54 protein-coding genes (1 of these 54 cut by a window edge) are annotated in these 56,353 nt (G+C 58.8%); 20 read left to right on the top strand and 34 right to left on the bottom strand.

The window, feature by feature from the left end:
* From mtr to AACY02_RS20350, 8 genes are all read right to left on the bottom strand, one after another.
* On the bottom strand, positions 1–1,028 hold the 5' portion of the coding sequence (gene mtr, locus AACY02_RS20385) for a tryptophan permease (RefSeq protein WP_339433511.1). It extends 232 nt beyond the left edge of the window; only the first 1,028 of its 1,260 coding nucleotides appear in the window; it begins with the start codon at positions 1,026–1,028; its stop codon lies beyond the left edge, outside the window.
* Positions 1,029–1,188: 160 nt separating this feature from the next.
* Positions 1,189–2,523, bottom strand: coding sequence for an amidase family protein (locus AACY02_RS20380; RefSeq protein ID WP_339433510.1), 1,335 nt, complete (start codon positions 2,521–2,523; stop codon positions 1,189–1,191).
* A 31-nt stretch (positions 2,524–2,554) separates the two neighbouring features.
* Positions 2,555–4,264 carry an NAD(P)/FAD-dependent oxidoreductase gene (locus tag AACY02_RS20375; protein ID WP_339433509.1) on the bottom strand — a complete coding sequence of 570 codons (1,710 nt, stop codon included), beginning with the start codon at positions 4,262–4,264 and terminating at the stop codon, positions 2,555–2,557.
* Positions 4,265–4,283: 19 nt separating this feature from the next.
* On the bottom strand, positions 4,284–4,769 hold the full coding sequence (locus AACY02_RS20370; protein WP_339433508.1) for an aromatic-ring-hydroxylating dioxygenase subunit beta: 486 nt from the start codon (positions 4,767–4,769) through the stop codon (positions 4,284–4,286).
* Positions 4,750–6,048: a Rieske 2Fe-2S domain-containing protein gene (locus AACY02_RS20365; protein WP_339433507.1), complete on the bottom strand. Its 1,299-nt coding sequence runs from the start codon at positions 6,046–6,048 to the stop codon at positions 4,750–4,752. The genes AACY02_RS20370 and AACY02_RS20365 overlap by 20 nt, the downstream gene beginning before the upstream one ends.
* Before the next feature lie 13 nt (positions 6,049–6,061).
* The gene (locus AACY02_RS20360; RefSeq protein WP_339433506.1) at positions 6,062–6,994 is read right to left on the bottom strand and encodes a flavin reductase family protein; all 933 of its coding nucleotides are present in this window, start codon (positions 6,992–6,994) and stop codon (positions 6,062–6,064) included.
* Complete coding sequence (locus AACY02_RS20355; RefSeq protein ID WP_339433505.1) at positions 6,991–7,407, bottom strand: DUF4440 domain-containing protein; 417 nt, start codon at positions 7,405–7,407, stop codon at positions 6,991–6,993. Before AACY02_RS20355 ends, AACY02_RS20360 begins: the two co-directional genes overlap by 4 nt.
* Positions 7,388–8,755, bottom strand: a complete 1,368-nt coding sequence (locus AACY02_RS20350) for an MFS transporter (protein WP_339433504.1) — start codon at positions 8,753–8,755, stop codon at positions 7,388–7,390. Before AACY02_RS20350 ends, AACY02_RS20355 begins: the two co-directional genes overlap by 20 nt.
* A gap of 105 nt (positions 8,756–8,860) precedes the next feature.
* Between AACY02_RS20350 and AACY02_RS20345 the strand changes: the two genes are divergently transcribed.
* Positions 8,861–9,748, top strand: a complete 888-nt coding sequence (locus AACY02_RS20345; protein WP_339433503.1) for a LysR family transcriptional regulator — start codon at positions 8,861–8,863, stop codon at positions 9,746–9,748.
* An 89-nt stretch (positions 9,749–9,837) separates the two neighbouring features.
* On the opposite strand, the gene glpD is transcribed toward AACY02_RS20345, so the two are convergent.
* From glpD to AACY02_RS20325, 4 genes are all read right to left on the bottom strand, one after another.
* Complete coding sequence (gene glpD / locus AACY02_RS20340) at positions 9,838–11,373, bottom strand: glycerol-3-phosphate dehydrogenase (protein WP_339433502.1); 1,536 nt, start codon at positions 11,371–11,373, stop codon at positions 9,838–9,840.
* A 295-nt stretch (positions 11,374–11,668) separates the two neighbouring features.
* A complete protein-coding gene (locus AACY02_RS20335; protein WP_007916700.1) occupies positions 11,669–12,424 on the bottom strand; it encodes a DeoR/GlpR family transcriptional regulator in 756 nt (251 codons plus the stop codon).
* 95 nt (positions 12,425–12,519) lie between these two features.
* On the bottom strand, positions 12,520–14,022 hold the full coding sequence (glpK, locus tag AACY02_RS20330; RefSeq protein WP_221732102.1) for a glycerol kinase GlpK: 1,503 nt from the start codon (positions 14,020–14,022) through the stop codon (positions 12,520–12,522).
* A 77-nt stretch (positions 14,023–14,099) separates the two neighbouring features.
* Positions 14,100–14,951: an MIP/aquaporin family protein gene (locus tag AACY02_RS20325; RefSeq protein ID WP_221732101.1), complete on the bottom strand. Its 852-nt coding sequence runs from the start codon at positions 14,949–14,951 to the stop codon at positions 14,100–14,102.
* Positions 14,952–15,312: 361 nt separating this feature from the next.
* Here AACY02_RS20325 and ybaK point away from each other — a divergent pair, with 361 nt between their 5' ends.
* Complete coding sequence (gene ybaK / locus AACY02_RS20320; RefSeq protein WP_339433501.1) at positions 15,313–15,783, top strand: Cys-tRNA(Pro) deacylase; 471 nt, start codon at positions 15,313–15,315, stop codon at positions 15,781–15,783.
* Positions 15,784–15,878: 95 nt separating this feature from the next.
* A complete protein-coding gene (locus AACY02_RS20315) occupies positions 15,879–16,661 on the top strand; it encodes a PhzF family phenazine biosynthesis protein (protein ID WP_339433500.1) in 783 nt (260 codons plus the stop codon).
* A 119-nt stretch (positions 16,662–16,780) separates the two neighbouring features.
* On the opposite strand, the gene AACY02_RS20310 is transcribed toward AACY02_RS20315, so the two are convergent.
* Both AACY02_RS20310 and argF read right to left on the bottom strand, forming a co-directional pair.
* A complete protein-coding gene (locus AACY02_RS20310) occupies positions 16,781–17,890 on the bottom strand; it encodes an ABC transporter ATP-binding protein (RefSeq protein WP_339433499.1) in 1,110 nt (369 codons plus the stop codon).
* Entirely contained in the window at positions 17,887–18,807 is a 921-nt protein-coding gene (gene argF, locus AACY02_RS20305) for an ornithine carbamoyltransferase (protein ID WP_339433498.1), read from the bottom strand. The genes AACY02_RS20310 and argF overlap by 4 nt, the downstream gene beginning before the upstream one ends.
* A 404-nt stretch (positions 18,808–19,211) precedes the next feature.
* Between argF and AACY02_RS20300 the strand changes: the two genes are divergently transcribed.
* From AACY02_RS20300 to grxD, 3 genes are all read left to right on the top strand, one after another.
* Entirely contained in the window at positions 19,212–19,502 is a 291-nt protein-coding gene (locus AACY02_RS20300; RefSeq protein ID WP_339433497.1) for a hypothetical protein, read from the top strand.
* 133 nt (positions 19,503–19,635) lie between these two features.
* Positions 19,636–21,741: a molybdopterin oxidoreductase family protein gene (locus AACY02_RS20295; RefSeq protein ID WP_339433496.1), complete on the top strand. Its 2,106-nt coding sequence runs from the start codon at positions 19,636–19,638 to the stop codon at positions 21,739–21,741.
* Between the two features lie 97 nt (positions 21,742–21,838).
* The gene (grxD, locus tag AACY02_RS20290; protein WP_016773402.1) at positions 21,839–22,180 is read left to right on the top strand and encodes a Grx4 family monothiol glutaredoxin; all 342 of its coding nucleotides are present in this window, start codon (positions 21,839–21,841) and stop codon (positions 22,178–22,180) included.
* Between the two features lie 106 nt (positions 22,181–22,286).
* On the opposite strand, the gene bfr is transcribed toward grxD, so the two are convergent.
* Together bfr and AACY02_RS20280 are read right to left on the bottom strand one after the other, a co-directional pair.
* Positions 22,287–22,760 (bottom strand): bacterioferritin, encoded by a 474-nt coding sequence (bfr, locus tag AACY02_RS20285; protein ID WP_003227727.1) that lies wholly within the window; start codon positions 22,758–22,760, stop codon positions 22,287–22,289.
* Positions 22,761–22,961: 201 nt separating this feature from the next.
* Positions 22,962–23,180 (bottom strand): bacterioferritin-associated ferredoxin, encoded by a 219-nt coding sequence (locus tag AACY02_RS20280; protein ID WP_003227725.1) that lies wholly within the window; start codon positions 23,178–23,180, stop codon positions 22,962–22,964.
* Positions 23,181–23,494: 314 nt separating this feature from the next.
* On the opposite strand from AACY02_RS20280, the gene AACY02_RS20275 reads away from it, so the two are divergent.
* On the top strand, positions 23,495–24,097 hold the full coding sequence (locus tag AACY02_RS20275; RefSeq protein ID WP_003227723.1) for a peroxiredoxin: 603 nt from the start codon (positions 23,495–23,497) through the stop codon (positions 24,095–24,097).
* Between the two features lie 74 nt (positions 24,098–24,171).
* Here the strand turns inward: AACY02_RS20275 and rnt are convergent, their stop codons facing one another.
* Together rnt and pyrC are read right to left on the bottom strand one after the other, a co-directional pair.
* Positions 24,172–24,849, bottom strand: a complete 678-nt coding sequence (gene rnt / locus AACY02_RS20270) for a ribonuclease T (protein WP_095190452.1) — start codon at positions 24,847–24,849, stop codon at positions 24,172–24,174.
* Positions 24,846–25,892: a dihydroorotase gene (gene pyrC / locus AACY02_RS20265; RefSeq protein ID WP_221732093.1), complete on the bottom strand. Its 1,047-nt coding sequence runs from the start codon at positions 25,890–25,892 to the stop codon at positions 24,846–24,848. The genes rnt and pyrC overlap by 4 nt, the downstream gene beginning before the upstream one ends.
* A 159-nt stretch (positions 25,893–26,051) precedes the next feature.
* On the opposite strand from pyrC, the gene AACY02_RS20260 reads away from it, so the two are divergent.
* Together AACY02_RS20260 and AACY02_RS20255 are read left to right on the top strand one after the other, a co-directional pair.
* Entirely contained in the window at positions 26,052–26,960 is a 909-nt protein-coding gene (locus AACY02_RS20260) for a flagellar protein MotY (RefSeq protein ID WP_339433495.1), read from the top strand.
* Between the two features lie 129 nt (positions 26,961–27,089).
* Positions 27,090–28,307 (top strand): argininosuccinate synthase, encoded by a 1,218-nt coding sequence (locus AACY02_RS20255; protein WP_186622245.1) that lies wholly within the window; start codon positions 27,090–27,092, stop codon positions 28,305–28,307.
* Positions 28,308–28,440: 133 nt separating this feature from the next.
* Here AACY02_RS20255 and AACY02_RS20250 read toward each other — a convergent pair whose 3' ends face one another.
* Positions 28,441–29,154 (bottom strand): hypothetical protein, encoded by a 714-nt coding sequence (locus AACY02_RS20250; RefSeq protein ID WP_339433494.1) that lies wholly within the window; start codon positions 29,152–29,154, stop codon positions 28,441–28,443.
* Positions 29,155–29,670: 516 nt separating this feature from the next.
* Between AACY02_RS20250 and AACY02_RS20245 the strand changes: the two genes are divergently transcribed.
* A complete protein-coding gene (locus AACY02_RS20245; RefSeq protein ID WP_042560733.1) occupies positions 29,671–30,297 on the top strand; it encodes a response regulator transcription factor in 627 nt (208 codons plus the stop codon).
* Between the two features lie 90 nt (positions 30,298–30,387).
* On the opposite strand, the gene AACY02_RS20240 is transcribed toward AACY02_RS20245, so the two are convergent.
* The 8 genes from AACY02_RS20240 to metG all read right to left on the bottom strand — a co-directional run bounded on the left by AACY02_RS20240 (position 30,388) and on the right by metG (position 37,404).
* Positions 30,388–30,567 carry a PA3496 family putative envelope integrity protein gene (locus AACY02_RS20240; RefSeq protein WP_339433493.1) on the bottom strand — a complete coding sequence of 60 codons (180 nt, stop codon included), beginning with the start codon at positions 30,565–30,567 and terminating at the stop codon, positions 30,388–30,390.
* Between the two features lie 106 nt (positions 30,568–30,673).
* Complete coding sequence (gene nth, locus AACY02_RS20235) at positions 30,674–31,312, bottom strand: endonuclease III (RefSeq protein ID WP_339433492.1); 639 nt, start codon at positions 31,310–31,312, stop codon at positions 30,674–30,676.
* The gene (locus AACY02_RS20230; RefSeq protein ID WP_339433491.1) at positions 31,309–31,878 is read right to left on the bottom strand and encodes an Rnf-Nqr domain containing protein; all 570 of its coding nucleotides are present in this window, start codon (positions 31,876–31,878) and stop codon (positions 31,309–31,311) included. The genes nth and AACY02_RS20230 overlap by 4 nt, the downstream gene beginning before the upstream one ends.
* On the bottom strand, positions 31,875–32,480 hold the full coding sequence (locus AACY02_RS20225; RefSeq protein ID WP_339433490.1) for an RnfABCDGE type electron transport complex subunit G: 606 nt from the start codon (positions 32,478–32,480) through the stop codon (positions 31,875–31,877). The genes AACY02_RS20230 and AACY02_RS20225 overlap by 4 nt, the downstream gene beginning before the upstream one ends.
* Complete coding sequence (locus AACY02_RS20220; protein WP_339433489.1) at positions 32,477–33,460, bottom strand: RnfABCDGE type electron transport complex subunit D; 984 nt, start codon at positions 33,458–33,460, stop codon at positions 32,477–32,479. Before AACY02_RS20220 ends, AACY02_RS20225 begins: the two co-directional genes overlap by 4 nt.
* Positions 33,447–34,655, bottom strand: coding sequence for an electron transport complex subunit RsxB (rsxB, locus tag AACY02_RS20215; protein ID WP_339433488.1), 1,209 nt, complete (start codon positions 34,653–34,655; stop codon positions 33,447–33,449). The genes AACY02_RS20220 and rsxB overlap by 14 nt, the downstream gene beginning before the upstream one ends.
* The gene (locus AACY02_RS20210) at positions 34,652–35,221 is read right to left on the bottom strand and encodes an electron transport complex protein RnfA (protein ID WP_339433487.1); all 570 of its coding nucleotides are present in this window, start codon (positions 35,219–35,221) and stop codon (positions 34,652–34,654) included. Before AACY02_RS20210 ends, rsxB begins: the two co-directional genes overlap by 4 nt.
* A 131-nt stretch (positions 35,222–35,352) precedes the next feature.
* Positions 35,353–37,404: a methionine--tRNA ligase gene (gene metG, locus AACY02_RS20205; RefSeq protein WP_339433486.1), complete on the bottom strand. Its 2,052-nt coding sequence runs from the start codon at positions 37,402–37,404 to the stop codon at positions 35,353–35,355.
* Positions 37,405–37,559: 155 nt separating this feature from the next.
* On the opposite strand from metG, the gene apbC reads away from it, so the two are divergent.
* On the top strand, positions 37,560–38,654 hold the full coding sequence (gene apbC, locus AACY02_RS20200; protein WP_339433485.1) for an iron-sulfur cluster carrier protein ApbC: 1,095 nt from the start codon (positions 37,560–37,562) through the stop codon (positions 38,652–38,654).
* 65 nt (positions 38,655–38,719) lie between these two features.
* On the opposite strand, the gene AACY02_RS20195 is transcribed toward apbC, so the two are convergent.
* A complete protein-coding gene (locus AACY02_RS20195) occupies positions 38,720–39,478 on the bottom strand; it encodes an SDR family oxidoreductase (protein WP_339433484.1) in 759 nt (252 codons plus the stop codon).
* A gap of 162 nt (positions 39,479–39,640) precedes the next feature.
* On the opposite strand from AACY02_RS20195, the gene AACY02_RS20190 reads away from it, so the two are divergent.
* The 4 genes from AACY02_RS20190 (at position 39,641) to groL (ending at position 43,164) form a co-directional block, all read left to right on the top strand.
* On the top strand, positions 39,641–40,372 hold the full coding sequence (locus AACY02_RS20190) for a HugZ family pyridoxamine 5'-phosphate oxidase (protein WP_339433483.1): 732 nt from the start codon (positions 39,641–39,643) through the stop codon (positions 40,370–40,372).
* Positions 40,373–40,437: 65 nt separating this feature from the next.
* Positions 40,438–40,914, top strand: a complete 477-nt coding sequence (locus tag AACY02_RS20185) for an FxsA family protein (protein WP_339433482.1) — start codon at positions 40,438–40,440, stop codon at positions 40,912–40,914.
* Between the two features lie 259 nt (positions 40,915–41,173).
* Positions 41,174–41,467, top strand: a complete 294-nt coding sequence (locus AACY02_RS20180) for a co-chaperone GroES (RefSeq protein ID WP_007916610.1) — start codon at positions 41,174–41,176, stop codon at positions 41,465–41,467.
* 50 nt (positions 41,468–41,517) lie between these two features.
* Entirely contained in the window at positions 41,518–43,164 is a 1,647-nt protein-coding gene (gene groL, locus AACY02_RS20175; RefSeq protein ID WP_339433481.1) for a chaperonin GroEL, read from the top strand.
* 108 nt (positions 43,165–43,272) lie between these two features.
* On the opposite strand, the gene AACY02_RS20170 is transcribed toward groL, so the two are convergent.
* Entirely contained in the window at positions 43,273–44,016 is a 744-nt protein-coding gene (locus tag AACY02_RS20170; protein WP_339433480.1) for a phosphatase PAP2 family protein, read from the bottom strand.
* A 218-nt stretch (positions 44,017–44,234) separates the two neighbouring features.
* Here AACY02_RS20170 and colR point away from each other — a divergent pair, with 218 nt between their 5' ends.
* The 5 genes from colR to AACY02_RS20145 all read left to right on the top strand — a co-directional run bounded on the left by colR (position 44,235) and on the right by AACY02_RS20145 (position 47,963).
* Positions 44,235–44,918 (top strand): two-component system response regulator ColR, encoded by a 684-nt coding sequence (gene colR, locus AACY02_RS20165; protein ID WP_221732077.1) that lies wholly within the window; start codon positions 44,235–44,237, stop codon positions 44,916–44,918.
* Positions 44,908–46,182, top strand: coding sequence for a sensor histidine kinase (locus tag AACY02_RS20160; protein WP_339433479.1), 1,275 nt, complete (start codon positions 44,908–44,910; stop codon positions 46,180–46,182). The genes colR and AACY02_RS20160 overlap by 11 nt, the downstream gene beginning before the upstream one ends.
* Positions 46,183–46,343: 161 nt before the next feature.
* Positions 46,344–47,012, top strand: coding sequence for a class I SAM-dependent methyltransferase (locus tag AACY02_RS20155; protein ID WP_339433478.1), 669 nt, complete (start codon positions 46,344–46,346; stop codon positions 47,010–47,012).
* 4 nt (positions 47,013–47,016) lie between these two features.
* A complete protein-coding gene (locus AACY02_RS20150; RefSeq protein WP_339433477.1) occupies positions 47,017–47,733 on the top strand; it encodes a lipopolysaccharide kinase InaA family protein in 717 nt (238 codons plus the stop codon).
* Between the two features lie 2 nt (positions 47,734–47,735).
* On the top strand, positions 47,736–47,963 hold the full coding sequence (locus AACY02_RS20145) for a hypothetical protein (RefSeq protein WP_339433476.1): 228 nt from the start codon (positions 47,736–47,738) through the stop codon (positions 47,961–47,963).
* Between the two features lie 83 nt (positions 47,964–48,046).
* On the opposite strand, the gene AACY02_RS20140 is transcribed toward AACY02_RS20145, so the two are convergent.
* The 5 genes from AACY02_RS20140 to AACY02_RS20120 all read right to left on the bottom strand — a co-directional run bounded on the left by AACY02_RS20140 (position 48,047) and on the right by AACY02_RS20120 (position 55,979).
* Entirely contained in the window at positions 48,047–51,082 is a 3,036-nt protein-coding gene (locus AACY02_RS20140; protein WP_339433475.1) for a multidrug efflux RND transporter permease subunit, read from the bottom strand.
* Positions 51,083–51,095: 13 nt separating this feature from the next.
* Entirely contained in the window at positions 51,096–52,244 is a 1,149-nt protein-coding gene (locus AACY02_RS20135) for an efflux RND transporter periplasmic adaptor subunit (protein WP_339433474.1), read from the bottom strand.
* Positions 52,245–52,345: 101 nt separating this feature from the next.
* On the bottom strand, positions 52,346–53,446 hold the full coding sequence (locus AACY02_RS20130; RefSeq protein ID WP_339433473.1) for a DUF1513 domain-containing protein: 1,101 nt from the start codon (positions 53,444–53,446) through the stop codon (positions 52,346–52,348).
* Between the two features lie 14 nt (positions 53,447–53,460).
* Positions 53,461–54,525: an imelysin family protein gene (locus tag AACY02_RS20125; RefSeq protein ID WP_339433472.1), complete on the bottom strand. Its 1,065-nt coding sequence runs from the start codon at positions 54,523–54,525 to the stop codon at positions 53,461–53,463.
* 26 nt (positions 54,526–54,551) lie between these two features.
* A complete protein-coding gene (locus tag AACY02_RS20120; protein ID WP_339433471.1) occupies positions 54,552–55,979 on the bottom strand; it encodes a di-heme oxidoreductase family protein in 1,428 nt (475 codons plus the stop codon).
* Positions 55,980–56,353 lie beyond the last annotated feature (374 nt).

The following is a 56,353-nucleotide window of genomic DNA, read 5'->3' as shown; positions in this document are numbered from 1 at the left end:
AACCCACACAGCATCGGTGGCAGGAACGTGACCGCGGCGGTCTGCAGGCGGCCCATGGGGCTGTCATCGAAACCGAGCACATCGGCGAGGTAATCGAACAGGCCAAGGGTGACCCCGAGGAACGAGCACGCCACGGCAAAGTTAGAGAAGAAGGTCAGCAACAGATCGATGTTGGCGCTGTTGAGTCGCGCGCCCAATGCGCTGATCAGCACGTCGATATTGCCCCCTTGCCGGGCGATGTCCTTGAACCCGTCCCGGGGAATGTTGCCCATGCTGCACAGCATCCACACCAGGTACAGGCCAAGCGCGATCAGCGTGCCGCTGACCAGGCAGGCGCGAATCCGCTGTGGGTCCTTGCCGTAATGCTTCATCAGGCTCGGCACGTTGCCGTGGAAACCGAACGACGTCAGGCAGAAGGGCAGGGTGACCAGCAGATAGGGCCAGTAGTGGCTGTCGGCGCTATCGAGATTGAGCAGGGTGGTGCTTTGCACATGGCCGAGCAGCCCGCCGAAGGTCAGAAAGAACGCGAGGATTTTTGCCCCGAACACCAGCGTGGTCATGCGGCTGACTGCCGTGGTGCTGAGCCAGACGATAAACGCCACCAAGAGCGTGAAGCCCAGACCGCCGACACGCGATGACAGATCCAGGCCCATTGATTGCGCCGTATGGCGGATCACCGAACCGCTGGCCGAAATGTACGCGTAGGTCAGGATGTAGAGCACAAAGACAATGCTCAGGCCGTTCAGCCGGTTCCAGTGGCGTCCGAGCAGATCCCGGGTGATGGTGGAAAAACTCGCACCTTCGCGGTAGTTGAGATTGGCTTCGAGGATCATCAGGCCCGAATGCAGGGTGCAGAACCAGGCGAACAGCAGGACCGCCACCGAGCCGTAAAACCACAGGCCGGACATGACCACCGGCAACGAAAACATGCCCGCGCCGACGATCGTGCCGCCGATGATCATGGCACCGCCAAGGATCGAAGGTGATCGTTCGACAGCGGGAAGGGAAGCTATTGAAGTGACGCGCATGGCAAGGGCCTGCAATTTGAGTTGTTATAGGTACGGCTAACACGACCCCTGTGGGAGCGGGCTTGCCCGCGAAGAGGCCATCGAATTCAACGTCTCTGTTGACTGATCCGCCGCCATCGCGGGCAAGCCCTCTCCCACAGGGTTTTGTGCACGATGCGATTCAAACGATGTTCAGCAGGTGCGTCAGCTGCCGCACGCTCGCCAACAGGAAGTCGTCCTGCCCCGGCAGCGCATCGAACGACAACCCCACCGGCAACGAACCGGCGCGGGCGACCGGAATGCTGATGCTCGGCGCCGCCAGGTTGCTCGCCGGGTCGGTATTGCGCACGAAGGTCTCGAAATTGCTCTCGTCCGAGCAATCGCTGAGCAACGGCGCGCTGCACGCAACGGTAGGGTAGGCGAGCAGGTCCAGTTGGTGCTGGCCGAACAACGCCCGGTATTCCTTTTCCAGGCGCAGCTTGCTCATCAACGCCTGCACGTAGTCGGTGTAGGAGATCGCCGGGCTTTCCAGTTGGGCGGTGAGAATCCGCTTGATCGCCGGATCGCGGATCTGCGCGAGTATGTCGAGGAACTGCCCACCACGCCCTTGCCCCATGAGGAAACGAGGGAAGTCGATGAAGAACTCATAGATTGGCAACGGAAACTGAATGGCTTCGTTGATTTCACCGATCAGGGCATCGTCGACCGGCACGATGCTCACGCCGCGATCGGCCAGGCTGTCGATCGCGGCGCGGCAGTCGCGTTGCACGTTATCTTCAAGGTTGGCCCACAGGAAACGTTCCGGGATGCCGATGCGCAGCGGCCGATCATCGGCCAAACGGACGGGACGGCTACCAGTGAGGTGGCGGTGAACAAACTGGCAGTCCTCCACGGTGCGGGTCAGCAGGCCCGAGGTGTCCTTGGTCTGCGACACCGGGACGATGCCGTCTACGGGATATAGCCCGGTGGTCGGGCGGAAACCGACGATCCCGCAGAACGCTGCCGGGATACGCACAGACCCGCCGGTGTCGGTGCCGACCGCGCACGGCACCAGCCCGGCGGCGACAGCGGCGGCGCAACCGCCGCTGCTGCCGCCGGCGCTGTGGCGCTCGTTGGCAGGGTTGATCACGGCGCCATGGGTATGGTTGGCCGACGTCACGCCGAACGACAGTTCGTGCATGTTGTTCTTGCCCACGACCCGTGCGCCCAATTGTTTGAAGCGCTGGACGATGCCCGCATCGTGCTGCGGAAAGTAATCGGACAGGCCGGGGGTGCCAGCGGTGGTCGGCATGCCGCTGACGTTGATGTTGTCTTTGAACGACACGGGCAGGCCAAACAGTGCGCTGTCACGCCCGATCCCATCGGCCTTGAGCGCCGCCGGGTCGAAGGTGATGAAGCTGTTCAGGTGTTGCGCCATCGCATGACGATCGCGCAGCGCTTGCTGCCAGGTGTCCAGGCAGAGTTGGTCACTGCGGAATCCGTTGACGAGCGCTTCAATAGAAAGCTGGCTGTACATGAATGTATCTCGGCGATTGAAAGGGGCGGATTCAGCAGTAGCGATACTGCGAGTGCAGGTCATCGAGCGGGTTGCCGGCAATCAAGTCGCCACCCAGGCTGCTGATCACTGCGCAGGCACCGTTGAGTGCCGTCTGAATCGCACCTTCGGCCCAACCGCCGGTGAACGAGGCGCCGCAACCGGCCAGGTACAACCCGGTGTCTTGATTCGGATCGAGCGCGGTGCGGAACTGATAGAACAGGCGTTCGGAATAAATGTCGTCGCCGGGGAAGTTCAGCTTGAAGGCGCCCAGCGCATGCTTGTCGGTCAGCCAGTCGTATTCCAGAACGTAGCGCTGGTAGTCGCCACCGAGCGGCAGCAGATGGCTGGCAAATTCCGGTGCACTCATCGCCAGCTCATCGACCAGACGCAGGCAGCGCTGCACTTTGTCGGACATCGAGACCATTTTGTGCGAGTCATCTTCCCAGGTGTAACTGATCAGCACCACGCCCCAGGATTCCGGGTCCTGCGGTGCGTAGTCCAGGCAATACACGCCTTTGACCAGGGTGTCGGTCTGGATGTTTTGTGGCAGGCCGTGCTTGAGCCAGAACTTGTCCTTGGTCAGGATGAACAACTTGGACGAACCGACCATATGGGTCTCATTGATTGCCCGCGCCACGTCGCGATTGACGAAGGCCTGGTTCTGCGTGAGCTTGAGGTTGACTTGCAGTGCGCGGGTCGTGGTCGTGGTAATCACCCGGTCGCAGGCGTAGGTTTCGCCGTTGCTGCCAGCCAGCAGGATTTGCCCGTCCGGGCCTTTGTTGATCGATTCGATGCGCGTGCGACAGATCATGTCGCGTACCTGAATACCGTTGAACGAGGTGTCGGCGATCAGTTCGGCCAGCGCCGAGATGCCGTTGGGCACCAGGCGTTGATTGACCTCCAGGGCATTGACCACCAGCCGCAGGATTTCCGTGAACGAGGCGCGATACACCGACTGGAAACCGCCCGAGCCAATCCCCAGCGAACCGAACAGGTGGAAGTCTTCCGGCTTGCGCCACGCCCGGCCGCCGGGCGGATTGTTGCCGGTGAAAATGCGCACCATCGCCGAGTAAAACGAGCTGTCGCCGAAGCAATCCAGATAGCGCTGCCACTCCGGCTGCACTTCGCAGTAGTTGTGCTGCTTGAGCAATTCAGTCAGCAGCAGCGGCGGTGCGAGACTGCTGCCGTCATCGAGTGTTACGCCTTCGCGCAAAAATGCGTTCCAGCCTTGGTGTACGGTGCTGAACAAGGCCGGCGGCGGTTGCATCGCAGCCCAGTGATGGGCCTCGCCACGGTAGTGGATTTCTGTGTCGACGACGCCCGGATCGGGAAACGCTTCGGTGGTTTCGATGCCGAAGCGGTTGAGGTAATGGAACAGTCCGACTTCGCTGGGCGGGAAGCGCATGGCGCCCATTTCGGCGATGAATTGCGGTTGGTCTTCGTCAAAGCACTGGGTCAGCAGACGACCGCCGACGTGTTCCGGTTCGGCTTCGAACAAGGTGACGCGGCGTGCACCCGAGCGCAGCAATTCGTAGGCGGCGACCAGCCCGCTCAGGCCGGCACCGACGATACCGATGTGTTTCTCGGCGGTTTCCACTGGCAGGTAACCGATGGCTTCTTCGGCATTGCGCAGGAACTGGCCGTAGTCATACAGCAGATCGACATAGGGAAAAGACAGGCACGCGGACGCCTGGTTGGAGCCTTTGGAAGTAGGGTTCACAGGGGGGATTCTCGGTCGATCAGATAATGAGCTGCAGGCTTTCAAGGGCGCGTGCGGGGTTGAGCAACAGGATCTTTTTGCCGTGGATTTTCCAGGTGCCATCGATATTGATCAGTTGGTGTTCGACGGTCACCGGGTAATGCCATTCGCTGTCGCCACGGGCTTCGCAATACAGCATGTTGCTGCTGGCGACGGCGCTGTACGACGATTCATCCAGGGTGATGCGCGGGCGTTGGGCGATGTGCAGGCTGCGGCTCTTGGGCTGCTGGGAAAAGTTGCGCGCATTGGCCTGCCGATTGATGCGCAGCGTGGTCAGAAAGCGGTCTTCATACACCAGCGATGATTCATGCAACGGGCTGCGTTGCTCGCGGGTCATGGGGATCCAGTAGGTGTAGTCGTCGCTGAGCAATTGTTGCCAGGCGTCGAAATCCTGCTGGTCGAGCAGGTGCAGTTCGGTCTCGATCAGTTGCTCGATGGCGTGTTGATTAGATGGATCGTGTCGCATGGTCGCCCCGCATCAAGTGCTGCCAACTGTTATAGAAATTACGCATCGCCATTTCGCTGGTGCCGGACACCACCTGGGTCTGCTCGTAGGTTTCATTGGGTTCGAACAAGCGACTGACGTTGACCCATTCGTTGGCATCGCTGCCCAGGCCTTCCATCGCCCGCTCGTACATTTCCACGTCGTCGTGGGCGACCATCGAGCACGGCGAGTTGATCAGGTTGTTGTATTGCACGGTTCTTTCGAGCAACTGCACGGGCGCGCCTTGCAGTTCGAAGATCCACGATTCGACGATGGTTTCCCGGGCGCTGACCGGCTTGATCACGCGCAGCGTCTGGATCGGGCCCTTGACCATCAGATTGGGGAAGTACACGGTGTTATGCCGGGTGTCGTCGAGGATCGCCCGGGCCTGGTCTTCGCCGTAGCTGTCGACCATCAACTCCCAGTAACCGGGAATATCGGTGTAAGCCTTGTGGATCGAGTTGCTGACCCCGGTGTGCCCGTGGCCGTTGGGCCAGACGCGAATGCCCATACCGGCGAAAAACTCGTAAGAAGCCATGAACGGCGAGAACAGTTCGACGGCCATCGGCGGCTTGCCCTGTTCCCCGGTTTCCTTCCACAGACGAATCGCTTCGCCCGCCGAGGACTCGTGAGCGATCATCGGATGGCAGGTATCAGTCTGGTTATCGACGACCATCTTCCAGTTGCAGCGATGGCGGTGCAGCAGCGGTTGGCCGATCACTTTCAACTGACCCCGCGGCGAGCGCATGACCATGTTGTCGAGGGTCGACAGCGATTCGCCGAAGAACTCGTCGAAGCCGATACCTTCTTGCGTCAAACGCACGAACACGAAGCCGCGATAGTTATGCACCGCCGCCACGTTGCGCATGCCCTTGTGCGCGGAACAACTGCTGAGGTCGCAGTCGTCGTATTCCTTTTTTACCGGAATGCTCAACAACTCGCCGTCGGTCTTGAACGTCCAGGCGTGGTACGGGCAGCGCATGAAACGCCCGACATTGCCACGAGTCTCGGCCAGGACTTTCACGCCCTTGTGCGGGCAGCGGTTGTGCAGCACGACGATCGCGCCGTTCTTCTGGCGCACCATCGCGAGCGGCTGCTGGGCGAGGGTGGTAGTGAAGTAGTCACCGGTTTCGGGGATCAGGCTGTCGTGACCCAGGTAACACCAACTCGCGGCGAAAACCCGCTGTTGTTCCTGTTCGAAGAGTGACTGATCAAGGTACAGAGATTTATGCACTTCTCTGCCATTGAAGTAGTTGTCCAACGGGGTGTCCTCTTTAGATCGCCAGCTTCAGGCGTGGGCTTTTCGCCCGTGAAACACAGGGATAGATCCGTGCGCTACAGGCAGCTTCTTGTTCGCTCATGATGAAGTCGCGGTGGTCGACTTCGCCTTCCAGTACGTCCAGTGCGCAGACGCCGCATTCGCCGCGACGGCAGTCGTACAACGGATCGAGCCCGGCCGCTTCCAGGGCTTCGAGCAGCGTTTGCTCAGGGCCGATTTCGACGCTAACGCCAGAGTCGGCCGCGTCGATCACAAAGCCTTGTGCGGCATCGTTGCGGGCAACGTTGAACACCTCAAGATGGATGCGCTCACGGGCCAGGCCGACGGCTTCGGCATGGCTCAAGATTTCGTTGAGCATCGAAGTCGGGCCGCAGACATAGAGACGGTCGTCGGCGTCGAGGTCGGCGAGCAGTTGATTGATCGCCGGGCGGCTGCCGGACAGGTGCAACTGCATGCGCTCCTGCAACTGAGCTTGCAGATGTTCGGCGTAAGCGGCGTCATCGGCACTTTTCGCGAAGTAGTGCAGGAGCGGCGTTCGCTCAAGCGTATGCAGATGGCGCAGGATGCCGGTCAACGGTGTAATGCCGATACCGCCGGCAATGGCGATATCGCGGCCGGTGCTGGCGTCGAGCGGGTAGTTGAAGGTGTTGAACGGGCCTTCCAGTTCCACGCAGTCATCCACGGCCAGAGCGCCGATGTAGCGGCTGCTGGCGGAATCCGGCGAGAGGCGGATAGCAAAGGTGAAGTTGCCGTCGGCGGCCTCATCCAGATGTACCGTCGAATAGTGACGGCAGTCGCTCAGCCCGGGGATCAACCACTTGAAATGCGCCCCGGCATGGCTCATGGCGGCCAGGGTGGCCGGGCCGCTGACCGTTATTTCCTTGATCGACGCCGACAGCATCCGGCATTGGGTGACGGTGTATTTCATGCGGGCTTTACCGGGCTGATTGGCGTTTCGTGCAGGTACAACCATTGGACGTCGTGGTGCTGAACGCAAAGGATCGCTACCGAGATGCGCGACGTTTCAACCTGGTTCAGGCGATGGGTTTCCTTGTAGCGTAGCGCTACTGTCGCGCCTTCGTGCCAGACCGTATGCAGGTCGCTGATCAGGATTTCCAGGCCTTTACGGGCGCCGATTGCACCTTTGAACAACTGTTCGACCTGCGCCCGGCCGACCACCGCGGCTGAGGTGGTGACCATGCTGAAGTGCTCGGCGAAGACCGCCATCAGCGGTTCCACGCTGGCTTCGCCCGTGCCGTCGGTATCGGTAAACACGCGATGAATCAGTTCATGCACGTGGTGAATGCTGTGTTGCGCTTGTTCAACCAGGTTGTTGTTCATGACATTCCTTTGGAGGGTTCAATTGGCTCATTTGAAACAGCGGGAACAGCCCGACCAGCGCCGCAATCGCGAAGGTCGCGTGATAGGCCGCCGTGGTGTCGAACTGCTTGAGCAGCAGGTTGAAGATCATCAGAAACAGCGCGGCACCGAGGCTGAACGACATTTGCCGGTTGATGTTCCAGATCACGCTGGCCTTGTGCGTGTCGCCGCCGGCAAAATCCATCAGCGAAGTGGTTTGCGCGGTGTTGGCGCCGATGCCGCCACCGATGCCCATCAGGCTGTAAGCAATCACGATTACCCACAGATCCGTCGGCGCATTCACCAGCATCAGCGTGGCGATGCCCGCGCTGTGCAAGAGCATGCCGAGGATGAACAGGCGTTTGGCGCCGACCCGGTTGTAGACCCGGCCACAGATCGTCATCGCGATGAATGCGCCGATGGCATAGAGGATCATGAACATCCCGGTCAGCCGGGCGCTGAAGTGCAGGGTGTTCTGCAGGAAGAAAATGCTCATCAGGTTGACCCCGGTGAACACCCCCGGAATCGCGTAATAGATGAAGATCGAAGTGCTGAGTTTTTTGCTCTTGAGCAGGCTCAGTTCGATGATTGCGTTGCTGGATTTACGGTAGTGCGCAAGGTACAGCGCGATGAATATCAGGCCCGCGACCAAGCAGGCGATCGCGGCCGCTGCCGGGTAGTCGCCGCCATACAGCGACATGCCCATCAGCAGGCTGGCCAGTGCTGCGCTGACCAGCAACAGGCCCTTGATGTCCGGGCGGGACAGGCTGGCGGGTTTGCTTTCCTTGATCCAGAACCACGACAGCCCGGCAGCGATCAACGAGAACGGGATGTTGCTGTAGAACACCCAGCGCCAGGAACTGCTATCGACGATGATGCCGCCGACCGTGGGCGAAATGGCCGGGGCGATCAGTGCCACTGCCATGACCAGCGTGGAGATTTTTGCCCGCTGCTCGCCCTGAAACAGATTGAACGTCAGCGCCTGGCCCACTGGAATCAGCAGCCCGCCGCCGATGCCCTGGATAAAACGCCAGATCACCAGTTCATGGAAGCTGTCGGACAAACCGCACATCCATACGGAACCGGTGAATACCAGCATCGAGGCGGTGAGAATCTCGCGACTGCCGAAGCGGCCCGCGAGCCAGGTGCTCACTGGAATAATCAGGGTCAGGCCGAGAATATAAGCATTGGCGACCCAGGCCACCGACGAAGTACTGACTTGCAAAGTTGCCGATATACTGGGCAATGCCACAGCCGACATGAATATATTAATGCAGTCAATAAAAAATCCGATCAAAAAAATCAGCGCGATTTTATAGCGATAGTTCATGTTGTATCCCCTTTGCCGCGCAGCATAGGGGCGGTGGACTTGAAGTGTCGATACGACTATGCTTAAAACAATGTTTGACAGGATTTAACAGTGAGCCATAGCGCCATGCACTCTCATCTTAATCGGGTTCAGACGTTTCTCGCGGTGGTTGATTTTGGTTCTTACACCAAGGCCGCCAATTACCTGAGTATCAGCAAAGCCATGGCCAGCCTGCATGTCAAGGCGCTGGAAGAGGTTTTGTCTGCGACATTGCTTATTCGCAATACGCGCAATATATCGCTGACGGAAATTGGTCAGGACTTTTATGAAGAGTTCAAGGGAATAGTCGCGGACATCGATAATGCCTTCGATAACGTATTGAAGGGTAATAATCGTGTCTCCGGTAAGTTGCGCATAAGTTCCACGAGTGAATATGGCGAAAAGTATATTCTGCCGTTGATCCCATTGTTCTCCGAGCGCTATCCGGAAATTCGCTTGTGCTACAACTTCAATTCTTCATTGAATGATCTGGTGGCGGAAAAACTCGATCTGGTGATTCGCCTCGGCAACTTGGCAGACTCGGCATTCAAGAGCCGCAAGCTGGCGGATTACGAAATTGTGCTGGTCGCCAGCGAAGGGTTTCTCGCTCGTTATCCGGTGAATGAGCCACAGGCTCTGAACAATGTGCCGTGGATCGCCAACAGCAATCTGCAGGCACCGACACAGTGGAGCCTGCGTGACGGGCAAGGGCAAAGCGTCGAGATCAACGGCATCAATCACTTCGAGTCGAATTCCTCCACGGCCATTCGTTCGATGACGCTGTCGTCGCTGGGGGTTTCGGTATTGCCGGTGTGGGTGGTCGAGGATGACATCGCCAGCGGGCGTCTGGTGCGTTTACTGCCTGAGTACGCACTGCCTTCGCAATCGATCAACGTGGTGTTCCCCAACAGCCCGCACCTGCCGCACAAGTCGCGGGCGTTTATTGATTTTCTGTTGTTGCATCTGGCGCGCTGACCTCGCTGGTCAGCGCCCGATCCGTAGAAAAGAAAAAGCCCCTGAATCTCACGATTCAGGGGCTTTTCCGTTCAAGCGATGATCAGTGATCAGGCCGCTTCAATCTTGCCATTGTGCTCGACCTTGCCCAGATACGCCGCCAGTTTCTCCTGCTCGGCCGCAGTGGTGAACAACCCCAGCTTGCTGCGGCGCCACAGAATGTCGTGCGCGGTAGTCGCCCACTCTTCGCTGCACAGGTAATCGACTTCACGGGTGTAGAGCCCGCCACCCAGGTGTTCGCCCAGGTCGGCGAAGGTTTCCACGCCTTCGAGCATGCGCCAGGTGCGGCTGCCGTAGGTGGTCGACCAGCGGCGAGCGATTTCAGTCGGCACGAAGTCGAACTTCTCGCGAATCAGTGCGCTCAAGGCCTGCGGGGTGGTCATGTCTTCGCCGCCGGGCAGGGTAGCGGTCGCCGTCCAGCTCGGGCGCATCTGGGTGAAGAACGGCATCAACTGCGCCATCGCCGACTCGGCGAGTTTGCGGTAGGTGGTCAGCTTGCCGCCAAACACCGACAGCAACGGTGCTTCTTCGCCGCTGCCGGACAGCGCCAGGGTGTAATCGCGGGTCACGGCCGACGGGTTGTCGGATTCGTCGTTGCACAGCGGACGCACACCCGAATAGCTGTGCTGAATGTCGTCGCGGCTGATCTGCTTCTTGAAGTGGGCGTTGACCACTTTCAGCAGGTAATCGGTTTCGCCCTCGGTGATCGCCACTTTGGCTGGATCGCCGGTGTACTCGCGGTCGGTGGTGCCAATCAGCGTGAAATGGTTCAGGTACGGAATGGTGAAAACGATGCGCTGATCTTCGTTTTGCAAGATGTGCGCATGTTCGCCTTCGTACAGTTTCGGCACGATGATGTGGCTGCCCTGAATCAGACGGATGCCGTACGGCGACTCCATCTTCAAGTCATCACGAATGAACTTGGCGACCCACGGGCCGGCAGCGTTTACCAGCGCTTTGGCGGTGATCGAAAACAGGCTCCCGTCGGCGCGCTCCAGGTTCAGATGCCACAAGCCTTTGGCGCGACGGGCGCTGACGCAACGGGTCTGGGTGTGGACGTGGGCGCCTTTTTCCCGGGCGGCCATGGCGTTCAGAACAACCAGGCGAGCGTCATCGACCCAGCAGTCGGAGTATTCAAAGCCTTTTTTGATTTCGCTTTTCAGTGCGCTGTCGGCGCCGAACTTCAGGCTTTTAGAACCTGGCAACTTTTCGCGCTTGCCCAGGTTGTCATACAGGAACAGACCGGCGCGGATCATCCACGCCGGACGCAGGTGCGGGCGGTGCGGCAGCACGAAACGCATCGGCTTGACGATGTGCGGCGCCTTGGCCAGCAGGACTTCGCGCTCGGCCAGTGCTTCGCGCACCAGACGGAATTCGTAATGTTCGAGGTAGCGCAGACCACCGTGGATCAGCTTGCTACTGGCCGACGAGGTATGGCTGGCCAAGTCATCCTTTTCGCAAAGGAAAACAGAGAGACCGCGACCGGCGGCATCCGCTGCGATCCCGACCCCATTGATCCCGCCACCGATGACGGCGAGGTCGTAGATCTCAGAGATAGGGGGCGTACGCAAGGTAGATGTTGACATCGGCTGGCCTCGGGCTCTTTTGATTTTCTGTATTGGAAATCGAACATTAATGTTCATTTTCGAAAATGGTAGCTCATAAAGACGCGCACAGCCAGTCGACTTCGATTGAAAAAACTCATCGAAGGGCGGTTAAAAGAAGATATTCGAACATCAAATGTGCGCAAGAGCGCGGCAGATGTGCTGTTTGTGAGGGACTCTTCGCGAGCCAGCCCGCTCCCACAAGGGGAGCGCATTCCATAGGTGGGAGCGGGCTGGCTCGCGAAGGCGTCGGTACAGCCGATGAATATTTGAGGGGTTAAACGACTTCCAGGCGAATCTTGTGCTGACTCAGCAACTGCGCCAACGCTGGCACTGGCTGCTGATCCGTCACCAGGCAATCAATCAGGCTGATCGGGCCGAGCCGAATCATCGCATTGCGCCCGAATTTGCTGGAGTCCGCCGCCAGGATCACCTGCCGCGCATTGGCGATGATCGCTTGGGAAACCCGTACTTCCTGATAATCGAAGTCGAGCAGGCTGCCGTCCTCGTCGATACCGCTGATACCGACCAGGGCGAAATCGACCTTGAACTGATTGATGAAATCCACGCTCGCCTGACCGACAACCCCGCCGTCACGGCGCACATTGCCGCCCGTCAGCAACACATCAAAGTCATCCTTGGCACTGAGCATCGACGCCACATGCAAGTTGTTGGTGATGATTTTCAGGTGGTTGTGATTGAGCAGGGCGCGGGCAATCGATTCGGTGGTGGTGCCGATGTTGATGAACAGCGAGGCGTGATCGGGGATCTGGGCGGCGATGGCTTCACCGATGCGTTGTTTTTCATCGCGCATCTGATCGGCGCGCATCGCATAAGCCGTGTTTTCGACGCTGGAGTCATAGGCGGCGCCGCCATGGTAGCGACGCAGCAGATTGGCTTCCGCGAGCTGATTGATGTCGCGGCGAATGGTTTGCGGGGTAACAACGAACAGCGTGGCCATTTCCTCGATGCTCACATAGCCGCGTTCGCGGACCAGTTCGAGGATTTGCTGCTGACGGGGAGGCAGATTCATGGGGCTTCCTTTGGGCTGCCGTGCAAAATTTGCCCATGATGCCGCAGGAATCCGCTCCCTACCAGTTAGAACCCTATAAGGATCCCGAGACTGTCTTATTCAGCGTCTTCGCGTTCCCAGTCACGGGTACGGCTGACGGCTTTTTTCCAGCCTTTATAGAGTTTCTCTTTTGCCACTTCGTCCAGGCTCGGTTCGAACTCGCGTTCGATGACCGCTTTGCCGCGCAGTTCGTCCAGGCTGCCCCAGAAACCGCACGCCAGACCCGCCAGATAGGCAGCGCCCAGGGCAGTGGTTTCGCGCATTTGCGGGCGCTCGACCTGCGTGCCGAGGATGTCGGCCTGGAACTGCATGAGGAAGTTATTGGCAACTGCGCCGCCGTCCACACGCAGGGCCTTGAGGCGTTCGCCGGAGTCCTGCTGCATGGCGTCGAGCACGTCTCGGGTCTGGTAGGCAATCGATTCCAGCGCGGCACGGATGATGTGATCCACGCGCACGCCACGGGTCAGACCGAACAGGGCGCCACGGGCATACGGGTCCCAGTACGGTGCGCCCAGGCCAGTGAAGGCTGGCACCAGATACACGCCGTTGCTGTCTTTGACTTTATTGGCGAAGTATTCGGTGTCGTGGGCGTCGTTGATGATCTTCAGTTCATCACGCAGCCACTGCACGGTGGAACCGCCGTTGAATACCGCGCCTTCCAGTGCGTAAGCCACTTCGCCGCGCGGGCCGCAAGCGATGGTGGTGAGCATGCCGTGCTTGGATTTCACCGCTTTGTCGCCGGTGTTCATCAGCAGGAAGCAACCGGTGCCGTAGGTGTTTTTCGCCTGGCCCGGCTCGACGCACATCTGGCCGAACAGTGCCGCTTGCTGGTCGCCGGCGATACCGCCGATGGCGATGCCGCTCTTGGTGCGACCGTAGATTTCCGAGGAGGCTTTGACTTGGGGCAGCATTTCGCGCGGGATGTCGAGGATCTCCAGCATCTTCGAATCCCATTCAAGCGAATGGATGTTGAAGAGCATGGTGCGCGAGGCGTTGGTGTAGTCGGTGACGTGCACCTTGCCGCCAGTGAATTTCCAGATCAGCCAGCTATCGATGGTGCCGAACAGCAGTTCGCCGTTGCGCGCACGTTCGCGGCTGCCTTCAACGTTGTCGAGGATCCACTTCAGTTTGGTGCCGGAGAAGTACGGGTCGGTGACCAGGCCCGTGGTGTCGCGGATGTAGTCTTCGTGGCCGTCACGCTTGAGCTGCTGACAGATCTCGGTGCTGCGGCGGCACTGCCAGACGATCGCGTTGTACACCGGCCGGCCGGTGGTCTTGTCCCAGACCACGGTGGTTTCACGCTGGTTGGTGATGCCGATGGCGGCCACCTGATCATGATGCAAACCGGCCTGAGCCAGCGCCTCAACCATCACCGCGCTTTGAGTGGCGAAGATTTCCATCGGGTCGTGTTCAACCCAACCGGCTTGTGGGTAATGCTGGGCGAATTCGCGCTGCGCGGTGCAGACCACGTTCGCGTCGCGGTCAAAAATGATCGCGCGCGAGCTGGTCGTACCCTGATCGAGGGCAATGATGTAGTTCTTATTCTCAATGTCGGTCATGTCGATTGCCTTGGACGAAAAAAGGGAGAGTGGGCCTTGGCGCAGGCTCTATTGGGCAGGAGCTTGCGCCGACTGTTTCAAGAAGTTCTTGGTTTGCCTTCAATGGCCGGTTCTGCATCCTTTGTAGCAGGTGTGGCGCCGGTCAGGTGACGGGCGATGAGCCCGCGATACCCGGCAGCGCCGAGGCAGGCACCGACAATCGGTGCAAAAATCGGAATCAGGAAGTACGGAATGTCGCGGCCGCCAGTGAAGGAAATTTCACCCCAGCCGGCGAAGAAAGTCATCAGCTTCGGACCGAAGTCACGGGCCGGGTTCATCGCGAAGCCAGTCAGCGGGCCCATCGAGCTGCCAATCACCGCAATCAGCAAACCGATCAGCAGCGGCGCCATCGGGCCTCTTGGCAGGCCGTTGTTGTCGTCGGTCAGGGCCATGATCACGCCCATCAGGATGGCGGTGATGATCATCTCGACCAGAAATGCCTGGGCGGTCGACAGCACCGGGTTCGGGAAGGTGGAGAACACCGACGCCAACTCAAGGCTGGCCGCCGAGCCGCGCACCATTTGATGAGTTTGTTCGAAATCGAAGAAGAGATTGCTGTACAGCGTGTAAACCAACAGCGCGCCGCAGAAGGCGCCGGCAATCTGCGAAAGGATGTAGAACGGCAGTTTGCGCTTTTCGAAGTCAGCGAAGATGGTCAGCGCGATGCTCACCGCCGGATTCAGGTGCGCACCGGAAACGCCGGCGGTGAGGTAGATCGCCATGCTCACGCCGACGCCCCAGATGATGCTGATTTCCCACAGTCCGAAGCTGGCGCCCGCGACTTTGAGCGCGGCGACACAACCAGTACCGAAAAAGATCAGGAGTGCAGTGCCCAGGAACTCGGCCATGCATTGGCCTGAAAGCGATGGTTGCTGTAAAGCAGTTGTCATTGAAAACCTCGATTTTTGTTGTTGTCTGGCGCACTGCCGACAGGGCAAGGCGCGATTTTCACCGAGGCGGGATCCCCATCCTGTTCTCGGTCTGCTGCTGGGTGCTGCCGTGATCATAATTCTTACATTATTCAGATTCGAAAAAATATAGACAAGAAACAAACCTGTCAAAGGTCGAAAGTGAACCATTGGTCACAATAAAACTATCAGTGCGGTGAATGATCCTATTTGGAGGATGGAAGTTTTTTCGGTTGTTCGCCTGCAGGCCATGGGAAACGTGACTTGTGCTAGAGCCTTTTCGCCGGCGATGGCCTAGAATTCTGCGCAGGATTTTTCTGTCACTGCCGAGCCTGGAGCTGTCATGACCCCTGCGTTGGACTTGTTGAAAAAAGTTCGTGCCGAACATCGCGTGCACAGTTACGAACATGACCCCAAAGCCGCGTCTTACGGGCTGGAGGCCGCAGAAAAACTGGGGCTTGAGCCTGCGCAGGTGTTCAAGACGCTGCTGGCCGCCACTGAAAAGGGTGAATTGCTGGTCGCCGTGGTGCCGGTCGTCGGAAGTCTCGATCTAAAAGGTCTGGCACACGCCGCCGGTGTCAAAAAAGTCGAAATGGCCGACCCGGTGGCGGCACAGCGTTCTACGGGGTATCTGTTGGGTGGCATCAGCCCTCTGGGGCAGAAGAAACGCTTGCGCACTTTTATTGACCGCTCGGCTCAGGGGTTTGCGACCCTTTACGTCAGTGCCGGCCGACGCGGGCTTGAGGTCGAGTTGGCGCCTGCCGCGTTGGCCGAACATACCCAGGCCACATTTGCCGACATCGGCCGCGCATGACCATTTGCACTGTATGAAGAAAATTGGCCGGTTCTGTCACTGGCGCGGATCAGGTGTCAGTTGCATGCTCGATCAACGGACTGAGGGAGAAGGTTATGCAGCTCGAGTTTCATCAGGTCGACGCGTTCAGTGATCGGCCGTTCAGTGGCAATCCAGCGATGGTTTATCGGCTCGACGCCTGGCTGGCGGACGAGTTGATGCAGAAAATCGCCGCCGAACACAATCTGGCGGAAACTGCGTTTCTGGTACGCGAAGGTCAGGCTTGGCATATCCGCTGGTTCACCCCGACCACCGAAGTGCCGTTATGCGGTCACGCCACGTTGGCCAGTGCCTATGTGCTATTCGAAATTTACAAGGAAACCGCCGAACGCCTGGATTTTGTCTGTCAGTCCGGGCCGCTGAGTGTCAGTCGTGAGGGGCGGCGATTGTGGCTGGACTTCCCGTCGATCGAGCCTTGCGAGATTGGTGTGACGCAGGATGTCGAGCGGGCGTTGGGAGTCGAGGCGCTGGATGTGCTCGGTTCCAGTGAGCTGTTTGTGGTGCTGGAGTCGGAGCAGGCCGTTCTGGATTGCAAGCCGGACAGGGTCGCGCTGGCCAAGCTGCCGTGGTTGGGTGCGATCGTCACCGCTCGCGGCAATCAACACGATTTCGTCTCGCGCTACTTTGCGCCAGCGATTGGTATCGATGAAGACCCGGTGACTGGTTCGACCCATTGCAGCTTGATTCCATACTGGTCAAAGAAATTGGGCAAATCGAGCCTGACCGCATGCCAGCGTTCGGCGCGGGGCGGGGAGTTGTTCTGTCGGCTGGAAGGTGAGCGGGTGAAGATTGGCGGTCATGCGACGCTGGTGGCGAGCGGCACACTGCGCCTGGGTTAAGACAAAAACCAATGTGGGAGCGGGCTTGCTCGCGAAGGCGGTGTATCAGCAAACACTCGTGCTGAATGACACGACGCTTTCGCGAGCAAGCCCTCTCCCACATTTTCTATCGTGTTGAATCAGAGCGCGCTGCTGTAGCGGCGCACGCCGTTTTCCACTGCCGGAATCTGCGCTGCCGTGCTACCGGATGCCTGGAACAACACCAGATGTTCGGCTGCAACACGAATCCCCACCTCAGCACCGACGTGGTGATCGGCATGACTGGGGAAGATCGACTCCAGTTGCGCACCGGTCGGCAGTTGCAGGCGATAAAGCGTCGAAGCCCCCAGGAACGTCTTGCCGACAATCCTCGCCTTCAAAGCACTGTCCGGCGCATAAACGATGTCGTCCGGACGCAACAGCACATCCACCGCACCACCCACCGGCCAGGTATAGGCGCGATTACCGCGCAGTTCACCCAGTTCGGTCTGCACCGATTCCGGGCTGCCGAGCTGGCCGCGAATGAAGTAGCCCTGACCGATGAAACTGGCCACAAAAGGCGTCGCCGGTTCGTGATACAGGTTGTACGGGGTGTCCCATTGCTCCAGTCGCCCCTCTTTGAAAACGCCGACGTGATCACTCACGGCAAAGGCTTCTTCCTGATCGTGGGTCACCAGTATCGCGCTGGTACCACGAGCCTTGAGGATGTCGCGTACTTCATGGCTGAGTTTGCGGCGCAGTTCGCCATCGAGGTTCGAAAAGGGCTCGTCGAGCAGCAGCAGTTGCGGCTCTGGCGCCAGGGCGCGGGCGAGGGCGACACGCTGTTGCTGGCCACCGGACAATTCGTGCGGGAAGCGTTTGCCAAGGTCCTTCAGGTTGACCAGTTCCAGCAACTCCTCGGTCACGCGCTCCTTGTGCGGATGCTTGCGAATGCCGAAGGCGATGTTGTCCGCGACGCTCAGGTGCGGGAACAGCGCGTAGTCCTGAAACACCATGCCGATCCGGCGTTTCTCCGGTGCGAGGGTGAAACCAGGGCTGGAAAGGGTCTCGCCACCGAGGGTGATTTCACCTTCGTGCACCGGTTCGAAACCGGCGATGGCGCGCAGGGTGGTGGTCTTGCCGCACCCGGATGAGCCGAGCAGGCAGCCGATATCGCCGGCGTTGAGGTGCAGATTGAGGTTCTGCACCACACGTTGATCTTGATAGCCGCAAGCGAGGTTGCGCAGGTTCAGCAGTAATTCATGGCTCATGCGTGGTGATATGCCGGTTCGACGAGGAACTCGAGCAGGGCCTTCTGTGCGTGGAGACGGTTTTCTGCCTGATCCCAAGCGACCGAGCGCGGGTCATCAAGCAGGTCGAGACTGATTTCTTCGCCACGGTGCGCGGGCAGGCAGTGCATGAACAGCACGTCCTCGGCGGCCAGATCGAGCAGGGCCCGATTGACCTGGAACGGGGTGAACAGCTTGAGACGCTTGGCGGTCTCTTCTTCCTGGCCCATGGACGTCCAGACGTCGGTGCTCACCAGGTGCGCGCCGCGCACGGCGTCCTGTGGGTCGCGGACGATGGTCACGCGGTCGCCGGCCTTGGCGACGAACTCCGGGTTTGGCTCGTAGCCTTCCGGGCAGGCGACGCGCAATTGGAAGTCGAACTGGATCGCGGCCTCTATATAGCTGTTGCACATATTGTTGCCGTCGCCGATCCAGGCAACCGTTTTGCCCTGGATCGAGCCGCGATGTTCGAGGAACGTCTGCATGTCGGCCAGCAACTGGCACGGGTGCAGGTCATCGGACAGGCCGTTGATCACGGGCACGCGGGAGTTGGCTGCGAATTCGGTCAGGGTGCTGTGGGCAAAAGTACGGATCATCACCGCATCAAGCATGCTCGACATGACGATGGCGCAATCGCCGATCGGCTCGCCACGGCCCAGTTGGGTGTCGCGTGGCGAAAGGAAAATCGCCTGGCCGCCGAGCTGGATCATGCCGGCTTCGAAGGAGATCCGGGTGCGCGTCGAGGATTTCTCGAAGATCATCCCCAGCACACGGTTTTTCAGAGGCTCGAACAGTACGCCGCGGTTACGCAGGTCCTTGAGCTCAACGCCTCGACGGATCACGCTGACCAGCTCTTCGGGCGTGCAATCCATCAGGGAGAGAAAGTGCCTTGCGCTCATCATTGACTACCTTTTGCTACACACCGCAGATGCTCAAAGCCTTGTTTAACGGAACAACGGGCGAGACCTGCGGCGTAAGCCGCACGGGGCGACGAAAATGGGGGAAGGCGCGATATTGACACTAAATGTCGCGTTTTTCCAATAGGCTACGGTTTTTTGCGGAATTCGGAGGGCGGACTTGGAGTTGCAGTCGCGCATTTGAAGCCGGGTTCAGGACAGCAGCAAGCCTCTTTGTACACTGGCCTCAAGGGGCTTGGCAATCCGCCGTGGCGCAGATGGCGCTGCTTTGGTCGGTTTACGACCACAGCGGCACGAATCGCTTGGTCGGGTGCTCGGGCTGAAACATTTGCTAAAGCAAAGTGCTGGGTTATAAATACATTTCGAGCGACGCAGGAAGCCTCCGCATGGAATCGAAAGAACAACTGTTAATGGAATTGCTGGGCCACACGGCTCGCTCACTGACCCATCTCACCGCCTCGGTCACCTCGATGTCCTTCGAGCTGCTGCGCAGCGAGGACGAAGTGGTCAAGACTGCCGGTCGGCACATGATCGACCGGATGGCAACCATCAGCGCCGGGCTCGACGAGCATTGGCGTCTTATCGGTGAACTCACCGGCGTGCATATCGCCCATGAACAGATCGAAACCATCCAGGAAATTCAGTTGCAGGCGCCACCGCACTTGCCGCAGAACTGACGCAATGGGCTATCGGCTCGCCTGATAACCGTCGATTCACAAGACGAACGTCGCTGGCGCCCGGCCGGCGCCCGGGCCATAGTTTTGTTCCCGCAGGCGTAGTGCCCGCCCCAGAACAAGACAGAGACTGGCCATGACCAAGACTCTCCATCACCGTGCCTGCCACCTGTGTGAAGCCATCTGTGGCCTGACCCTCGAGACCACCGAAACCGATGGCAATGTTGCGATCACCTCGATCAAGGGCGATGCCCTCGACACGTTCAGCCGTGGGCACATCTGCCCCAAGGCCGTGGCGTTGCAGGATATTCAGAATGACCCCGATCGCCTGCGCCAGCCAATGCGCCGGGTTGGCAGTGAATGGCTGCCGATCGAGTGGGATGAGGCGTTTGCGCTGGTGGCCGAGCGTCTGGCGGCGATTCAGGAGCGCCATGGGCAGAACGCGGTGGCGGTCTATCAGGGCAACCCTAGCGTGCACAACTACGGGTTGATGACCCACAGCAACTACTTCCTCGGTTTGCTGAAGACGCGCAATCGCTTCTCGGCGACCTCGGTCGATCAGTTGCCCCATCATCTGAGCAGTTATCTGATGTACGGCCACGGTTTGCTGTTGCCGATTCCTGATATTGATCACACCGATTTCATGCTGATTCTGGGCGGTAATCCGCTGGCGTCCAACGGCAGCATCATGACCGTGCCTGACGTCGAAAAGCGCCTCAAAGCCATTCAGGGCCGGGGCGGCAAAGTGGTGGTGGTCGATCCACGGCGCAGCGAGACGGCGGCAATCGCTGATCAACATCTATTTGTGCGGCCCGGGGGCGATGCGGCCTTGCTGTTTGGTGTCCTCAACACATTGTTTGGCGAAGGCTTGACCCGCGACAGTCACTTGCCGGTCGACGGCCTGGACGAGGTGCGCGCCGCCGTGGCGACGTTCACCGCAGAAGCCATGAGCCCGTTGTGCGCCGTGCCCGCCGAACAGATCCGCCAGTTGGCCCGCGATTTTGCCGCCGCGCCCAGCGCGGTTTGCTACGGGCGGATGGGCGTTTCAACGCAAGCCTTCGGCACCTTGTGCCACTGGGTGGTGCAGTTGATCAATCTGGTGACCGGCAACCTTGATCGCGTCGGCGGGGCGCTGTGCACGGAGCCTGCGGTGGATCTGGTGGCATCGACCTCGGGCGGGCATTTCAATAAATGGCAAAGCCGTGTGTCGGGCCGTCCCGAGTACGGCGGCGAGTTGCCGGTGTCGGCGCTGGCCGAAGAAATGCTCACCGACGGCGAGGGGCAGGTGCGCGCACTGATTACCGTCGCCGGTAACCCGGTGCTGTCGACGCCTAACGGGCGGCAACTGGAGCAGGCGCTGGACGGTCTGGAGTTCATGGTCAGCATCGACCTGTACATCAACGAAACCACGCGTTATGCCGACCTGATCCTGCCGTCGACTTCGGCGCTGGAGAACGATCACTACGACACCACGTTCAATCTGTTCGCGGTGCGCAATGTCACCCGTTTCAATCGCGCAATTCTCGCCAAACCCGAGGGCGCCTTGCATGACTGGGAGATTTTCGTCGGCCTGGCCAAAGCGTTTGCCGAAAAAACCGGCAAGGAACTGAAGCCAACAATGCCGCCGGCGAAGATGATCGACTTGGGCCTGCGCATGGGGATCTACGGTGACGCCGGCGAGCAGAAACTGTCGCTGGCAACGCTGTTCGATCATCCGCACGGCATTGACCTTGGCGCGCTGAAACCCAATCTCACGGCACGCCTGAAAACGCCGAATCAACGCGTGCAGGCCGCGCCGCCGGAGATACTCGCCGACCTCGCACGGTTCGCGACATTGCAGGCGCCCGCCGCCGATGAGTTGCTGATGATCGGCCGCCGCCATGTGCGCAGTAACAATTCCTGGATGCATAACTATCATCGTCTGGTGAAAGGCAAGCCAAGGCATCAATTGCTGATGCACCCGGATGACCTCGCCAGTCGTGGGCTTGAAGATGGCCAGTTAGTGCGCGTCAGTTCACGGGTCGGGCAGATCGAAGTCCAAGTGCTCGGCAGTCTGGACATGATGAAAGGCGTGGTGAGCTTGCCTCACGGCTGGGGGCATGCGCGTCCCGGTGTACAGATGGCGATTGCCAGCAGTCAGCCGGGTTCCAGTGCCAACGACCTGACCGATGAGTGTCAGCTTGACGAGCTGTCGGGTAATGCCGCGCTCAATGGCGTTCCGGTGACGGTGGTGGCAGCCTGAGCATGTCTGTCGGGGAGACCGAGCATGGCGCTCGGGATTCCGTTACAATGCGCCACCGTGCCGACCCATGAGTCGGAAAGTTCAGCCGAGGTGCTCCATGGATATCATCGAAACGATTAAAGAGCAGATTGCCAACAACACCATTCTGCTTTACATGAAAGGTTCGCCGAATGCCCCACAGTGTGGCTTCTCCGCGAAAGCTGCGCAGGCTGTGATGGCGTGTGGCGAAAAGTTTGCGTACGTGGACATCCTGCAGAACCCGGAAATCCGCGCCAACCTGCCAAAGTACGCCAACTGGCCGACTTTCCCGCAATTGTGGGTGGGCGGTGAGCTGGTCGGCGGTAGCGACATCATGACCGAGATGGCTGCAGACGGTTCGCTGCAAAGCACCATCAAAGCGGCTGTCGAAGCCGCTGCTGCGAACAAGTCCGAAGCCTGATCGGCTTTTTCGGGTTTCGGCCAATGCTGAAACCCGAGCAATAAAAAGCCCCGCGCCTCAAAAGAGGGCGGGGCTTTTCAGTGTCTCGCGTTTAGCGGGCGCTAACTTACTCTTCGCCCATCTGCGATTGCAGATAGTTCTCAAGACCGACTTTATCGATCAGGCCCAGTTGGGTTTCCAGCCAGTCGATATGTTCTTCTTCGGATTCGAGAATGTCTTCGAGCAGTTCACGGCTGCCGAAATCGCCAACGGATTCGCAATGCGCAATCGCGGCTTTAAGGTCAGCATGGCCGGTCTTCTCGATACGCAGGTCGCATTCCAGCATTTCCTGGGTATGCTCGCCGATGTGCAGTTTTCCCAGATCCTGCACGTTCGGCAGCCCTTCGAGGAACAGAATGCGCTTGATCAGCTTGTCCGCGTGTTTCATCTCGTCGATGGACTCGTGGTACTCGTGCTTGCCCAGCTTGTTCAGGCCCCAATCTTCATACATGCGGGCATGCAGGAAGTACTGATTGATCGCGACCAGTTCATTGGCAAGGATCTTGTTGAGATGCTGGATGACTGTAATGTCGCCTTTCATGATGGGAGTCCTGCCCTGTATTAGCTGTATATAGGGCGGAGTTTGGGCTGCACTTTTATAAGTGTCAAACCTAAGTTATTGAATAATAAATGAAAATAAATCTGAATAAGAATGTTTGTGTTCCGCGTCTGGAGCCTAACCAATTGATTTTCAGGCATAAAAAAACCGGACATCAAGTCCGGTTCTTTGAAATGAGGGTATTTACGCGGCAGTAAATTCTACCGGGTAGGGGATCGCGGCCTGGGCGGTTTGCAGCTTGGTCAGGGTTTCGCGAACCACTTCCTTGGCCAGGCAAGCACATTTGCCACATTGGCTGGCGACGCCGGTGGCCTGGCGAACTTCTTTGTAGCTGCAGCAACCTTCATAGATCGCTTCGCGGATCTGTCCGTCGGTGACGCCAGTGCAGAGACAAACATACATAAGTGAGAACCGTCGCTGGTTGTGACTCAATTGCGATGGATCTTAATGTTAACGAGAATGATTGTCAAAGTGCTTTCGCAAAGCTATTGGCCAGAATGGCCAGTGACTGACGAACGGTGACAAGTGGCTATTTGCCTGGCCCTGTAAATGCAGCGTCCTTATTCGCCTGCCCCAAAAAACCTTTAAGGACAGGCCAAAAACGCAGTGTATGATGGTCGGCCCTTGCGAAGGGGGTTCGTGTCACAGGGCTGTCGCCTGAGGGTGGCAGGCTGGCCCGGACCCTGAACTTCAAGTTTTTACACCAGGAGATATCAATGAGCGTACTCGTAGGCAAACAAGCCCCTGACTTCACCGTACCGGCCGTACTCGGCAATGGCGAGATCGTTGACAGCTTCACCCTGTCCTCGGCCATCAAAGGCAAATACGGCCTGGTGTTCTTCTACCCACTGGACTTCACCTTCGTCTGCCCGTCCGAGCTGATCGCTCTGGACAACCGCATGGCCGACTTCAAGGCACGCAACGTTGAAGTGATCGCGGTTTCGATCGACTCGCACTTCACCCACAACGCCTGGCGCAACACCCCGGTCAACAATGGCGGCATCGGCCAGGTGAAATACACCATGGCTGCCGACATGAAGCACGACATCGCCAAGGCTTACGATGTTGAATCCGAAGGCGGCGTGGCGTTCCGTGGTGCCTTCCTGATCGACGACAAAGGCGTTGTCCGCTCGCAGATCATCAACGACCTGCCGCTGGGCCGTAACATGGAAGAGCTGATCCGTCTGGTCGACGCTCTGCAATTCCACGAAGAGCACGGCGAAGTCTGCCCTGCCAACTGGAAGAAAGGCGACAAAGGCATGAACGCTTCGCCAGAAGGTGTTGCGGCTTACCTGACCGAGAACGCTGCTGCCCTGTAAGGCGCAACGTCAAGGTACAAAAAAACCGGCTCACGTAGCCGGTTTTTTCATGCGCGGGATTTATTCGAAAACCATCAGTCGTCGAAGTCTTCCCAGCCGCCCATCTGTTTCCAGCGATTGACGATGCCGCAGAACAGCTCAGCGGTTTTCTCGGTGTCGTAACGCGCGGAGTGCGCCTCACGGCCGTCGAAATCGATATCGGCTGCCTGACAGGCTTTCGCCAGTACGGTTTGACCGTAGGCCAGACCGGCCAGCGTGGCGGTGTCGAAGCTGGAGAATGGGTGGAACGGATTGCGCTTCATATCCAGTCGCGCAACAGCGGCATTGAGGAAGCCGAGGTCGAAGCTGCTGTTATGGCCGACCAGAATCGCCCGTTTGCAGCCGTTGGCTTTCAACGCCTTGCGGATGCCACGGAAGATATCGGTCAGCGCCGTTTCTTCGCTGACGGCCATGCGCAACGGGTGATCAAGCTTGATCCCGGTGAACTCCAGTGCCGCCGCTTCGATGTTGGCGCCTTCAAAAGGCTCAACGCGGAAGAAGTAGGTGTGATCCGGGTAAACGAAACCCTTTTCATCCATGGCGATGGTGGTCGCGGCAATCTCCAGCAATGCATCGGTGGCCGAGTTGAAGCCACCGGTTTCTACGTCGACGACAACCGGCAGGTAACCGCGAAAACGCGCTGCCATTGGATGACGGGAACCGCCGCCGCCACCTTGACCTTCCAGTTCGTCGTCGAAATGGTCTTCACTCACGCGTGTTCCTCCAGCAGGCGCCAGCGCAGCTTTTCACCGGCGCGCAGCGGGATAACGGTCAACTCGCCAAACGGCAGGCTGGTCGGGGCGGTCCATTCTTCGCGAACCAAAGTGATGCGGTCGGTATTGGCCGGCAGGCCGTAGAAGCGTGGCCCGTTGAGGCTGGCGAACGCTTCTAGCTTGTCCAGCGCATTACGCTGTTCGAAGGCTTCGGCGTACAACTCGATGGCGGCGTACGCGGTGTAGCAGCCGGCGCAGCCGCAGGCGGCTTCCTTGGCGTGCTGGGCGTGCGGTGCCGAGTCGGTGCCGAGGAAGAACTTCGCACTGCCGCTGGTGGCGGCGTCGAGCAGGGCTTCCTGATGGGTATTGCGCTTGAGGATCGGCAGGCAATAGAAGTGCGGGCGAATCCCGCCAACCAGCATGTGGTTGCGGTTGTAGAGCAGGTGATGCGCCGTGATGGTCGCGCCAACGTTGGCCGAAGCCTCGTTGACGAACTGCACCGCATCGCCAGTCGTGATGTGTTCGAACACCACTTTGAGCGTCGGGAAACGCTCGACGACACGGCGCATGTGCTCATCGATGAAAATCTTTTCGCGGTCGAACACGTCGACATCGCCGCGCGTGACTTCACCGTGGATCAGCAGCGGCATGCCGACTTCGGCCATGGCCTCCAGCGCCGGGAAGATCTTGTCGATGCTGGTCACTCCGGAATCGGAGTTGGTGGTCGCGCCGGCCGGGTACAGTTTGGCGGCGTGCACGAAACCGCTGGCCTTGGCCTCACGAATTTCTTCGGGCTGGGTGCGGTCGGTGAGGTACAGCACCATCAACGGCTCGAAACCACTGCCGGCCGGGCGAGCAGCGAGAATCCGCTGGCGATAGCCGTCGGCTTCAGCGGCGTTGCGCACCGGAGGTACCAGGTTGGGCATGATGATGGCGCGACCGAAGGTGCGCGCAACATCGGCAACGGTATTGGTCAACACAGCACCATCGCGAAGATGAATGTGCCAGTCGTCGGGACGCAGCAGGGTCAGGCGGTCGGACATGAGGGGATTCCAGGCGGGTCAAACTGAGGGGAATGCTACCCGAAAAGACTCTTGCAGGCACTCGCTATCAAGTTTTGCAGGAACCTTCCGATATCCCATAGGTATGCCGTAAACATGTGTCTATCGGTCTTTTTGTTGCAGAAGCCAATGGAGCCTCCCGTGCGCCAGCGTTATTTAGCCTTGCTCAGTGTGTTTGCCAGCCTTCCCGCGATGGCGCTGACCTACCAGACTCGACTGGAGAACATTGAGTGGACGGTCGCCGGCGATAAGTTCGAATGCCGTCTGACGCAACCGATCACTGATTTCGGTTCGGGAGAGTTCGTGCGCAGGGCCGGTGAACAGGCAATATTTCGTTTGAACGCCTATAACGCCATGCTGGGCGGCGGTTCGGCGACGTTGCTCGCGGCAGCCGCGCCATGGCAGCCGGGGCGCGGCGACATCAATCTGGGCTCTGTCAGGCTGGGCAGCGGCAACATTCTGTTCAGCAGTTCGCAGTCTCAGGCAGGTGGACTGATGAGCGGCCTGATGGACGGGCGCAGCCCTGTTGTACGCCGTGCCTCGGGCGATGGCCGGGTTTCGGAAGTGCGCCTGTTGCCGGTCAAGTTCAGCAAGGCGTTCAACGAATACCAGAGTTGTGTGGCGAAATTGCTGCCACAGAATTTCGATCAGATCAAACAGTCGCAGGTCGGCTTCCCTGGCGAGGGCATTGATCTTGATGCTGCCGCCAAGGCCAAACTGCAGGTCATGCTCGATTACATGAAGGCCGATCCGACGGTCAATCACATCGAGCTTGACGGCCACTCCGACAACAGCGGTAATCGCCTGACCAACCGCGAGTTGTCGCGCCGCCGTGCATTGGCTGTGGTCGACTTCTTCAAGGCCAACGGCATTCAGGAATCGCAGATCACTGTGCGTTTCCACGGTGAACGTTATCCATTGGTGCCGAACACCAATGCGGCCAATCGGGCGAAGAACCGCCGGGTGAATGTGCATTTGACGCGCGTGACCCCGACCACGGCTCCAGCGCCTCAGGCCAGCACTCCCGCCAATACCGCGGCGACTTCCTGACCTGCCGGTCATCGTCGCGCTCTCGACAGATTCTGTCGCTTTGTCGTCTTAAGCTGTCGCGCCTCTGTAAATTATCGCGTTGGAGCGGTAGACTCCTCGGCTTTCCGTAGAACCCCGTGGAGTGATGGCATGGCGGACGTAAACAAGGTCGTTCTGGCGTATTCCGGCGGCCTGGACACTTCGGTGATCCTCAAGTGGCTGCAGGATACTTATAACTGTGAAGTGGTGACCTTCACCGCAGATCTCGGTCAAGGCGAAGAGGTCGAGCCGGCCCGCGCCAAGGCTCAGGCCATGGGCGTCAAAGAAATCTACATTGATGATCTGCGCGAGGAGTTCGTGCGTGATTTCGTGTTCCCGATGTTTCGCGCCAACACCGTTTACGAGGGCGAGTACCTGCTGGGCACTTCCATCGCACGTCCATTGATCGCCAAGCGTTTGATCGAAATCGCCAACGAAACCGGCGCTGACGCCATTTCTCACGGTGCGACCGGCAAGGGCAACGACCAGGTGCGTTTCGAACTGGGTGCCTACGCACTCAAGCCAGGCGTGAAAGTGATTGCTCCGTGGCGCGAGTGGGATCTGCTGTCCCGCGAGAAGCTGATGGACTACGCCGAGAAGCACGCGATCCCGATCGAGCGCCACGGCAAGAAAAAATCCCCGTACTCGATGGATGCCAACCTGCTGCACATCTCCTATGAAGGCGGCGTGCTGGAAGATACCTGGACCGAGCACGAAGAAGACATGTGGCGTTGGACCGTCTCCCCGGAGAACGCTCCTGACACCCCGCAGTATCTGGAACTGACCTACCGCAACGGCGACATCGTTGCGCTGGACGGCGTCGAAATGACCCCGGCCACTGTTCTGGCGACACTGAACAAGATCGGTGGCGAGCACGGCATTGGCCGTCTGGACATCGTCGAAAACCGTTACGTGGGCATGAAGTCCCGTGGTTGCTACGAAACCCCGGGCGGCACCATCATGCTGCGCGCTCACCGCGCCATCGAGTCGATCACTCTGGACCGCGAAGTCGCTCACCTCAAAGACGAGCTGATGCCGAAATACGCCAGCCTGATCTACACCGGCTACTGGTGGAGCCCTGAGCGTCTGATGCTGCAACAGATGATCGACGCTTCCCAGGTCAACGTGAACGGTGTGGTTCGCCTGAAGCTGTACAAGGGCAACGTGATCGTGACCGGCCGCAAGTCCGACGATTCGCTGTTCGACGCCAACATCGCAACATTCGAAGAAGATGGCGGCGCTTACAATCAGGCCGATGCGGCGGGCTTCATCAAGCTCAACGCGCTGCGCATGCGCATTGCTGCCAACAAGGGCCGCAAACTGTTCTGAGATTTTTCAGACTGATGCGCAATGAAAAGGCGGCCTTGTCTTTGAGACAAGGCCGCCTTTTTTATCAATTCTTTGTTTGGTGCTAGTCGAGCAATGTCCCTGGTCTGTCTGCTTCTGCGGTAGTCCTCACCCGTCAAACCCGCCCCAGCAGCGTTACCGCTTGCGAGCACAGGTTGTAAACAATACAAAGCGTTGTGCCCGAGCCTTTCTTCGCGTGCCTGATCTGCGATAGCGCACTCTTGGTCAAGGAAACATCCGACACATGATTGGAAAGAAATACGATGGCCCGCGCAGTTTTCTTGTCGGTACGGCGGATCCTTTCCAGCATCGTGTTCAGTTCTCTCGATGCATCAATATTCCTTGCATCGATGATGTGCAGGTGGCTGATGGAGACAGGCAAGTGAATATTGTGTTGAACCGTCAGGTTCGGCGCTGAGCCGATGTCTGGTGGCGGGTCGGGCGCATTGTGGATTTTGCACGACTCCTTGCCTTGGGCTGCGCCGGGTTCGCTGGGCACGATGAAACTTGATATTCCGAAAGTCCCGTGAGCTGGATCCTGCTGTGATGTGTTTCGCTTGTTATCGCGACAATTATTGTTGATGACTTTTAAGAAGCTCTTGTCCTTGCCGAAATCAGAGGGTGAATAGAGTGAGCGGTAGTTGAAGTTTAAAGTGATAAAGAAAAGAAATAACAAGTAGAACGGAAAGCTTATCAGGAACCAGACGTAGATTTCGCGATCTTCGCTATCAAGGAACGGCAGAGAAACGGCGGCGGAGGCCTCGGATATAGCGGCGAATATAGCGATAATCGTCATCGGGTTGGATATTTTGTTTTTTATCTTTAACATTTAAGTGCTCTTTTTTTTGAGTGGTTTTGTTGTGGGTGACTGTGTTTTGTTGTTTATTGGTTAAGTGTGCTGTTGATGTTTGTATTTATAGCAAAAGTGTTTGCTTAAGTATAAATATCTTGTTTCAAGTGTTTATGATTCGGTCGGTTGTATATTAAAGTTGTAGGAGATTGCCGTCATTGCATGATATTTCTGATTGGGAGTGAATTCGTGTTGTGGCGCTGGTATTCGACACAGGTCCCGCAGTTTGAATGTCATGATGCCCGGCTGTGAGACCGCGTTGCACAGGAGTCGGTCGCAAGCTGTTACAGGTAAAAAACAGAAATGTTTCAGGGGCGTGAGCGAGGTGCTTTGTCGGATATTTAGAGAAGAGTGGGATTTTTGTAGGATTAATCCTTAATGCCCGTAGGGTATGTCTCTCGATGCAAGTGCGTGAGAGCGCTGGCATGCCATCAGGCAAGTGACTGGGCTATTGTGCGTGTTCTAAAAATTCGAACAGCGAAACTGGACTTGCCCATGAATAAAGTGCTGATCGTGGATGACCACCCCGTCATTCGTCTTGCGGTACGTATGCTGATGGAACGTCATGGCTACGAAGTCATTGCAGAAACTGACAACGGTGTAGATGCATTACAACTTGCTCGTGAACAAATGCCCGATATTGTTATTCTGGATATTGGAATACCGAAACTTGATGGACTGGAAGTTATTGCGCGCCTGACTTCGGTCGCGATGCCCATAAAAGTTCTGGTGCTGACTTCCCAGGCGCCCGGGCATTTTTCAATGCGTTGCATGCAATCGGGGGCGGCGGGTTATGTATGTAAACAGCAGGATCTGACCGAGTTGCTCAGCGCGATCAAGGCCGTTTTGTCCGGCTACAGTTATTTTCCCAATCAGGCGTTGCATACAGTACGTACCAGTCTGGGCAATGCCAGCGAAGCCGACATGGTAGATCGCCTTTCCGGGCGGGAAATGATGGTTTTACAACAGTTGGCGCGAGGCAAGACCAACAAGGAAATCGCCGATGGCATGTTTTTGAGCAACAAGACAGTGAGCACCTACAAGACTCGCTTGCTGCTGAAACTCAATGCGCGCTCGCTGGTTGATCTGATCGAGTTGGCGCAACGCAATGGGCTTGTCTGAATACCTCAGTAAGCTGACGGGGTCATGGGCCGATCGAATTCAGCTAGTTATAGAAAGTGAAAAGCCTCCGGTTCGGGAGGCTTTCAAGTATCAGAGATCAAAATCGTAATCGGCCAATTGCTTTTGCAGTCGGCGCTCCTCCAGCAGGTTGTCGATCGTGCGGCGCTTGCTCAGATTGGTTTTGGCGACTTCCACGACCGGTTCCTCTGCATCAGCGTCTGCGGTGTCAACGTCATCTTCTATGTCCAGTTGTTCTTTGTCGCTACTCATAAGGTTAACTCCGGCTAAGACTGCCTTTGGCGCTCCTTATATCGGTAATGCAGCGACGGGTAAAAAAGATTTTTTCAATCGACCAATCAACAAAGCTAATAGCCGCTCAATCGTCCGATGTTTTGGCTTTGTACTCGCACAAGTCCTCGATCCGACAGCTACCACAGCGTGGCTTGCGCGCCAGACACACATAGCGGCCAAGAAGAATCAGCCAATGGTGGGAGTCGAGCAGGAATTCCTTTGGCACAAATTTCATCAGCTTCTTTTCAACCTCGACGACATTCTTGCCCGGTGCAATGCCTGTGCGATTGCTGACGCGGAAAATGTGCGTGTCGACCGCCATGGTCAACTGGCGAAACGCGGTATTGAGTACGACGTTGGCGGTCTTGCGGCCAACGCCGGGCAAGGCTTCCAGCGCTTCGCGCGTCTGCGGTACTTCACTGTCGTGGCGTTCGACTAGCAGACGGCAGGTTTCGATGACGTTTTTCGCCTTGCTGTTGTAGAGGCCGATCGTCTTGATGTATTCAGACAATCCTTCGACGCCCAAGGCATGGATCGCTGCTGGCGTATTGGCCACCGGGAACAGTTTTGCCGTGGCCTTGTTGACGCCAACGTCGGTGGACTGCGCCGAGAGAATTACGGCAATCAGCAGTTCGAAGGGCGAGGAGTAGGCCAGTTCAGTCTTCGGCTCGGGATTGTCTTCATGCAGTCTGCGAAAAATCTCATGACGTTTTGCGGCGTTCATGGGCGATGCGATTCCTTGGATATAGAGTTCGAGCGAGTCCACGCCTGACGGGCCGCGAGCAGTAGCCCCAGCACGATGAAGGCGCCGGGAACCGTGGTTGGCAGATGCAGGCCATCGCTGAGCAAAACAAGACCTTGCCAGTGTTCGGATAGCCCGCGACCGAGACTGCCGTGACCGATGAGTTCACGCAGTGCGGCGAGCGCCAGCATGAGCCCGCCAAACAGGCCCGCTAGCTTGAAGCGCTTGGCCGGCGGTTGCTGGAAGAAGCCATTGTGCTCCAGCACCACGCACTGCAAGGCGATCAGGCCCGTATAGAAACCGAACGCCTGATGCCATGGCAGCAACCAGCGCTGCGCAAGAATATCGGCGCAACTGGTCAGCGAAGCGGCGAGCAGCAAACTGGCCAGCAACGCACTTGCCCCGGTCAGTCGCGAGCGCATCAGCGGCATGCACACACCATAAATCCCCACGACAGTGACAAACATCAGTAGCGTGCCCAGCGCGGCGGCCAGCGTTTGCGTGGCGCCAAGCAGCAGCACCAGCATCAGCGTGTTCGACAGCTTCATGATCCACTCCCCAGCAACGCCGGCCGATGCTCATCGAAGTAGCGCAACGCATCATGGATCGCGTTGATCGCTGCACGGGAGGTGATGGTCGCCCCGGCCATCTGATCAAATTGTCCCTGATCGCTTTTCAACGCCCAGCCTGCGTTCGTCGGCTCATGGCTCGATTGGCCGGTGAACGCTTGCAGCCAGGCATTTGGCCAGTCACCAATAACCCCTCCCAGCGCCGGGGTTTCGGTTTGCTTCAGGGTTTTCACACCGAGCAATTTTCCGTCGGCATCAATGGCGATCAGCAGTTCGATGATACCGGCATATCCCTCGGTCAGGCTACGCAGCAGCACCGCAACCGGTTGCCCGCCTTTGGTCGCCCGATAGCCGCCCGCCAGCGTGCTGTGGCTTAAGGCAATGTCGGTCAAGGCCAGAGGTTGGTCCAGCGGTTGATTGTCGTAAGACTCGGCCGGGATCACATCCAGTAATTTGCGGTTATCGATCAGGCGTTGTTCGGCGGCGATCTGCGGCGCATTGCTACGCTGCACGAGATACGTCGCACCGATACCGATGAAGGCCAACAAAAACAGCGTGATGAGGCTGGTCGTGCGGTTCATGGGCTCACCTGTGTCTGGCGGGCGGCAGCAAAGCGTTCCAGTGCCGGTACGCACAGATTCATCAGCAATACGGCAAACGCCACACCGTCGGGATAACCGCCCCATGTGCGAATCAGATAAGTCAGCAGCCCGACGCCGACGCCAAACAGCAGGCGGGCGAACAGGTTTTTAGCCCCGGACACCGGCTCGGTAATGATGAAAAACGCACCGAGCATGGTCGCGCCGCTCAGCAGATGAAACAACGGCGATCCGTGGGAGTTCGAACCCGAGCCGTTCCAGCACAACAGGCTGACGGCAAACAGGCTGGCGAGCATGCCGAGCGGCGCCTGCCAACCAATCACTCGGCGTTGCAGCAGGAACAGTCCGCCGGCGAGAAACGCCAGGTTGACCCATTCCACACCACGCCCGCCGACACCACCGAACGCCGGATTGGTGGCGAACAGTTCATCGATGGTCAGGTTTTTGTTGATGCGCAAGCTGTCCAGTGCCGTGGCCTGAGCCCATGCATCCGGCGGCTGTCCTGGATTGAACACCTGTTGTACGGCTGCGATCAGGTCCATGCCGTGGGCCGGCCAATGAGTCATTGGCTGTGGGAACAAAACGATGGCCAAGACAAATCCGAGCATCGCCGGATTGAACGGGTTTTTTCCGACGCCACCGTACAAGTGCTTGCCGAGCAGCAGGCCAGAAGCAATCGCCGTGACCGTCAGCCACCACGGGCAGTAAGGGGGCAGGGCGGCCGCTAGCAGTGTCGCGCTGACCACCGCGCTGCCATCGATAAGGGTTGACTGAATGGGGCGATGACGTAAGCGGGTGGCCGCCGCTTCGACGACCAATGCAGTGGTTATCGCCAGGATCAGATTGATCAGCACGCCCCAACCGTAGAACCAGAACAACGCCAGCAACCCAGGCAGCGTCGCGAGCAGCACCTGTTTCATCGCCTGTTGCAGGCGATCGTCCGGCATCTCAAGGGGCGACATGGTCTTGCACCTGGCGCTCGGCGTCTTGCAGGCGAGCGCGGGCCTTGTCGAGTGTTTCGGTTGGGGTGTCGGCGTGGCGTTCCAGTTTATTGAGGTCGGCGCGAGCGTAGGCCAATGCGGTTTTCAACTGCCGAAGCTGGCTGTCGATCGGGCGTTTTTCCATGCGCACTAGGTCAGGAGCTGGCTGATCACTGGAGGCTTCAGCGGCATGCAGGGCTTGCTCGGCATCACACAGCGCCTGTTCCAGCGTCGCGATTTGCTCCGTTGAAGCTTCCACAGTTTGTGCTTTTTTCAGTTCGGCGCGGCGCATGGCCAGCTGGATTTTCGCTCGTTTAAGGTCAGCGTCTTTTGCCGGGGCAGGCGCTGGCGGGGCGGTTGGAGTGCTGTTTTCGAGTGATGCCAGCGCCTGTTCGGCCGCTTCGAATTGTTGCTGCAACACGATCAGTTGCGCCTGTTGCTCGAACGTCGGCGGATGACCGAAGGCTTTCAGCGACTTGTGCAATTGCGCGCGACTCATCGCGACATCGATCTTGGCTTTCTTCAATGCGGCATCGGTGGTGGCCATTTTCTGTGCCCGCACACGTTCCAGCGCAGCCTGCACCGGGTCGAGCGTGGAGACTTGGGGCTGCGCTGAACGTTTGGCGCGCGCTTCACGCTCGGCCTGTTTGTGCTGTTCTTCGCGTTCGAGGCGGGCATTGCGTCGCTCGAAACGCTGGCGCGCGTGATCGCGTTTGGCCGCGCGCTCGCGCTGTTCCTCGAGACTGAATGCCAGACCTCCCACCACTGGCAACGTAGTCGGCGGCAACGGATGCATCTCAATGCAATCTACCGGGCACGGCGCCACACACAGGTCGCAACCGGTGCACTCGTCGATCAAGACCGTATGCATCAGTTTCGCTGCGCCGACGATGGCGTCGATCGGACAGGCTTGAATGCACTTGGTACAGCCGATGCATTCGGCTTCGCGAATGTAGGCCACTTGTGGCGGCGCCGAACCTCGACTGATGTCCAGTTCCAGCACCGGTATTTTCAATAACCCGGCCAGCGCCGCGATGGTTTCGTCCCCCCCCGGCGGGCACTTGTTGATCGGCTCGCCATTGGCGATGCCTTCTGCGTAGGGCTTGCATCCGGGGTGGCCACATTTGCCACATTGGGTCTGCGGCAGCAGGGCATCGATGCGTTGAATCAGACTCATGTTTTGATCAGTCCACTGAATCCGAGAAAAATCACTGCCATCAGTCCGGCGCTGATCAGGTCGATCGGCAAGCCGCGAAAGGGCAGGGGAATATCGTTGCCAGCGGTGCGCTCACGCAAATCGCTGAACAGGCTCAATACCAGCCAGAAACCCAGCCCAGCGCCGAGGCTCAGCGCGGCGGCATGCAACAGCCCCTGATCATTCTGCGCATTGATCAGCGCCAGTCCAAGTACGCCGGCATTGCCCAGCAAGAGCGGCCATAGACCGTCGAATGGCCAGTCGGGCAGCCCGCACGCCAGCCATTTCAGCAGCGGTGCGATCAGCAACACGCTCAACGGCAGAAACACGAACAAGCGCAGGGCTTCAAGTTGCAGTGGTACCAGCAGCCAGTGCCAGATGACGTACCCCGCCACGCCGACGATCAGCATCAAGCACAGGGTCGCCAGTCCCAACGCATGCACCTGACGTCGACTGCCCGCCAACAGCGGATCGACGCCCAGCGGCCAGTGCAACACGAAGTTGTTCAGCAACGCAGCACTGATAAGCGTAAGCAGGAGTTCGGTCATGGTTCTGCCAGCAAAACGGGCGGATGTCTCATAAGGTTAGGCATTATCCGGCAGCCACGATGGGTGGGCCAGATATGAAAAATCCCACAGGCATGCGGGGCACGCCTGTGGGATCAATTTACCGCACCGTCTTACTTGATGCGCTGACCCGGCTTGGCGCCGCTGTCCGGGCTCAGCAGGTAGATTTCTTCACCGCCAGGGCCGGCGGCCATCACCATGCCTTCGGAGATGCCGAACTTCATTTTCCGTGGCTTGAGGTTGGCGATCATCATGGTCAGGCGACCGTCGAGCTGGGACGGATCCGGGTAGGCGCTCTTGATCCCGGAGAACACGTTGCGTTGCTCGTCACCGATGTCCAGGGTCAGGCGCAGCAGTTTGTCTGCACCTTCCACGTGCTCAGCCTTGACGATCAGCGCCACCCGCAGGTCGACGGCGGCAAAGGTGTCGAAGTCGATTTCCGGCGACAGCGGATCCTTGGCCAGTTCGCCGTTGCCGGCCGGGGCGGTTGCACCGGTGTCGGTCTGGCTGGCGGTCAGGTCTTCTTTCGAGGCATCGCTCATGGCTTGTACTTTTACCGGGTCGATGCGGGTCATCAACGGTTTGAATTCATTGAGCTGATGGTTGGCCAGCAGGGTGGTGTGGTCGTTCCAGGTCAGCGGGGCGACGTTGAGGAACGCCTCGGCATCGGCGGCCAGCAGCGGCAGTACCGGTTTGAGGAAGATCACCAACTGGCGGAACAGGTTGATGCCGGTGGCGCAGATCGCCTGCACTTCAGCCTGTTTGCCTTCCTGCTTGTTCAACGACCACGGTGCCTTGTCGGCGATCCACGCGTTGGCGCGGTCGGCCAGGGCCATGGTTTCACGCATGGCGCGGGCGAAGTCGCGGGCTTCATAGGCGTCGGCAATGCTTGGCGCAGCGGCCAGGAACGCTTCGGTCAGCTCTGGCGCGGCATTGTTGTCGACCAGCAGGCCGGCGTTGCCCTTGTGGATAAAACCGGCGCAACGGCTGGCGATGTTGACCACTTTGCCGACCAGGTCGGAGTTGACCTTCTGCACGAAGTCTTCGAGGTTCAGGTCGAGGTCATCGACGCCACGGCCCAGCTTGGCCGCGTAGTAATAGCGCAGGTATTCCGGCGACAGGTGATCCAGATAAGTACGTGCCTTGATGAAGGTGCCACGGGACTTGGACATCTTCTGGCCGTTGACGGTCAGGTAGCCGTGGACGTTGATCCCGGTCGGTTTACGCAAACCGGCACCTTCGAGCATCGCTGGCCAGAACAGCGCGTGGAAGTTGACGATGTCCTTGCCGATGAAATGGTACAGCTCGGCGGTGGAATCCTTGCCCCAGAACGCGTCGAAATCAAGCGCAGGTGTGCGCTCGCAAAGGTTCTTGAAGCTGGCCATGTAGCCGATTGGCGCATCCAGCCACACGTAGAAATACTTGCCCGGCTCGCCCGGGATCTCGAAACCGAAGTAAGGCGCATCGCGGGAGATGTCCCACTGCTGCAGGCCAGCGTCCAGCCACTCGGCAATCTTGTTGGCGACCGCGTCTTGCAGGGTGCCGCTGCGGGTCCAGGCCTGCAGCATTTCCTGGAAGTCCGGCAGCTTGAAGAAGAAGTGCTGGGAATCCTTGAGTACCGGGGTGGCGCCGGAGATGGCCGACTTCGGATCCTTCAGATCGGTCGGGGCGTAGGTCGCGCCGCATTTTTCGCAGTTGTCGCCGTACTGGTCTTCGGTGCCGCATTTCGGGCAGGTGCCCTTGATGAAGCGGTCGGCCAGGAACATTTTCTTTTCCGGGTCGAAGTACTGGGTGATCGAGCGTTGGGCAATGTGCCCGGCGTCACGCAGCTTGATATAGATCTGGCTCGACAGCTCACGGTTTTCTTCGGCGTGAGTGGAGTGGAAGTTGTCGAAATCGACCAGGAACTCGGCAAAGTCGGCGCTGTGTTCAGCCTGCACGTTGGCGATCAGTTGTTCCGGAGTGATGCCTTCCTTTTCTGCGCGCAGCATGATCGCCGAACCGTGGGCGTCGTCGGCGCAGACATAGATGCACTGGTTGCCGCGATGCTTCTGGAAGCGCACCCACATATCGGTCTGGATATATTCCAGCATGTGGCCAAGGTGGATCGAACCATTGGCGTAGGGCAGGGCGCTGGTGACGAGGATCTTGCGTGGCTCGGACATGTGGGGCTTCGCTACTTGATGAAACGGAGGTCGGCCACTATAAAGCGCCGGGAAAGATATTTCACCCCTGCAAATAGTTGCAGGGCATGCCGTCAGGAGGGCAGAAGGGGTAGGATACCCGCCATCTTTTCCCAGTCTTGTTATCGGAGTTGCCCATGAGCGCCGTCACTCGCGCAGCGGTGGAAGCCGTCCTCAGCCAATACACCGACCCTTACCTGAACCAGGACCCGGTCAGCGCCGGTTGCGTGAAGAACATCGAAATCATCGGTGATCGCGTCAATGTTCAGTTGGAAATCGGCTATGCCGCCGGTCTGTTCAAGAGTGGCTGGGCACAATTGCTGCAACTGGCCATCGAAAATATCGACGGTGTGGTCATCGCCAGGGTCGAGGTCAACAGCGTGATCGCCGCGCACAAGGCCCAGGCACAGATTCCGGGCCTGGCCAACGTCAAGAACGTGGTCGCCGTGGCGTCGGGCAAGGGCGGCGTGGGCAAGTCGACCACCGCGGCCAACCTCGCGCTGGCGCTGGCCCGTGAAGGCGCCAAGGTCGGGATTCTCGACGCCGACATCTATGGCCCCAGCCAAGGCATCATGTTCGGCATCCCGGAGCGCACCCGCCCAGAGGTCAAGGATCAGAAGTGGTTCGTGCCGCTCAAGGCTCACGGTGTGGAAGTCATGTCGATGGCGTTCCTGACTGACGACAACACGCCGATGGTCTGGCGCGGGCCGATGGTTTCCGGCGCGCTGCTGCAACTGGTCACGCAAACGGCGTGGGGCGATCTGGATTATCTGGTGATCGACATGCCGCCAGGCACCGGTGACATTCAGTTGACCCTGGCGCAGAAAGTCCCGGTGGCCGGTGCGGTGATTGTCACCACGCCACAGGATCTGGCATTGCTCGACGCGCGCAAAGGCGTGGAAATGTTCCGCAAGGTCAACATTCCGGTGCTGGGCGTGGTGGAAAACATGGCCGTGCACATCTGCTCGAACTGCGGCCATGCCGAGCATCTGTTCGGTGAGGGCGGTGGTGAGAAGCTGGCGACTCAATACGGCGTCGAGCTATTGGCTTCGCTGCCGTTGTCGATGCTGATCCGCGAGCAGGCCGATGGCGGCAAGCCGACAGTGATTGCCGAGCCGGACAGCCAGATTGCCATGGTCTATCAGGAACTGGCCCGCCACGTCGGCGCGCGGATTGTCTTGCAGGAAGCGGTAACACCGGCAATGCCGAACATTACCATCAGCGACGATTGATGGCCTGAAACACAATCAACTGTGGGAGCGAGCAAGCCCGCTCCCACACTGGTTTTGTGTCGGGGTTAGATACGCAAGCCGCCATCCATCTCCAGAATCCGGCCGGTGTAGTAGTCGTTTTCGAAGATGTATGCCGCCGAATGGGCGATTTCTTCTGGTTTGCCCATGCGTTTGAGCGCAATCCCTGACGTCATCTTCTCCAGCGCTTCGGGCTTCATGCCCAGGGTCATCTCGGTTTCGATGAAGCCCGGCGCAATGCCCGCCACGCGAATGCCGTAACGCGCCAGTTCTTTGGCCCAGGTCACGGTCGCCGCGACAACGCCGGCCTTGGCGGCAGAATAGTTGGTCTGGCCAACGTTACCCGCCCGCGAGATCGACGAAATGTTGATGATCGCGCCGCTGTTTTTCAGCTCGACCATTTTCGCCGCCACTTCACGGGTGCACAGGAACACGCCGGTCAGGTTGACGTCGATCACCGCCTGCCATTGGGCCAGGCTCATCTTGGTCATTTCGCCGTCCTTGACCTTGAGCAGCAGGCCATCGCGCAGGATTCCAGCGTTGTTGATCAGGCCGTGGATCGCACCAAAATCGGCGGCCACCTGGGCGACCATGTGCTCAACCTGTTCCTCATTGGCAACGTTGCACAGATAGCTGCGCGCTTGGACACCCTTGGCTTTGCAAGCTGCGACGGCGTCGTCGAGTTTTTCCTGGTTCAGATCGACCAAGGCAAGCTTGGCGCCTTTGCCTGCGAAATACTCGGCCATGGAACGGCCCAAACCCTGGCAACCGCCCGTGATAATGATTACTTTGTCGTTGAGTTGCATTCGCATGCCCCGATAGCAGGTCAGAGTGGTTTTCCCTTAGAGAGCCTCTCGATCTGCGCCCGACCTGGCCTGGCTGCACATGAGAATTGCCCCGAGAGTGAGCGGGACTTATCCCGGTCATCTGTCCGTTTTTTCGACGGATTCTGTTTAAGGAGTCATAAATTGAGCGTTGAAGTGGCCAAGAATGCCCGAGAATTGCTTCTCAAGGAATACCGGGGAGTGCTGTCGACCCACTCCAAATCGATGCCCGGCTTTCCCTTTGGCTCCGTGGTGCCTTATTGCCTTGATGAGCAGGGCCGGCCGCTGATCCTGATCAGCCGCATCGCCCAGCACACCCACAACCTGCAAAAAGACCCTAAATGCTCGATGCTGGTGGGCGAGCGTGAGGCCGATGATGTGCAGGCCGTTGGTCGCCTGACCTATCTGGGCGAAGCGCAAAAACTCGAAGACGCTGTGGCCATTGAAGCGGCCGCCGAGCGCTACTACCGCTACTTCCCCGATTCGCAGAACTACCACAAGGCTCACGATTTCGATTTCTGGGTGCTCAAACCGGTGCGCCATCGTTACATCGGCGGTTTTGGCGCGATTCACTGGATTGACCAACTGACCTTGGCCAACCCGTTCGCCGGCAAGGCTGAAATCAGCATGGTCGAGCACATGAACAGCGATCATGCCAAAGCCATTGCGCACTATGTCGACCTCTGTGGTCTGCCGAAAAGTGTGCCGGCGCAATTGGCCGGGATCGACACTGAAGGCATGCATCTGCGGATCGGTCAGGCCCTTTACTGGCTGCCGTTTCAAGCGCCATGTCATACGCCGATACAAGTGCGCGAAGCCTTGGTTTCTCTGGCTCACGCTCAGGTGTGGCCAAAAAATGCAGTGGCCGATGCTTGAATTCACGAAAGGGCGACGTCATCTAGGGCTTACTGCAAGGCATTTCTTGCGTTGAGGAATTTTTGATGCGCCCTTTTTTGTTGCTCTTTCTGCTGTTTCCGGTGCTGGAGCTATTCGTATTCGTCAAAGTGGCAGGCACCATCGGGTTTTTCCCGGCCCTGCTGCTGATCATTCTCGGCTCGATGTTCGGCGTGTTCGTGCTGCGCGTCGCCGGTCTGGCAACGGCGCTGCGTGCCCGTGAAAGCCTGAACCGCGGCGAACTGCCTGCGCAAACCATGCTTGAAGGCTTGATGCTGGCCCTGGCCGGCGGCCTGCTGATCCTGCCGGGTTTCATCAGCGACGTGGTCGGTCTGGTGATGCTGTTGCCGTTCACTCGTCGCCTGCTGGCCAACAAGATGCGCCAGCGTGCTGAAGAACAAGCCATGCGCCAGCGTGCGTTCGCCGATGACCTGCAACCTCGTGGCGGTCCTGCACCGCGACAGCCTGTGGGCCGCGAGGGCGATGTGATCGAAGGTGAGTTCGAACATCGCGACTCCAAGTAGCGCTTGCATCGACACGGCACCTTCGGGTGCCGTGCTCGTTAATGGGCTGCTTTTGTAAAGAACATCAGTAAAATTTTTTAGCGGCGCCCTTGTAATAAGCTTGTGCGCCCTTATGTATCGGTCACCGAAAGGTTTCCGATATTTGAGTCGGACAGACTTGCGCGGCTCGCTCGACGAACCGCAACCGGCGCAGGCCGGATTTGTTAAACCCGCCGGGACTACACCGGCCGATGAAAACCACAATTAGGAGAGATCGACAATGAAGCTTCGTCCTCTGCATGACCGCGTCGTTATCCGTCGCAGCGAAGAAGAAAAGAAAACCGCTGGCGGTATCGTCCTGCCAGGTTCGGCTGCTGAAAAAGCCAACCACGGTGTGATTCTCGCTGTAGGCCCGGGCAAAGCTCTGGAAAACGGCGAAGTGCGCGCACTTTCCGTGAAGGAAGGCGACAAGGTTGTGTTCGGTCCTTACTCCGGCAGCAACACTGTGAAAGTCGACGGCGAAGACCTGCTGGTAATGAGCGAGAACGAAATCCTCGCTGTTATCGAAGGCTGATACCTCCGTTCATTTTCCCGCTACTACAAAGTATTTAAGGAATATCGATCATGGCTGCTAAAGAAGTTAAATTCGGCGATTCCGCCCGTAAGAAAATGCTCACCGGTGTTAACGTTCTGGCTGACGCAGTAAAAGCGACCCTGGGCCCGAAAGGCCGTAACGTGATCATCGAGAAGAGCTTCGGCGCTCCGACCATCACCAAGGACGGCGTTTCCGTCGCCAAAGAAATCGAACTCGAAGATCGCTTCGAAAACATGGGCGCGCAGCTGGTCAAAGACGTTGCCTCCCGTGCCAACGATGACGCTGGTGACGGTACTACCACCGCCACTGTTCTGGCTCAGTCGATCGTCAACGAAGGCCTCAAAGCCGTCGCTGCCGGCATGAACCCGATGGACCTCAAGCGCGGCATCGACAAGGCGACCATCGCCATTGTCAAAGAGCTGAAAAACCTGTCCAAGCCATGCGCTGACACCAAGGCTATCGCTCAGGTCGGCACCATCTCCGCCAACTCCGACAGCTCCATTGGCGACATCATTGCCCAAGCCATGGAAAAAGTCGGTAAAGAAGGCGTGATCACCGTTGAAGAAGGCACTGGCCTGGAAAACGAACTGTCGGTTGTAGAAGGCATGCAGTTCGACCGTGGCTACCTGTCCCCGTACTTCGTCAACAAGCCGGAAACCATGGTTGCCGAGCTGGACAGCCCGCTGATCCTGCTGGTCGACAAAAAAATCTCGAACATCCGCGAAATGCTGCCAGTACTGGAAGCCGTTGCCAAAGCCGGCCGTCCACTGCTGATCGTATCGGAAGATGTTGAAGGCGAAGCCCTGGCGACGCTGGTAGTGAACAACATGCGTGGCATCGTGAAGGTGGCGGCCGTCAAGGCTCCAGGTTTCGGCGACCGTCGCAAGGCCATGCTGCAGGACATCGCTGTTCTGACCGGCGGTACCGTGATCTCCGAAGAGATCGGCCTGAGCCTGGAAGCCGCTACCCTGGAAAACCTGGGCAGCGCCAAGCGCGTGACCATCTCCAAGGAAAACACCATCATCGTTGACGGTGCTGGCGTAGAAGCAGACATCCAGGCGCGTATCGCTCAGATCCGTGCCCAGGTTGCCGAAACTTCCTCGGACTACGACCGTGAAAAACTGCAAGAGCGTCTGGCCAAGCTGTCCGGCGGCGTTGCAGTGATCAAGGTTGGCGCTGGTTCCGAAGTCGAAATGAAAGAGAAGAAAGCCCGCGTTGAAGACGCCCTGCACGCAACCCGCGCAGCCGTTGAAGAAGGCGTGGTACCTGGCGGTGGCGTAGCGCTGATCCGTGCTCTGGAAGCCATTCTGGATCTGAAAGGCGACAACGCTGATCAGGACGTCGGTATCGCTGTTCTGCGTCGTGCTGTTGAAGCACCGATGCGCCAGATCGCTGCCAACAGCGGTGACGAGCCAAGCGTTGTGGTCAACGAAGTCAAGAACGGCAAAGGTAACTTCGGTTACAACGCTGCGACTGGCGAATACGGCGACATGATCGAAATGGGCATCCTGGACCCAACCAAGGTTACCCGTTCCGCTCTGCAAGCTGCATCGTCGATCGGTGGTCTGATCCTGACTACCGAAGCTGCAATTGCCGACGCACCGAAGAAAGAAGGTGCTGCTGGCGGCGGTATGCCAGACATGGGTGGCATGGGTGGCATGGGCGGCATGATGTAAGCCAGCCTTACCCCCGTAACGAAAAACCCCGCCTGCGATGAGCAGGCGGGGTTTTTTATTGCCCGCCATTCACGTCCGCACCCACAACCTGTGGGAGTGAACTGTGTTTCAGGCGCCGACGGGTTGTGCTTTCGTTGCCGCTTCAGCCTTGAGCGCCGGGCGGTACAACACCCAGTAATACGACCCCAGACAAATCAGCCAGCAGAAAATCGCTGTCCACACGTTGTGGGAAAAGAAGTGCGCTCCCTGCATCATCCGGCTGATCGAGAATACTGAACCCAATGCAAAGGCAAAGATGAACGCTTGTCTGGCCAGGCGCGGACGGCGATCACGCAGCACGAAGAACAGCGCAAACAAGGTGAACCCCGTCGCCGCATGCCCTCCCGGCCAGCAACGGCCCGGTTTGTTGGTCGGCGGACGATGATCAAGTAACTTGCTGTAGGTTTCATGGCCGCCGAATTGCTCCAGGCTCCAAGGGCATTGCACGGCAGTGACGGCTTTGACCGGCGTCACGAACGAAGTGGCCAGCCCGAGGGACAGCACCAGGCAGCCCAATTCCCGCTTGAACGGCTTGAGTCGTGCGATGAAGAACGACCCGATGAAGCCGAGAATGGCAAACACCGAGAACGCGATCACCACCTGCTTGGCTCGATCATGAAGGATGTCTTCGAGGAAAAAACTGTGTCGGCCGATGAAATCGCCAGCGACCGGATCGTAGAACAGCCTGGCCAGGTCCATGTCCAGATCGGTCAGTTCGAGTAGCAGCAGAATAATTGCCGCGAAGGTGGGTATACCCAGGCACAACCAGAAATTCAGAGGCCGTGAAGCGGGGCGGGCAGAGGTCGACACCATGGTAATTCCCTGGTCGGTTAGTGTGTTCGATGAGCGCTACTGCGCGGAGTCTGCACCCGCTGGCGTCGGCGATTTGTTAACCGAAAGTGAAAAATACGTTGGCAGGCACAGTCAGCATCCTTGTGGGTAAACAATCCGACGCATGCCTAGCCCTGAGCCGCACTTGGCCGTAAGCTGCGCGGGCCATGACGGCCGTTACTGTGTAAGAAGAGGTGCCCATGCGAATTCTATTGGTCGAAGACAACCGCGATATCCTGGCCAATCTGGCCGATTACCTGGGACTCAAGGGTTATACCGTCGATTGCGCCCAGGACGGTCTGTCGGGCCTGCATCTGGCGGCTACCGAGCACTATGACCTGATTGTGCTCGACATCATGCTGCCCGGCATCGACGGCTACACCCTGTGCAAACGCCTGCGCGAAGATGCCCGTCGGGACACGCCGGTGATCATGCTGACCGCCCGGGATCAACTGGACGATCGTCTTCAGGGCTTCAAGTCGGGGGCTGACGATTACCTGGTCAAGCCATTTGCCTTGTCCGAGCTCGCTGCACGGATCGAGGCGGTGATGCGCCGTGCCCAGGGCGGAGGACGCCGTGCACTGCAAGTCGGTGACCTGAGTTATGACCTCGACACCCTGGAAGTGACCCGTGAAGGCAAACTGCTGAAACTCAACCCGGTCGGCCTCAAGCTGTTGGCGGTGTTGATGCAGAAGAGCCCGCATGTGCTTCGCCGTGAAGTCCTCGAGGAGGCGCTGTGGGGCGATGACTGCCCGGACAGCGACAGCCTGCGCAGTCACGTTCACCAATTGCGTCAGGTGATCGACAAGCCATTTGCCAAGCCACTGCTGCATACCGTGCACGGCGTGGGTTACCGTTTGGCCGAGGGGCGTGATGGAGTTTAAGCAAAGCCTTTCACAGCGCATCATCATTGCCTTTGCGTTGATGAGCGCACTGGTGGCCGGCGCTTTCGCCATGGGCATTGTCGCCACGGTGCATCTGGTGGAGGAAAAACTGATTTCGGCAGGGCTGGGCGGCGATCTGCAGCGCCTGTTGCTGATGGACAGTGTTTCCGACTGGAGCCATCGGCCAGAACCGGATCAATTGTTCTACTTCAGTGGTGGACCGGGCGATTTCGAACTGCCCAAGGACTTGCGTCACCTCGATTCCGGCTTCCACGAAGTGTTCCGCGAGCAGCTTTCGTATCATGCAATGGTCGAGGTCGTCGATGGGCGGCGGTATGTGCTGCTGCAGGATCAAAGCGATTTCGAAGAGCGCGAGCGCGTGTTGTTTGCCGTGGTGCTGGTGGGGTTCGTGCTCAGCCTGGCCTTGGCGGTTCTCCTCGGTTGGGTGCTCGCGCGCAAAGTGATGGCTCCGGTGGTTCGGCTGGCGCGCCAGGTGCGTCATCGCGACCAATTGCTCGGGCTGGCACCACCGCTGGCGCCGGACTACGCGGCTGATGAAGTCGGCGAACTGGCGGTGGCGTTCGATGCCACGCTGGGGCGTTTGCGACAGGCATTGACCCGCGAGCGGCTGTTCACCAGCGATGTCAGCCACGAATTGCGTACACCGCTGATGGTGCTGGCGAGTTCCTGCGAACTGCTGCTGGAAAACCCGGCAATCGACACGCGCGGTCGTGCACAGGTCGAGCGTATTGCGCGGGCCAGTGAGGAAATGCGCGAGCTGGTACAGACCTTCCTGATGCTCGCCCGCGCCCAGCGCGAAGACGCGGGGATGGCGCCACAACAGAACCTCAGTCAGGTCGCCGACAGTCTGCTTTGCGTATGGCGCGAATCGATCGAAAGCAAAGGTTTGACCTTGCAGTTCGAGCCCGGTAATCCACCCGCCACCTGCTACAACGCAACGCTGTTGACGGCGGTGATGGGTAACCTGTTGCGTAACGCTTGCCATTACACCGAGCAGGGTTTCATTCGCCTGACGCTCAATGCCAACGGGTTTGTCGTCGAGGATTCCGGTGTGGGTATTCCCGAGGAAAAACGCGAGGCGATGTTCGAGCCGTTTGTACGCGGCGGTGAAAAACGCGGTGAAGGCCTGGGGCTTGGATTATCGCTGGTGCAGCGCATTTGCGAGAACCAGGGCTGGAGTGTCAGCTTGAGTACGATGCAACCCAATGGCTGTCGTTTCGAAGTTGATCTAGGCAAAATCTGACGCAAATAGTGGCTCGATGATACTCCCGCCAACCTGTCTGAATCCTGTATAACGCTGCAATACTTTGTCGGTTGGCCTTACGAAATTTTCACAGCTGGATGACCTGACGCTGACACACCTCGCCTTAAGGTGGTGACATCAGTAATTCAGGAGTTCTGGTGATGGCCGGCCCGATCAAGCTCGATTTTTCCGAAAAGTACGATGATCAACATGCGCAGAAATACCTGCGCAAGCATAAAGACAGCCTTGGTCGTCGTCTCTCCCTCTGGCGGGACGAACAGTTGGCTCGCAAGGCGCTGGCGTTGGCCGGTGAGCCGGGGCTGGTGCTGGATCTGCCTTGCGGTGCGGGGCGTTTCTGGCCATTGCTGGGTGAAAAAGCCAATCGCGTGATCATCGGGGCGGACAATTCCGAATCGATGATCCAGACGGCCATGCAGGCGCAACCCGCCGATGTGGTGAAACGGGTACAACCCTTGCACACATCTGCGTTCGACATTGCCTTGCCTGATAACGCCGTCGACAGCATTTTCTGTATGCGCCTGCTGCATCACATCGGAGACGCCGAGCATCGTCGGGCCATTCTGCGTGAATTCGAGCGTGTCACCCGTGACAGCGTGATCATTTCATTGTGGGTCGATGGCAATTTCAAGGCCTGGAAACGCCAGCGCGCCGAGAAGAAACGTGCCAGTCGCGATTACCAGAATCGCTTTGTGTTACCGGCTGCTACGGTCGAAAAAGAATTTGAAGAGGCGGGTTTCCGCATTCAGGAACAACTGGACTTTATTCCGCTCTATGCGATGTGGCGGGTTTACGTATTACGCAAGAGGTAACAGGATGGCAGTGCAATTTGCAGCAGAAACGGAAGTCGCTCCGCAGGACCGCTTCGACTACTACTGGGCTCAGCGCGGTGAATGGGTGGAAGAGCCCAACGTGCGCCGTGGTGGCGAAAGTGGTGTGCAACGGATCGTGGGCAAGGACGGCCAATTGCTGTACGCCAAACGCCAGACCGGACACATTTATCGCAGTTGGTTGCACCCGTTTGGGCGTCCGACTGTCTTGCGCGAGCTTGATGCACTGACCGGCGTCAGCAAACTGGGTGTGCGAGTACCGCAAATCGTTTTCTGTGGTGCCCAGCCTGATCCGCAGCACAAGTGGCGAGCACTGCTGGTGACCAAGTCTCTGGATGGTTTCCAGGAACTGGAACATTGGCTGGCGGCAGCCGGTGGGCGCGATCAGTGTGGCGATGTGATCTATGAGCGTGTGCTCAAGGATCTCGCCGAAAACCTGGCGCGCATGCACAAGGGCCGCTGGCAGCACAGCTGCATTTACATCAAACATGTGTTTGTGCGAGTGACCGGCGAAGGCGAATCCGCCGAGGTCGAAGTGGCCTTGATCGACCTGGAGAAATGCCGCCAGCGTCTGACGGCCTATCGCGCCGCCTCTCACGACATGAAGCAATTGCGTCGCCATTCGTCGTTCCGGGATACGGACTGGAAAAAACTCGTCTACTTTTACGAGACGGCGTTTGGCAGCGCTATCAAAGGTTTATAGCGATGAAACTCGAAATTGCACGAGGTTTGTTTTTGGCTGGAGCCTTGGCAGTTGCATCACTCGCGGTGGCTGCCTGGGAGCAGCCACGCATGCAGGTTATCGGTGCATCCCTAGCGGATGCCCATTGCGTGGTGCCACGGGCGGCGAAAGCCTCCGTGGCGACCGAACCCGATCATGATCTGCTGTTGTTCATGTTCGGACTTTCTCAAGGGATGAGGCCACAAAGTTGAACCGATTGAAGCCCAAGTAAAAGGCCTCGCCGTTGCGAGGCCTTTTTTATTGTGCAGATTTCGGGAATTGCTCCCACAGGGTGTTATGCGGTTTTCTTTGGATCCGGCTTGGCCAGCAAGGTGTAAACGCAGGGCAGGACGAACAAGGTAAACAACGTCCCGATCGACATCCCTGTCGCAATCACCATCCCGATATCAAACCGGCTGACCGCCCCGGCACCTGTTGCCAGTATCAGCGGCACCATGCCGAAGACCATTGCGGCGGTGGTCATCAACACCGGCCGTAAGCGAATCGCCGCCGCTTCCTCCACCGCCTCACGCACCGACAGCCCCTTGTCCTTGCGCAACTGGTTAGCGAACTCGACGATCAGGATCCCGTGCTTGCTGATCAACCCGATCAGCGTCACCAGGCCCACTTGGGTGTAGATGTTCATGCTCGACCAGCCAAGGAATAACGGGATCAGCGCCCCGCAGATCGACAACGGCACCGTCACCAGAATAACCAGCGGATCGCGAAAGCTCTCGAACTGCGCCGCCAGCACCAGAAAGATGATCGCCAGCGCCAGCGCGAACGTCACCCACAATGCGCTGCCTTCCTGGACGAACTGGCGCGACGCGCCGCCATAGTCGAAGGCAAAACCGACGGGTGCCTCTTCCCGGGCGATCTGCAAGACAGTGTCGATGGCTTCACCCATGCTCACCAACGGGAATCCGGACAGCTTCGCGGCGTTGAGTTGCTGGAATTGATTGAGTTGTCGCGGGCGCGCCCGGTCAGTCACGGTGATCAACGTTGACAGCGGCAACAACTCACCCTGGGTGTTTTTCACGTAATAGTTGTTCAGCCAGCCCGGATTGTCGCGGTAAGCCCGTTCAACCTGAGCGATGACCTTGTAGCTGCGTCCTTCGATGGTGAAACGGTTGATTTCAGCCTCACCGAGCAGGGTGGCCAGCGTGCCGCCCAGATCCTGCATCGAAACGCCCATCTGCGCCGCTTTGGCACGGTCGATGTCGACCACCACCTCTGGTTTGTCGAACGCCAGATCGAGGTCGACGAATGCAAATTTGCCCGATTCCATGGCGCGTTTCTTGATCCGGTCAGCCACTTGCAACAACTGCTCGTAGTCATTGGCGGTATTGATCACGAAATCAAACGGCAAGCCTTCACCGGTGCCGGGCAGTGACGGCAGATTGAAGCCGAAGACCTGCACGCCGGGGATGTTTTGGAGTTTGCCCTGAACCTCGGGAAGTATTTGCATCTGTGTACGGCTGCGTTCGTTCCACGGTTTGAGCAGGAAGCCACCGATGCCGGACTGCACGCCGTTGTAGCCGTTGATCTGGAACGAGGAGTAGTACTCCGGAAATTGCTTGAAGATCTTGATGAATTCGTCGGTGTAGGTGTTCAGGTAATTGAGGTTGGTCGGCTGCGGGGCGTTGGCAATCATGAAAATGATGCCCTGATCCTCGTCTGGTGCCAGTTCCGATTTGGTGAACTTGAGGAACACCGGAATCAGGCACAGCACGATCACCGCAAAGACCAGTACCACCGGCCGCGTATTGAGCGTGCCGTGCAACAGGCTTTGGTAGCGGCGCTTGAGGCCGTCAAAGATGCGGTCGAGGCGATGGGCCAGGCCACTGGGGTTCTCATCGTGACGCAGTAAAAAGGCGCACATCATTGGTGACAGCGTCAGGGCAACGATGCCGGAAATCACCACGGCGCCGGCCAGGGTCAAGGCAAATTCCTTGAACAACGCCCCGGTCAGCCCGGTGAGGAAACCAATTGGTGCGTACACCGCCGCCAGGGTGATGGTCATCGACACCACCGGCATGGCGATTTCCCGTGCGCCTTCCAGGGCTGCCTCGAACGGCGTCTTGCCTTCCTCGATATGCCGGTGAATGTTTTCCACCACCACAATCGCATCGTCGACCACCAACCCGATCGCCAGCACCATCGCCAGCAAGGTCAGCAGGTTGATCGAATAGCCCATCATCTGCATGAAGAACATCACGCCGATCATCGACAGCGGAATGGTCACAACCGGGATCACCACCGAACGCAGCGCGCCGAGGAACAGGAACACCACGACGATCACGATCAGCACCGCTTCGAACAGGGTTTTCACCACTTCGTCGATGGAGGCCTGAATGAACAGGGTGGCGTCGTAGGCAATTTCGCTTTTGAGGTTCGGCGGTAGCTGGGCTTCGAGCTGCGGCATGATCTTGCGCACTTCCTTGATCACGTCCAGCGGGTTGGCGCCGGGCGTGGCCTTGATGCCGATGTACACCGACGGGGTGCCGCCGAAGGAGCTGATGGAGTTGTAGTTCTCCGCGCCCATTTCGACCCGCGCCACATCACTGAGCAATACGCGGCTGTCGCCATTGACCTTGAGTGGAATCGCGGCGAACGCTTCGGCGGATTTCAGTTCAGTGTTGGCGTTGATGCTGGTGACCACGTACTCGCCTTTCACTTCGCCAGCGGCGGAGAGGAAGTTGTACTGGCGCACCGCGTTGGTGACGTCGCTGGCGCTGAGGCCGAACCCGGCGAGCTTGACCGGGTCGAGCCACAGGCGCATGGCAAACACCTGATTGCCGAGAATCTCGGCTTCGGCCATGCCCGGCAGGGTCGCCAGTTTTGGCTGGATGACCCGTGACAGGTAGTCGGTGATCTGCGGGTTGCTCAAATCCTTACTGAAGAAACTGATGTACATCAGCGCCGAGGCGTCGGCGGATTCCTTGCTCAGCACCGGATCTTCGGCATCTTGCGGCAGTTGGTTTTTCACCTCGTTGGCCTTGGCCAGCAACTCGGTGAAGAGGCGGTCGCTGTTGGAGCCGATGCGCGCGTAGATCGAGATCACCGAGAAGTTCTGGCGACTGACCGAGGTCATGTAGTCGATACCCTCGGCACTGGCCAGGCTCTGTTGCATCGGCTGGGTGATGTAGCCCTGGATGGTTTCGGCGTTGGCCCCCGGGTAGGCGGTGGTCACCGTGATCAGGGCGTTTTCCAACTGCGGATATTGGCGCAGCGGCAGCTTGCTCCAGGCCTGGAAGCCCAGCAGCACAATCAACAGGCTGACCACGGTGGCGAGCACCGGGCGGCGGATGAACGGATCGGTAAAAGCCATGGGGATTCCTTGATCAGTCGGCGCGGGGCGGACTGTTCTGCTCGCCGAGGGTCTTGTCGTCGCTGATGGCAATGTGCGCGCCGTTGTCCAGTTTGATCTGGCCAGCGGTCACCACTTGTTCGCCTTTGAGCACGCCCTTGTTGATCATCACCAGGCCATCGCGGCGCTCACCGGTTTCGATGAAGCGGCGCTCGGCGATCAGCACCGGTTGACCCTTGTCGTCTTTTTCGACGCTGCCGTCCTCGGCTTTTTTCTGCCCGACCACGTACAGCGAGTTGCCGTAAAGGGTGTAGGTGATTGCGCTCTCCGGCACCACGACGTGCGTCTGCGGATCCGGCAGCAATACGTCGAGGCTGGTGAACATGCCCGGCAGCAATTTGCCGTCGGGGTTGGCGAGTGTGGCGCGTACCAGAATGTTGCGCGTCGTGCTTTCGACAATCGGATTGATGGCGCTGATCTTGCCCGCGAAGTTTTCCCCGGGGTAGGCGGACACCGAGATTTGCACCGGTTGGCCGATGGCCAGTTTCGGCACCGATTGTTCCGGTAAATAGAAGTCGGCGTAAAGGCTGCTCAGATTCTGCAGTGTGGCGATTTTGGTGCCGCTGGCGAGGTAGTCGCCGACATCGACCTGACGAATGCCGATGGTGCCGCTGAACGGCGCGAGGATGCGTTTTTTGGCCAGCGAGGCATTGAGCTGATTAACCGTCGCCCGGCTCTTTTGCAGGACCGCCGAGAGCCGGTCGTACTCGCCTTTGGAGATGGCCCGGCTGTCGATCAGTTGGCTGCCGCGACCGAAGTCCAGTTGCGCCAGCCCCAGATCGGCCTTGGCGGTTTCCAGCAGGGCGGTTTCGACAGCGCTGTCGAGTTGCAGCAACGGTTGCCCGGCCTTGACCTTCTGCCCTGATTCGAACTTGAGGTCGGTGACGGTACCGGCGACTTCCAGGCTCAGGTCGACGCCTTGCAGTGCCTTGAGGGTACCGACGGTGGGTAAACGCATCTGCCACGGGCGTTCCGTGGCAATGGCCACGGCGACGCTGATCGCTGGTTTCGGCTTGGAAAAGCCCTGGACCATCGTGTAGATCGAAAAGGCTTTGTACCCGCCCAGCACCAGGACGACCAGCAAAACAACACCCAACATGATCAGCATGCGGCGACGCAGCATATTTCCAGTTCCTTGGATAAATCAGGTGAGACAGGCGGGCACATTACTCCGAGTACAGGGGGTATTCCAACTGGCAGTTTCTGCAAAACAATAAAGGCATTTCACGCCATCAAGTGCAGATGGTTGTCCCAGAGCCCTGCCGGCAATTCCAGCGGTTTGGCCAACAGTTGATCCTGACGGCAGTCGTAGTAGCGGCAACGCCCTTGACCGGAGGTCACGACAAAACCGTCCTTTACCGCACCCACGCCGGCACAATCGGGCAATGGCGCATCAAGGCGCACTTCGCCGCTGTCCAGATCCCAGATGAAGAAGCGATTGCCACGCGGTGCGGTCAGTGCCACCAGACGCAACTCACTGTGCACCGCAACGCTGGCGGTGTAGTGACCCATCGATTGCAACTGATGTTCCGGCACCGGGAATGCCACGAACGGCTGCCCGGGGCGCTTGATCGCCAGCAGTTCGGAACGTTCGTGGGACGCGCCCATGAATTGCTGACCGGCGACAATAGTGCCGTCGCTGGCGATGCCCAGATGGCGCACGCTGTTCATTTGCTGGGCGAGGGTTTCCTTGCTCAGCAAGGTGCCGTCGCGCTGCATCAGCACCAGGCTCGGTTCCATGGCGTTGAGATTCATGTCGACGCGGCTTTCGGCTTCGGTACGAATGCCGCCGTTGGCCACCACCAATGTCTCGCCATCGGGCATCCACGACACCTGATGCGGGCCGAGGCCGTGGGTGGAAATCTCGCCGCGGTGTACCAGCCGCTCGCCCTCGAACCGGTACACCCCGAGCAGGCCACGGCCTGGGTCAGTGGTGTCGTTTTCGGTGGCGTACAGGTACTCGCCGTCCTTGTGAATCACCGCGTGGCCGTAGAAATGCCGGTTCGGCTGCGACGTCACGGTTTGCAGCAGCGTACCGTCGCGCAGGTCGATCAGGTAGCTTTCGGTGCCCGGGCGACGGGCGACGTACAGCGCAATCGGCAACGTCGGGTGGTTGATGATGTCGTGGCAACGCTGGCCGACTTCGGTGGCAAACACCCGTGTGCCATCGAGCCGATAGCCGACGGCGTAGTGCTTGCCGTCGGTGTCATCGCGCGCCGAGAGCAACAGCGGGCTCTGATCCTTGCGCTTGAACAGCGTCCAGCCGCCCAGTGTCACTGCTCCCAGCAGCAAACTACCTAAAGTCAGAGCCTGGCGTCGCAGCATGGCACTTGCCCTCATCAGTCACCGTCGTTGGCGTTGAAGCCCAGTTGAATGCCCAGCGCCTTGGCCAGTTCGCCTTCGTGCAGGCGATGGACGACGTTGAGGCTGTCGTAGATGTCGTTCAGTTGCTGACGGCCGGCGTCGTCTTCGAGCATTTCGCCGAGCGAGCGCTGCGTGCTGTCGAACAGGGTGAGCGAGGCGGCATAAGCGGCGTCGATCTTGTCCGCCAGAGGCTTCTGATCGCTTGGCAGCAGGCTGCGCAGGCCTTTGTTGTCGACACCTTCCCAAACGGTCTTGGCGGCGGCGAGGCTCGCTTCCAGGGCCGTCAGCGACGACTGGCTGCGCCATGCATCGGCCTGCAATGGCTGCGGCACGCCTTTGCTCTGGCGGCCCATTGGGGTGCCGAGCTTTTTCTTCAGGGTGTCGAGTGCGGTGACTTGTACGCGCAGCAGATCGGCAATCGCTTCGTGGGAGTCGGCGTAACGCTGGTTCGGGAACTTGGTCATCTGCGCGAGCATGCCGTCGGTGTTGTTCCAGCTCTGCAGAATCTCCTCGGCCAGTTGCTTCTGGCGTTCGCCAATGGCGATCAGCAGCGGGCAGTACTTGGCTTTCTGGTCGGCGTTGGCGACGTCAGGCTTGGCGTCGAACAGGATGTACTCGTAAGCCGACAGCCCCTGAACCACCACGCTCGACTTGGCCAGTGCGACAGCATCGATCTGCGGCTGGGCGACGACCAGTTGCTCGACCTGACGGCCGACGAGGTTTTTCTTGTCCGGCCAGAACTGCACTTGCCACGAGCGGTTGCCTTCGGCCAGCGGGCCGATCAGCAGCGGTTGCAGCTCGGCCCAGGCTTTCTGCGCGTGCAGGAAGTCGGCGCGAGCGGTTTCCAGCGTCTCTTTGCCCTGGCAGTAGGCGAGGGCGCTGACCGCCAGTTGCTTGTCGGCTTCGACCCAACGGGTATACGTCGGCAGAATCACCGATTTGGCGATAGCGGCCGAAGTGACGGCTTGCGGATCCTGTGGCGAGCAAGCGCCGAGGGCGAGCGCGGCCAGGCTGGTGAACAGTAGCTTGGGACGGAACATGTCGGGCTCCCGATTCTTTTAAGTGTTTAAAGTGAATTCAGAAACGCCAGCAACGCGGTGCGCTGCTCGGCATTGAAAGACAAAACCTGTTGCTGCGCCGCTTGCGCTTCACCACCGTGCCAAAGCACGGCTTCAAGCAGATTGCGTGCGCGGCCGTCATGCAAAAACTGGGTGTGGCCACTGACCGCTTGCGTCAGGCCGATGCCCCACAACGGCGGCGTGCGCCAGTCGCGGCCGGAGGCCTGGAATTCGGTGCGGTTGTCGGCCAGACCGTCGCCCATGTCATGCAGCAGCAGATCGCTGTACGGGCGAATCACTTGATTGGCCAGTTCAGGTTCGGCCGCGTTGGCGGCGGTGGTGTATTTCGGGGTATGACACGACTGGCAGCCGGCCTGGTAAAACAGGTTCTTGCCGGCCAGCACTTGGGCGTCGTTGACGTCCCGGCGCGCGGGGACGGCGAGGTTGCGGCTATAGAACAGCACCAGACGCAGGATGTTGTCGCTGACTTCCGGCTCACCGTCCGGGCCATTGCCGTTCGGCGCCTGTTTGCAGGCGGTTTGCGTTTCGGTGCAGTCATCGAACGGTCGCATGCTGGTCGTGAGGCCCATATCCCCGGCGAACGCATGAACATTCTGTTGGTTGAGGGTCGGTTGCCCGGCTTTCCAGCCAAATCGACCGATCACGGTTTTGTGCAGGACGTCATCCCAGACCTGGTTCGGTCGGCCATTGATGCCGTTCTTGTCTTTGGCCTGAGCGCTGGCGTTGGCGAGAATCGCTTCTTCGGGGATCGCTTCGAGCAGGCCGAGGCCGATCATGGGGGGGGCGATGCGTGCGGAGAAACGCGTATCGGGGTGCATCGGCCCGTAACCGAGTTGAGTGATTTGCAGCTCCGGTTTACGCAGTTCGACTTCGGTGCCGTCCTTGAAGCGCACCGGCACCGGTGTGTACTCGACGCGCACCTTGCCTTCCGGAACCACGCCAGGCACGGCCATGTCCTGGAGCTGGCCGCCGTAGACCGGCTCCGGCACCACGCCGACCTGTTCGATGACGTCGGCCAGTTCCGGGGTGTTGGGGATCGACAGCCTTACCAGCATCGACACTGCATTGTTTGCCTGCGGTGTCGGTGGATGACCGCGACCGTCCTTGATGTGGCAGTTCTGGCAGGCGTTGGTGTTGAACAACGGGCCGAGGCCATCACGGGCGGTGGTGGTCGATGGGGCGATCACCCAGGGGCTGCGGAAGAAGCTGTTGCCGACGCTGAAATCCACCCGGCGTGATGGCGGCAGGTTGGCCGAGGGCAGGGAAAACGCGTTTTGATCGGTCTTGCGCACGGTCGCCGCACCGCCTGAGCGTGCTTCACCGGGCTCGGCTTTGGTGAAGCGCGGGGCGTCATCGCAGGCACTCAGGCCCAGAGCCAGAAACAGTGCGGACAAACGAAGAGGCAGCGAGGGCATAGACATCCTGCGGACGGGCAAAAACAAAGGCGCAAAGTCTAACAGGGCGCAGGAGTTTGAATAAGAGGAATTATCGTTTACTTGATGTGAGGCCGTGATTTAGAGAAACGCAGTTTCCCCTCTGTGTGCGGGCTTGCTCGCGAAAGCGGTGTGTCAGTCAATTCATCTGTGTCTGACCTGCCGCTTTCGCGAGCAAGCCCGCTCCCACAAGGTTTGTGCTTGGCACGTATGAAAAAGGCGACCCGAACAGACTGTGTGAAAACCTAGCAATCTGTGCGGCACTCAAAGAAAATGCTCCGTATCGAAAGATACGGAGCATTTTTCGTTATGGCCTACATCCAAGGAGAGTCCCGCAGCCAGACCAGCGTGTTCCC

The sequence above is a fragment of the Pseudomonas sp. EA_65y_Pfl2_P78 genome, assembly GCF_963970495.1.
Taxonomy (GTDB): Bacteria; Pseudomonadota; Gammaproteobacteria; order Pseudomonadales; family Pseudomonadaceae; genus Aquipseudomonas; species Aquipseudomonas baetica_A.
Note: the sequence above shows the minus strand (reverse complement) of the source record. Positions and strands in the feature narration are given on the sequence as shown.

Bases quoted from the DNA above. Each gene is read 5' to 3' on its own strand.
- AACY02_RS20160 (WP_339433479.1), top strand. From the start codon at position 44,908: ATGGAGTTTAAGCAAAGCCTTTCACAGCGCATCATCATTGCCTTTGCG.
- AACY02_RS20310 (WP_339433499.1), bottom strand. From the start codon at position 17,890: ATGAGCCATGAATTACTGCTGAACCTGCGCAACCTCGCTTGCGGCTAT.
- glpD (WP_339433502.1), bottom strand. From the start codon at position 11,373: ATGTCAACATCTACCTTGCGTACGCCCCCTATCTCTGAGATCTACGAC.
- AACY02_RS20145 (WP_339433476.1), top strand. From the start codon at position 47,736: ATGAAACTCGAAATTGCACGAGGTTTGTTTTTGGCTGGAGCCTTGGCA.
- AACY02_RS20140 (WP_339433475.1), bottom strand. From the start codon at position 51,082: ATGGCTTTTACCGATCCGTTCATCCGCCGCCCGGTGCTCGCCACCGTG.
- AACY02_RS20125 (WP_339433472.1), bottom strand. From the start codon at position 54,525: ATGTTCCGTCCCAAGCTACTGTTCACCAGCCTGGCCGCGCTCGCCCTC.
- AACY02_RS20135 (WP_339433474.1), bottom strand. From the start codon at position 52,244: ATGCTGCGTCGCCGCATGCTGATCATGTTGGGTGTTGTTTTGCTGGTC.
- AACY02_RS20255 (WP_186622245.1), top strand. From the start codon at position 27,090: ATGGCGGACGTAAACAAGGTCGTTCTGGCGTATTCCGGCGGCCTGGAC.
- AACY02_RS20350 (WP_339433504.1), bottom strand. From the start codon at position 8,755: ATGAACTATCGCTATAAAATCGCGCTGATTTTTTTGATCGGATTTTTT.
- bfr (WP_003227727.1), bottom strand. From the start codon at position 22,760: ATGAAAGGCGACATTACAGTCATCCAGCATCTCAACAAGATCCTTGCC.
- AACY02_RS20225 (WP_339433490.1), bottom strand. From the start codon at position 32,480: ATGAACCGCACGACCAGCCTCATCACGCTGTTTTTGTTGGCCTTCATC.
- AACY02_RS20245 (WP_042560733.1), top strand. From the start codon at position 29,671: ATGAATAAAGTGCTGATCGTGGATGACCACCCCGTCATTCGTCTTGCG.
- nth (WP_339433492.1), bottom strand. From the start codon at position 31,312: ATGAACGCCGCAAAACGTCATGAGATTTTTCGCAGACTGCATGAAGAC.
- AACY02_RS20150 (WP_339433477.1), top strand. From the start codon at position 47,017: ATGGCAGTGCAATTTGCAGCAGAAACGGAAGTCGCTCCGCAGGACCGC.
- AACY02_RS20210 (WP_339433487.1), bottom strand. From the start codon at position 35,221: ATGACCGAACTCCTGCTTACGCTTATCAGTGCTGCGTTGCTGAACAAC.
- AACY02_RS20280 (WP_003227725.1), bottom strand. From the start codon at position 23,180: ATGTATGTTTGTCTCTGCACTGGCGTCACCGACGGACAGATCCGCGAA.
- AACY02_RS20130 (WP_339433473.1), bottom strand. From the start codon at position 53,446: ATGCTGCGACGCCAGGCTCTGACTTTAGGTAGTTTGCTGCTGGGAGCA.
- rsxB (WP_339433488.1), bottom strand. From the start codon at position 34,655: ATGAGTCTGATTCAACGCATCGATGCCCTGCTGCCGCAGACCCAATGT.
- glpK (WP_221732102.1), bottom strand. From the start codon at position 14,022: ATGACCGACATTGAGAATAAGAACTACATCATTGCCCTCGATCAGGGT.
- ybaK (WP_339433501.1), top strand. From the start codon at position 15,313: ATGACCCCTGCGTTGGACTTGTTGAAAAAAGTTCGTGCCGAACATCGC.
- AACY02_RS20335 (WP_007916700.1), bottom strand. From the start codon at position 12,424: ATGAATCTGCCTCCCCGTCAGCAGCAAATCCTCGAACTGGTCCGCGAA.
- AACY02_RS20120 (WP_339433471.1), bottom strand. From the start codon at position 55,979: ATGCCCTCGCTGCCTCTTCGTTTGTCCGCACTGTTTCTGGCTCTGGGC.
- AACY02_RS20370 (WP_339433508.1), bottom strand. From the start codon at position 4,769: ATGCGACACGATCCATCTAATCAACACGCCATCGAGCAACTGATCGAG.
- colR (WP_221732077.1), top strand. From the start codon at position 44,235: ATGCGAATTCTATTGGTCGAAGACAACCGCGATATCCTGGCCAATCTG.
- AACY02_RS20230 (WP_339433491.1), bottom strand. From the start codon at position 31,878: ATGAAGCTGTCGAACACGCTGATGCTGGTGCTGCTGCTTGGCGCCACG.
- apbC (WP_339433485.1), top strand. From the start codon at position 37,560: ATGAGCGCCGTCACTCGCGCAGCGGTGGAAGCCGTCCTCAGCCAATAC.
- AACY02_RS20300 (WP_339433497.1), top strand. From the start codon at position 19,212: ATGGAATCGAAAGAACAACTGTTAATGGAATTGCTGGGCCACACGGCT.
- AACY02_RS20275 (WP_003227723.1), top strand. From the start codon at position 23,495: ATGAGCGTACTCGTAGGCAAACAAGCCCCTGACTTCACCGTACCGGCC.
- grxD (WP_016773402.1), top strand. From the start codon at position 21,839: ATGGATATCATCGAAACGATTAAAGAGCAGATTGCCAACAACACCATT.
- argF (WP_339433498.1), bottom strand. From the start codon at position 18,807: ATGAGCGCAAGGCACTTTCTCTCCCTGATGGATTGCACGCCCGAAGAG.
- AACY02_RS20170 (WP_339433480.1), bottom strand. From the start codon at position 44,016: ATGGTGTCGACCTCTGCCCGCCCCGCTTCACGGCCTCTGAATTTCTGG.
- AACY02_RS20315 (WP_339433500.1), top strand. From the start codon at position 15,879: ATGCAGCTCGAGTTTCATCAGGTCGACGCGTTCAGTGATCGGCCGTTC.
- AACY02_RS20180 (WP_007916610.1), top strand. From the start codon at position 41,174: ATGAAGCTTCGTCCTCTGCATGACCGCGTCGTTATCCGTCGCAGCGAA.
- AACY02_RS20155 (WP_339433478.1), top strand. From the start codon at position 46,344: ATGGCCGGCCCGATCAAGCTCGATTTTTCCGAAAAGTACGATGATCAA.
- AACY02_RS20295 (WP_339433496.1), top strand. From the start codon at position 19,636: ATGACCAAGACTCTCCATCACCGTGCCTGCCACCTGTGTGAAGCCATC.
- AACY02_RS20380 (WP_339433510.1), bottom strand. From the start codon at position 2,523: ATGTACAGCCAGCTTTCTATTGAAGCGCTCGTCAACGGATTCCGCAGT.
- AACY02_RS20325 (WP_221732101.1), bottom strand. From the start codon at position 14,951: ATGACAACTGCTTTACAGCAACCATCGCTTTCAGGCCAATGCATGGCC.
- AACY02_RS20355 (WP_339433505.1), bottom strand. From the start codon at position 7,407: ATGAACAACAACCTGGTTGAACAAGCGCAACACAGCATTCACCACGTG.
- groL (WP_339433481.1), top strand. From the start codon at position 41,518: ATGGCTGCTAAAGAAGTTAAATTCGGCGATTCCGCCCGTAAGAAAATG.
- AACY02_RS20360 (WP_339433506.1), bottom strand. From the start codon at position 6,994: ATGAAATACACCGTCACCCAATGCCGGATGCTGTCGGCGTCGATCAAG.
- AACY02_RS20345 (WP_339433503.1), top strand. From the start codon at position 8,861: ATGCACTCTCATCTTAATCGGGTTCAGACGTTTCTCGCGGTGGTTGAT.
- metG (WP_339433486.1), bottom strand. From the start codon at position 37,404: ATGTCCGAGCCACGCAAGATCCTCGTCACCAGCGCCCTGCCCTACGCC.
- AACY02_RS20185 (WP_339433482.1), top strand. From the start codon at position 40,438: ATGCGCCCTTTTTTGTTGCTCTTTCTGCTGTTTCCGGTGCTGGAGCTA.
- AACY02_RS20220 (WP_339433489.1), bottom strand. From the start codon at position 33,460: ATGTCGCCCCTTGAGATGCCGGACGATCGCCTGCAACAGGCGATGAAA.
- AACY02_RS20195 (WP_339433484.1), bottom strand. From the start codon at position 39,478: ATGCAACTCAACGACAAAGTAATCATTATCACGGGCGGTTGCCAGGGT.
- AACY02_RS20240 (WP_339433493.1), bottom strand. From the start codon at position 30,567: ATGAGTAGCGACAAAGAACAACTGGACATAGAAGATGACGTTGACACC.
- AACY02_RS20250 (WP_339433494.1), bottom strand. From the start codon at position 29,154: ATGTTAAAGATAAAAAACAAAATATCCAACCCGATGACGATTATCGCT.
- pyrC (WP_221732093.1), bottom strand. From the start codon at position 25,892: ATGTCCGACCGCCTGACCCTGCTGCGTCCCGACGACTGGCACATTCAT.